Here is a 57,671-nt window from a genome sequence, read left to right as displayed (position 1 = left end):
TTATTGCCAGACGGATTCAGATTACATTTGAGGCTAAACAGCTATTTATGAGCGTGATTATTAATATAGCGGTTCCTTGTATTATCCTCAATGGTGTCTTTAACACAGAAATTAATGATACCTTATTAATGCAAGTATTAAAGATATTTCTTATCAGCGTTATCTTTAACTTATTAGCTATTGGATTTGCCTTAATTAGTGCTAAAATCCTTGACATTTCACTGGCAAAAGCCAAACAATTAGCGCTCCTGTCTGCTATTGGGAATACCGGATTTATTGGTATTCCGCTTTGTGCTGCCATCTTTGGGCCAGTTGGCGGCTTACTGGCAGCAGTATTTGATGCCGGGCTGGACGTGGTTGTCTTCTCGGTTGGGATTTATTTATTACAAAATCAAGGTGGTTTTCAATGGCGGCATTTAAAATCACTGATCAACATGCCTTTATTTGCTGTGAGTTTCGGATTGCTGTTTGCTGCCAGCGGACTTGACGCTCCAGCACTATTAAAAGAGTTAACAGCAATGTTATCAGGCTTAGCCGCACCGCTTGCTATGTTATATATCGGCTTCTTGCTTTTGCCCTTTTTTCAACGTAAACAAGCCTTATATTACCCTACATTATGGCTTCCCTTACTGCTGAAATTATTGGTTATTCCTATCAGTACCATAGTAGTATTATCGATTCTTCCCTTGGATATGATGATCAAACAGCTGCTAGTCCTATTAACCTGTATGCCAACTTTCACATTGGCTTCCGTATTATTCTCGCGTTATACCAGTAATGAACAGCAAGTAGTAATTACGACGGTAACATCTACGATTCTCTCATTGGCAACTATTCCGCTTATCTCATGGATATCTATCTGGCTGCTCTAATGATTTTGGAAAGAGGTTCACTTAGGCTTTCCATGTATGTATATCCAACCAAAAGAAAGCTATCTCCAGCAAAAGATAGCTTTCCCTTTTTAAATATTCTCTTGTCTTAATGTCTCGATAATATTATCTTTCTTAATTTTAGTGATAGAATATAACATCGCAACACCAACGATCACAAATACGGCTAAGATCACAACCCCTATGTAGATCCAAGGCAGGCTAAAACTGTATTCAAAGGCATGCTGGGTTTGCAGATGAATCAGATACATAATAACAATACTAATTGGTAAACCATACAGCAGTGATTTTACTCCATAAAAAATACTTTCAAACCGGATCATTTTGCGAAAAGCTTTCGGTGTCATACCAATCGACTTCATCGTAGCAAATTCCCGCTTACGCAATGCTACACTAGTTGAAATCGTATTGAAAATATTTGCGATCGAAATCAAGGTAATAAGTGTGATAAACCCATAAATAAAGATTGATAGGGCTAACGCCAATTGCTTATCTTGCTGTTGATAATAGTAGAGGTTGTGAACCCGCACCTCTTCTGCCGCTCCCAAGGCTTCAATATCCGCTTCTGTTTGCATCGGATCCGCAGAGGCTACATATAGTCTTGACATCACATCTGAATGATAAGAGAAGTCAGCTGCCAGTTGCTGCAATGCTTGTTCATTCATGATAAGAAATAAAGTGTTGACAGAAGGATAAAAAGTTCCCATTGGTAAGTTATCTGTCAGACCAATAAGTTCTAGTTCGCCATCATGGTGCACTTCCCATTCCTCTGTTTCTTCTTGATATACCTCAATATTCAGCGGAAGCTTATCTCCCGCTTTTACAGGCAACATATCTGTTTCTTCATATTTATTAGCGCTATTCATATAAGAAACGGTATTAACCAATACAGCTTCCGTACCATCTACAGAAGAATCTGAAATATTATTGTGACGAAGATACTCCTGCCAGTCCGATTCCTCCAGCCCGATCAACTGCATATTATACGAATAACCATCTTCTGTAACTTCATCTCCCCACTCACTTTCCTTCATCGCCTCTCCGGCAATCGCTTCCGGTATATAGCCAAGAAGGGAAAGCTGATCATACAATATCGCTTCTTGTACGTTATCCATTGCATCCACACTTTGGAGAATTTGTTCCAATGGTTCTTTTGTTGCCTCTAAGTCATTTAATTCCACCGAAATATCATAGTTCTGCTGGTCTGTTTGTAATTCAAATGACTTCATCAACGTACTGGTAAAAAAGCCAACCGATAAAAAGAGGATAATGCTGATCATCAACGAAAAGACGGTGACATGGTAGCGTTTTTTATTACGCTTTAAATTTTTCAAAGCAATATCAGCTTCATAGCCAAACAGTTTGCGTACCAGACGATTGGTTTTGACTGCCTTTTTCGTTAATTTTACATCCTTCGCTTGACGAATCGCATCAATCGCAGTGATCCTGGAGGCACGTAAAGCCGGTATAAAGGCAGAGATCATTATCGTTAAAAAGGAAATAACCACTGCTGTCACTATTGCTGGAACGGTCACGACTAAACGTAAATCTTCCCCCATTCCGGCTCCTTCCAGTAAGGGACTGACAAAATGAAGCGTAATCCCAATTCCCAGTAATCCAGCCGCTATCCCAATCGGAATACTGATAACACCGATTACTAACCCTTCAAATAAGACCGAGTTTCGTTTTTGGCTTTTAGTTGCACCGACACTGGCCAGCATCCCCAAATAACGCGACCGTTCTGATACAGAAATCGCAAAAGCATTGTAAATTAAGGCAATCGATCCAATCATCACAATCAACATAATAATCGTTAACAAGCCCGTCAAGTAGGCAACCATGCCCTGATTTAATGAAACCATATAGCTGTCTAATAAATTAGTATTTAAGGAATTTACAGACAAATCATTTGCAGCAGCAAGGGCCTCGACATCATCAAAAATGGCCTGTTTGACTTTTTTTACCTTGACCAACGCCTGATCAATCGTGGACAGAGACTGTTTATCAAGATAGGATACAAAACTTCTGCCCGGTGACCATTCACGGTCCCAAGACGGTTCTTCTATTTCTCCAACAATGGTAAAGATCCTCTCCTCTTGATTGCGTAACTCCTCACCTATTCCCCCATCTAGCGTTTCCAAGGGATATTCCTGATTTAATACTTGCCCTGCATATAACTCTTCATCTAATGCGTACCTCTCACCAACAGTCAGTTCTACAGTATCGCCAACCTGATAATCGTCCTTTAATGCTTCTGACATGACTGCTTCGTTTTCATTGGCGGGCAGTCTGCCACTGGTCAGTTTCACATGCATTTGTTCCATGGCGGCATCATCCATTGCTTGCACATAGACGTACGGCTGCACCAAATCATCATTGATAAGTGAAAAACCTATCTCATCCACAAGACCGACAGAATCAGTATTATCGTCTGATTGAATTGCCTTAAATTGCTCTGCATCTAGCGGCCCTGCCACACTATAGTGCCATTCTCCATATTCGGCCTTTGCCTCCCGCTGATTCATATCCATAAAAGACATACCTAATGCGGCTACTGCCGTAATCATGGCTACCGAAATAATCACACCAATAATCGTCACCATTGTTCTCCGCTTATTTTCCTTTAGGTGTCTAAGCGTTACTTTATTGACAATATTCATGGACGAATCACCTCGTCCTTAGCAAGCTGCCCATCTTCAATCGAGATGACCCGATCCGCCTGCAAGGCGATCCGATCATCATGGGTAATCACCACCAATGTCTGATTATAAGTTTTATTAAATAATTTCAGTAAATCTACAATTTCTTTACTGTTCTTACTGTCTAGGTTGCCTGTTGGTTCATCGGCAAGGATAATCGATGGATTGCTGATTAACGCCCGTCCGATCGATACACGCTGCTGCTGTCCGCCAGACAACTGATTAGGCAAATAATCCAACCGCTGCTGTAAGCCAAGAATATCGACTACTTCACGAAAATGTTTCTGATCTACTTGCTGCGCATCCAAGGCCATTGGCAGTGTAATATTTTCCTCCACAGTTAAAATGGGAAGAAGATTATAGAATTGATAAATTAAACCAATTTGCCGCCGGCGAAAGACTGCCATTTGCGTTTCATTTAAGGCATAAATGTCGGTATTATCAACAAATACCTTACCGTCTGTCGGCCGGTCCACTCCTCCTAAAAGATGGAGCAAGGTTGATTTTCCAGACCCCGATGGTCCGATAATAGCTACAAACTCCCCTTGTTTCACTGAAAAAGATACCTGATCTAACGCCTTAACCGCTGTATTCCCTTTTCCGTACATTTTAGACAAATTTTCTATCTTTAATATTTCCATTGCTTGATCCTCCTTATTGCATTCCTTGTTTCTTATCTTACTTGTCTAAAATGACGGTAGAGTGACAATTTTGGTGACAGTTTTGTCACTTTCCGCTGTTGTTCAAACAATCTGTTTATAAAATTTAATCAAAAAAGCAGTACCTTGATCGATTTGGCTGGTTACCTCGATATCCCCATGCTGATTAGTAATAATCGTATACGCCATCGCCAGTCCAATTCCTACACTGCCATCTGCCGCCTGATCCCCTTTATAGAAGCGTTGAAAAATATAAGGGAGATCGCGTTTAGCTATTCCTTTCCCATCGTCTCGGATCGTCAATTCTGTATACAAGGCATTCTCTTGGAAGTGGATGGTAATCATACCGCCTGTTGATGTATGTTCGATCGCATTTTTTAAAATATTAATACAGGCCTCTTTCGTCCAGTTTTTATCGCCGATAAAGGTAACGTCACGATCTCCTTCCACATGCAGTGCAATTTCTTTCAATTCCATCGGTATCTCCATTGGTGCAATGACGTCTGTTATCAATTCAGCCACGTATACCCTGTCTCTAGCAAAGGTTATCGTCCCGGCATCGATCTTAGACAATTTCAGTAAAGAAGAGACAAGCCAGTCCATCCGTTCTAATTGTTTGCGAATATTATGGGTGAATTCAAGCCGTTTTTTATCCGCCAAATGGGGGTCACTTAATAAATCAGCCATTACGGTCATAGATGTAAGTGGTGTCTTCAACTGATGGGAGATATCAGAAATAGCGTCTGTCAGTTTTCCTTTATCCTCTTGCAAAACTTCTTGCTGTTCTGACAGCATCCGTGTCATCTTATAGATATCATTCTTTAAGATACTTAGTTCTCCTTCACGATTATCACGCAAATCTAAAGACGTATCACCTGCCATGATCTGTCGTAAATATTGAGAAAGCTGAGTCATACGTCGATATCGCCAAATAAGCAGCAGCAGATAGCTGATAAAAAGGATACTGCCCGTGATAGCCACTATTATTGCTGCCATCGCTGAGATAAAAGTAGCGGCAATTATCCCGGCACTTAAAACAATAATTGTACTAATAAGGAATAATTGAATTTCTTTATTTCTTAACATCTTTGTCTACCATCCTATATCCCAGCCCGCGAACGGTTTGAATTATCACCGGTTGCTGGGCATTGTCTTCAATTTTTTGGCGGAGTCGTTTAATATACACCGTTAAGGTATTATCATTGACAAATTCACCCGCTACATCCCAAATCAGTTCCAACAATTGCTCTCGGGAAAGGATTTGCCCTCGATGGTTGATAAATATCATCAGCAGGCGATATTCTAACGCTGTTAATATCAGTTCCTCCTGATGTTTATACACTTTTCCCTCCAATGGGTGCACTTCTAATGAGTGAATGGTGATCACTTCTTGTGCTTGCGGTTTACTTTTTTGATAACGGCGTAACACGGTTTTAATGCGTGAGCTCAGTTCACGAATCCGAAATGGTTTGGTGATATAGTCATCTGCTCCCATATCAAGTCCCATTACGACATTTACTTCATCATCGACTACCGTTAGGAAAATAACCGGCACATCTGCCGTCTCTTTTACACGCCGGCATAAATCATAGCCGCTGCCGTCTGGCAGAGACAGATCAAATAAACAGAGAGAAATCGAATCCAGCTGCTGATCAATGATTTGGATTGCTTCTTGTACATTATGACATACCGTCACCTGGTATCCCTCTTGTGTTAAAGAATACTCTAACCCTGAGGCTATTGTTTGATCATCTTCTACAATTAATAATTTCATTGGTCAACCGCCTCCTGCTATCTTATCTATGGAATATTCGGACAAAGATCGTCAAGATGTAAGTCTCCGTTTATGATTATATCTGTTCAAAATCTAAGCTTTATGAGGGATAACAGACGCTAACACCTCACTAGTCTCCACAAGCATGAAGAATCTCCATAAAGACAATCTCACTTTATTATACAAACAAAGAAAAACACGTTACAATTACTATCATAACAGAAAAGGCGGTGAGGATGGATGGAACCAACATGGTTAACTTGGGCAAAAGAACTGCAATCCATTGCCCAATCAGGCTTAGCCTATTCAAAAGACGTTTATGATATCGAGCGGCTGGAACGAATTCGAGAGATTAGTACAGAGATACTGGCACATTATACGGAGCTTGACCATAAAACGATTAAGGAATTATTTGCCAATGAAACAGGCTATGCTACCCCTAAGGTAGATATTCGAGCCGTGGTCTTTCAAGAAGGAAAACTGCTATTGGTACAAGAGAAGGCAGATGGAAAATGGGCATTACCTGGCGGCTGGGGCGATATCGGCCTCACACCTAGTGAAGTAGCCGTGAAAGAAGTGAAGGAAGAAGCTGGCTTGGATGTCAAGGCAGCCAGACTGTTAGCCGTCTTGGATAAAAAGTGTCATCCACATCCCCCTTCTGCCTATCATACCTACAAAATATTGATCCAATGTGAGATAGTCAGTGGTCAAGCGGCACAAGGGCTGGAAACTAGTGCAGTCGATTTTTTTGCGGAAGATCAATTGCCGCCGCTTTCAGCTGGACGGAATACCGAGTCACAAATTCAGTTAGTTTTTGATTATGCAAATGATCCGGAAAAAGCAGTTTATTTTGATTAAGTGCAGAACAACATTATCACAAGGAGGATACAAATGCCGATTCTAACATGTGAAAATGGAAATGTGTTTATCAATTTTTCAGCTGTAAACGAAATTGATATTCCTAATCATTTAGGTGATATTCCGTTAACCCATTCTTTAATTGTAGCAAAATATCTGGGAAAATATCTTTTACTGTTTAACAAATGGCACAAATATTGGGAATTGGCTGGCGGTATGATCGATAAAGGTGAGTCTCCAAGAACATGTGCCGCCCGTGAGCTGTTGGAAGAAACAAATCAACGGATTCCAAACCTGCAATTCAAAGGCTTAATGAAATTCCAATTAGAGCCAGATGACCGCCTTGAATTTGGCGCCCTCTATAGCGGTGAGATTATCGAACTGCGGCCTTTTCAGGAAAATGAGGAAGCCGAGCAAATCGTATTCTGGGATCGTAAAAGTGATATCGGTTATATTGATGAAATTGATAAAAAGCTGCTGGAATATTACTAAAACCTGCTTCTATCCATGAAAAAAAAATGACGGTTTCCCTTTATTATAAGGATACCGTCATTTTTATATTCACCAACATTACTTTATGCCTCTGCACCAGTTCTGCCCTTAAATATTTTTGACAGCACCCACACGGCTAAAATAAGCAAAGCAATTACCAAGATAAGCGTCCAAACACTGCCTGTGATACCTGCTACAATAAAACCAATAAAGGCTATAATACCATTTACCAAGGCATATGGAAATTGTGTTTTCACGTGATCGATATGATCGGCTCCTGCCCCTGTGGAAGACAAAATGGTAGTATCTGAAATTGGTGAACTATGGTCCCCAAAAATGCCTCCTGACAGGACCGCACCAATACAGACTAGTAAATGAGCGTCCAGGGAGACAGCCATCGGAATAGCAAGCGGCAGCATAATTGCAAATGTGCCCCATGACGATCCAGATGCTAGGGAGACAATCGCTCCTACAATAAAGAGAATCGCCGGAATAATAAATGCTGGTACCCTTCCTTGCATAAGTTCGACAATAAAATTAGCTGTTCCCATCTCACCAATCACTGTACCAAGTGCCCAAGCCAGTACAAGTGTCACAATAACATAAACCATTTTTTGCATACCTGATGTGTAGATCTCAAAAATTTCCCCGAATTTCTTTAATTTAAAGATCAGCAATAATACAATGATAGATAGAGCGGCAAATAAATACGCCGTACTTAGTGATACCCTGAAATCATTACCGTCTACCGGCTGGAATGGAAAACCATGGGTAAACAATAGCCCAAACAATGTGATAAATAACACCAATAAAGGAAGCCAAATCAAAATAGCCCGGCTCTCTTCTGCAGCAGAATCAGTCTGTTTTTCTGCTCTTCTGAGCGGTTTAGCATCCTTCCAATATAGTTCTCCTGTTTCTTGCACCCTTCTTTCCGCTTTTGCCATTGGACCGAAATCCAGTTTTGAAAAAGCGATCAGAGGAACCATCGATACAGCCAAAATAGCATAGAATTGAAACGGAATGACTTGTACTAAAGTATCAAATTCAGAAGCTGTAATATTCAAATTATCAAATTCATTTTTGATCAATCCCATAATATAGACACCCCAGCCGATAAAAGGGACTAATACAGCAACAGGAGAGGAGGTTGAATCAATGATCCAAGCCAATTTCTCCCTCGATATCCTTGCCTTATCAAAGATCTTTTCAAAAACCGGACCAACGATCAAGGGTGTTCCAAGATCTGAGAAGAAGATAATAATACCGCCAATCCAGGCAGATACTTGCGCCTTCACCTTTGTATTAATAGCTTTTGCTGTTTTAGCGGCAAGTGCTGCACCTCCGCCTGACTTCTCCATCAGTGCAACAAAACCGCCAATAAAAAATAATAATACAAGCACAGCGGCATTATAGCTGTCTGCTACTTGCGGGAATAAAAAATTGCCGATTGTTTCTGTAGTTGCTTTTAAAGGATTGCCGCCAACGATAATTAACACGCCTGCATATACTCCTAAAAACAAGGAAACAATTACATTTTTCGTTATAATAGCCAGAATCACTGCCAACACTGGCGGGATAATGGAAAGCCACCCCATATGCTCCATCTCATTCTCTCCTTCAAATTTGTTCGATTATGTCATTTCTTCAGTATATGTAAAACCACTTAGAAAAACAAGCCCTATTATGGCAAACGGACCTCCATCATAAACAGGCCTAATTTGATCAAAACTAATTCATCTGGCAAATTTTTTAATCTGTTACAAACCAGCCGCTCTAATTTTGATAACTATCTGCCAAAAAAAGATTGCATTTCTAAATCTTTTCCATTAATATAATGAGTAAGCACTCACTCACCAAAAAAATGAAAGGAGTTTGTTCGATATGATCCATTTAAAAAACATATCCAAGCGTTTTGGTAAGCAGACCGTTTTACATGATATTTCGGTTGAAATAGCACCAAATCAAATTACCGGTTTACTCGGACCATCAGGCTCCGGGAAAACTACCTTGATCAAATGCTTAATGGGCATGGAAAAATATGATGCTGGTTTGATTACCATCAATGATGTGACAGTCCCTAATCGTAAACTTCTAAATAAGATTGGTTATATGGCACAAAGTGACTCACTTTATCATGACTTAACGGGAAAAGAAAATATCGAACTCTTTGCCCATATGTACGGGAAAAGAATCTCCAAAAAACATACGCAAGCTATCCTTGACTTAGTCCAACTTGACCAGGATAAGCATAAATTAGTGGAACACTATTCCGGCGGGATGAAACGACGTTTATCTTTGGCTATCACCTTCATTCATCAGCCTGAATTCTTAATTCTAGATGAACCAACAGTTGGTATTGACCCTGTTTTAAAAATGAATATTTGGGAGCAGTTACATGCCTTAAAGGAAAGCAGCACCCTCTTCATCACCACCCATATTATGGACGAAGCCATGAAATGTGATCAATTGTTATTAATGAAGAACCAAAGAATCGCAGCTAGTGGCAGTCCTCAGGAAATTTTAGAAACATATGGCGTGAGCGATATTGATCAAGTCTTCTTAAAGCTGGAGGGAGAAAAATGAGAACATTATTTATCATTAAGCGTATTTGTAAACAAGTTCTTCGTGATAAGCGTACACTTGCTTTATTGTTTCTCGCGCCTATCTTTGTGATTACACTGCTTAATTATATTTTCCCTGATCCGGATGATGAAGTAACAATTGCAACAGTCCATGTAGACCCTGATATCATCTCTGTATTAGAAGAAAACCAAGTAATTGTTCAAGAAGAAACGGATATTGATCCTAAAGCATATCTAGAAGCTGGTCATGCGAACGGAGTATTAGAAGAGAAGGACGGGGAATGGACACTTACCATCGTAAATGATAATCCCATCAATGAAGGACCCATATTACAGAAAAGTACGCAAGCAGTGATGGAACATAATATCAATGAACTAGTTGATCATATCGATGAAGCAGTAACCAAGATGAATGAATTTTCTGCTGGTATAGAAGACGTATTAACACAGCTCCCGCCAGAGATGCAGCCAGATTTGGACACTGCTCCAGATCTACAGACGGATACCGAGCTGGGTATTGAAGAAGAAGCCTTAACGGTAGACTATGTATATGGTGATGATCGCTATAGCTTTTTTAATATTATCAATCCCATCCTAGTCAGCTTCTTTGTCTTCTTCTTCGTATTTCTGATTGCTGGTATGGCGATGTTAAAAGAAAGAAGCAGTGGTACATTGGAAAAATTACTATCCACTCCGATTCGAAAGTCGGAACTAGTCTTTGGTTATTTATTTGGATATGGGATTTTCGCTGTGCTGCAGACGGCTGTGATTATCTTATTCTCGATTTATATTTTAGATATGGAAGTAGCCGGATCTATTATCGACATGTTTATCATCAATATCTTACTCAGCTTTGTGGCACTGGGACTTGGCTTATTACTATCTACATTTGTAAGAAGCGAGTTTCAAATGATGCAATTTATCCCATTAATTATTGTGCCTCAGATCTTCTTCTCTGGGATGTTAAAAATAGAATCGATGGAGGAATGGCTGCAATGGCTGGCACCCTTTATGCCGCTTTATCATGCCGGCAATGCCATGCTTGATGTCGTGCTAAAAGGGTTTCAGCTAAGTGAAATCACTGCTTCTTTGCTTATTTTAGTACTTTTTATTGTGATTTTTGTTACACTTAATATACTAGGTTTGAGACGTTATCGAAAAGTATAGAGGTGACCTGCATGAAATCAATTATTGAAATTATGGAAGAGAAATTACCCAATATCGACGATCTATCTGAAAAACAACAAGCTGTAGCCAGATCTGCCCTAATCCTATTTAGTCAAAAAGGATTTCATCAGACATCGACGAAAGATATTGCCAGCCATGCCAATGTTTCGGAAGGTACGGTATATAAACACTTTCAGAACAAGGAGAATTTATTATTTGGAATCATACTGCCCCTTTTCAAGGAGTTTGTCATTCCAGTTGTACTAGAAGACATGTATCAATCTACCGAGGCGGCCAATCAACATCCTTTCTATTCTTTATTAGAAAAGATTGTCCGGAATCGAATTGCCTTTGCCCAGCAAAACAAAGAAATCATCATGGTATTCGCGAGAGAAATCGTCTTTCGAGAAGAGTTTAAAAACTCGATGCATGACTTTATCTCAGTGAAAGCAACCGCAAAGTTTCAGCCGGTTATTCAAGCCTATATTGACAAAGGGGAACTTAAAAATATCGATCCAAGACAAATCACTTATTTCATTTTTGTCAATGTCTTTGGTACTGTTCTGCCAGCGCTTTTATTTGATAAAGAAATTACCGAAGCTACCATTCAACAATTGATTGACTTTATCCATGATGGATTGCGTCCGCGGTAATAGTTAATAAGGGGGAACTTCGTTCAGTATTTCTTGAAGTCGAAATCATACAACCAGTTACACAGCGATAACTGAAGAGCGGGCAACCCTCAGCTTGCCCACTCCATCATCCATTATGTTACTGCAGTGCCGCCTTGACCTGTTTCGTATAATAAAAACGGACAATAAAGAAATACACGATTTGAATAGCTGTGAAAAGACTAAGAACAGTAACAGATTCTATAAACAAGTTATAAAAAAATAAATGAGACAGTGCGGTAAGTGCTACGGCACCATGAATTAACGCGACAAGAATCGGCGCAAAAAAGAGAATCAATGTCTGGCGGTTCAGTACCTTCTTTAGTTCCTTTTCCGTCAAGCCCATCTTCGTTATCGCTTGAAACTTCCGCTTATCTTCATCCACATCTGAATACAGACGAAAATAGAGAAAACTTCCTGCCGATACGAAAAAGACAATTCCGATAAATAAACCTACAAACAAGATAGGGCCATATATCTTATTAAGTATATATTCTTGATAAGATACATTGGTAATAAATCCGCCGGTTACCTCCTGATCCAGTTTCTCTGAGGCTTCAACGGAAATACTCTCACCATTTCTTTCCTGCCAAGCATAATAGCTTTGTTCACTGGAAGGGACAGGCAAGTTCTCAAAGTCATGATCAGATACCACATAATAGTAATTCCCCGCAGATCCAGGCAGTACATCAGATTCGACTAGCTGATTGGGCTCTAGTTTACTCCCACCCTTCAGCTCCAGTGCAGCATTTTCTAGTACCTCTGCTTCACTGCTGCCAGCATGTTCATCTTCAAAGAGAATTAATCCTGTCCTAATCAACACAGGGGAGCCATCTGAGACATGGATTGTTTCCTGACTTAATAGGGCAGCAAAACGATTATAATCTGACTGCTTCGCAATCAAGACAAGTGATTGATCACTTTTTTCATAGTATCGCAGCTCTATTCTTTCCCCATCTGCTTCTAGCTGTTCCGCTTCTAATGTTTCTTCAATTAACGAGGCATTGGCTTCGCCACCATTTTCAGCATCTGTATACGTAATTGTATAGGGGGTCTGTTCCTTTGTTCCAGCTGTTAAATACGACTGAAAGCCATACAGGGAGCCAATCGCACAAAAGGCAACCGTCGAAATAATCGCAACCAAGAAAAAGGTTCTGGCATTATCCTTCATACGGAAAGAAAGATCAGAGAGCAATATCATATTGGTTTTATGCCAAAAGAATTGTTCCTGTTTCTTTAAGCGCCGGATAACAAATACACTTAACTGGGTAAATAGTAAATAAGTGCCGATAATGACTAGCAGAACAACTGGTAGCAGTGCCGCTACTACTTCTAATCCTTCGACAAGTAAAGCAATCGTATACCCTGTCCCAAGTAAAAGTACTGCAGATAAAGTTAGGAATAAGTTTGCCTTTGGTTCCCCTTTTGATTGCTTATCACCTTTGATAAGGTTGATCAATTTGCGGCTTCTTAAAATATAGGAAACAAATAAAGAAATCAGAAAAAACAACACGATAAAACTGCCAAACGTAAGCAGAATGGCTTGATTTGGAAAATAAAACGGCAGCTCATCATCAATAATCAGGACATTCTCCGCAATCAATAAGATTCCTTTAGCAAACACTAGTCCTCCAACGATACCGCCAAGTGTGGCAAAGAAGCCGATAAACATATTTTCCAGAAAAACCATTAAACGAATTTGTTTCATACTCATTCCCTGTATCATTAACAATCCGAATTCTTTCTTACGAGACTGCAAGAAGGAACTCATCGAATACAACACAAAGAAAAAGGAAAAGACATAGATAATGCCCGATGCCACATTCATCCCTATCGATACATAACCATTCATATTCTCCCCTGATAAAACAGGATGAAAGGCAAAAATCGAAAAAGTAAAAAACACCATAACCGTAAACAAACTCGTTAGAAAATAGGCGGCATATAACCTCTTATTCCGAATAACATTATTAAACGCGAACTGACGAAAGGTCATTTGCATCCCCTCCCATTAACGAGAGTGTATCAATAATCTTTTGGAAAAAGGCTTGACGATTGTCACCACGATGAATTTCAGAGTAGAATTTACCATCGCGAATAAAAACAACCCGATCACAATAGCTGGCAGCCTGAGCATCATGTGTAACTAACAGCATCGTCGTCTGTTCGTTTTGATTCAAGCTGGCCAGCATTTCCATTACATCTTTGGATGAACGGGAATCTAAGTTACCGGTTGGTTCATCGGCCAATAGTAATTGAGGCGAATGGATCATTGCTCTTGCCACCGCGGCTCGTTGTGCCTGGCCTCCGGATATTTCATAAGTTCTTTTCTTCATAATCTCGGTAATGCCCAGTTTATCTGCAAACTGGTAGGCCTTCTCTTTCATCTCTTTTACCTTCTTGCCATCCAATGTTAATGGCAGTACGATATTTTCCTCAACGGTCAAGGTATGCAGTAAATTAAAATCTTGAAAGACAAATCCTAATTCCCGTCGGCGAAATTTGGCTAAGTCTTCTTTTTTCAGAAGATGGGGATTCTCGCCATTAATCGTAACTTCTCCTGTTGTCGGCTCATCGATCGTGGCAATGATATTCAACAAGGTTGTCTTCCCACTTCCAGACGGGCCCATAATTCCGACAAACTCGTTATCTTCCACGGATAAATCAATATCTGTTAGTGCGCGATAGGTGAGCTTGCCTTCATATACCTTACTTACTTGCTTTACTTTTAACATGACAGAACTTCCTTTCGTTATTGTTCGATTTGTGCTTAGTATATCGCTATCTGCTCTAACAGACTATCGATTTTTCTTTCAATCACCTTACAACGCTGTAAGGTTCTGTGTTTCACTAAAAATAATTCGAAACGTACTGCCTTCGCCGACGACAGAATCTATCTCGATGCGGTGCTCCAAATGCTGAATCGCCTCTTTGGCTAAATAAAGACCCATACCTGTTGATTCTCTAAAATGCCGCCCATTTTCTCCTGTAAAAAATGCATCAAAAATCCGTTTTTGATCAGTCATTGGTATTCCAACGCCGTAATCAGTTACTTCCAAAACAGCTTCCCTTTCTTGTTCATAAATAGAAATCACAATCCGATTACTTTTACCAGCCGAATACTTCACGGCATTTAACACTAGTTGCGACAGAATAAAGAACAGCCACTTCCCATCCGTTTGCACCGTAATTCCTTTTCTGGATTCCTCTATTTTCGGATAGACTTGGTTTCGAATATAGAATCGCTTATGTTCTCCATTCACTTCATGTACAAGTCGTGATAATAAAATCGGTTTGATATGAAAATCCTGTTCAATTGTACGTAGACGAGCCATATAAAGAATCGTATGTAAACCCGTCTTCATTCGCTCCGTTTCTTCACGAATACTAGAAGAGACTGGTTCATCCAGATTCTGTGCAGTTAATTCAATGACAGATAAAGGGGTTTTCATCTGGTGAACCCATTGATCCATTAGCTTTAAGTGATTTTCCCGCTCCTGTTCAATCCGCTTTATTTGCTCTTGATAATGTTTATACTGAGTACGCAGCAGCTGATCCATCGCTTCCGATATCGGCGTTTGTTCGGTTTTTTGTAAAGAGGCATCTAATGATTCTAATGGCCTGCTTAACCGCTGATAAAAAATGCGCTGGTTTAAATAGCGGTAAACCAGATAACCGCCAAGCAAGCAAAAGCCAAGAAAAATAGCATAAAGTGCAGGTAATAAGTTAGGGTAACCATCCAGCCAATAGATCAAGAGAATCGCTGTAAATTGCAGTATTTGTAAGCCAATAAGCAGGGCATGATCTTTTAGAAATAACTTCATCTGGTGTCAGCTCCTGTGTTTGGCAGACGAAGGCGGTAACCGACACCTCTGATCGTCTCCACTCCATCTTTCACACCAAGTGCCAGCAGTTTTTTTCTCACTCTCGTTACATTTACATTCAGTGTGTTTTCATCTACGTAAGCTTGATCATCCCACAGCTTTTCTAATAAATCTTCCCTTCCTGCTACACGTGGATGGCGATTGATCAATACCTCCAGCATATCGGATTCTTTCTTGGATAAGTATGACTTTTCCGAACCGTAACTAATTTCCAGCCGCTCGGGAAATAACTTCAGTCCTTCTGCTTCCAGGCTTCGTTCTTTAGCTTTCTGAGCATATTCTCCATATGCCCGGCGCAGCTGGCTGCGGATTTTAGCCATCACGATTTCCGAGTTAAATGGCTTAGTAATAAAATCATCACCGCCATTTTCCAATGCCATTACTTGATCCATTTCCCCTACTCGTGCCGAGATAAAAATGACCGGACAGGTAGACACTTGGCGAATTTGCCTGCACCAATAGTAACCATCATAACTCGGCAGATTAATATCTAATAACACCAGGTCTGGCTTAACACTATGAAACAACCCCATCACGTCATTAAATGCTGTGACAAGCTCTACTTGGTAGCCGTATTTCTTTATATAAGTCTGCAAATGTTCTGCAATTTTAGGGTCATCTTCCACAATCATGATCGTTTGCATTCTGTTCACTCCTTATTTCCAATTATTATGGCACACATTACGACAGACTACAAAGGGCAACTATACACACACAACCTTACAATACTGTAAGGGAATTGAAAGAGTATTGAATTTCTAAAATCCAGCATAATTCGTATATTTAAAAAAGAGATTTATAAAAGGAGAGAATTTGAATGAAAAAAATTGGCATTACACTGATTGGCTTACTGATATTCCTTACTTTACTCCTAATTGGCATCCAGAAAACTACTTCAGTTATTATTCCTTTAAGCGATTGGACCTTTCACAACAATGATGAGAAAGTATACTATGTCAAAACAACAGAAGAGTATGAAACATTATGGAATGGAAACTTGCGCTATCAATTTTCTGGATTTGATGAGGATGGAGAACAGCAAAAGATTTATAGGGTGATAGACAAAAAACTGAAGTCTGATGCTTATCTGAAAATTTATGCAGCTGGCAGTTATGGCAAAGGATGAGTAGAGATTGTGCAGACAGACGTGCCTGAAGCAGCTTTGGTACAGTTGAATCGTTAAAACCACTTCTTCTATCTGTTGTAAAATGAAGCGAAATGTTTTTTATCATCAGAGGCAGCTCTATCCATACAGAGTTCTTACCCTGCAGATTGTTAAAAGCTTGTTTTGCCTTCTTAAAAGAGGAGCCATTCATTAAAAACAAACAATATTACCCCAGTTTCGATACTGCGGTAGTATTAAATGATTTTCTCATCTTGTAAAGTAGCTACTTATCAGCAAGTTTCTCAAGGACATCCCGCTCAAGCTCTGTCATTTCTGCCACTTGTTCTATCGGCATTCCAGCTGATAATAATTTTATTGCTACTTTTTCTATTCCTTTTTCCATCCCTTTATCAAAATAAGAATTCGGCAGCTGGAGCACAGGTTCCTTCTCTTGATCTTACAAGTTTTTTATTCGCTCTTCCATATGGTAAAATCGCACTGCTGCTAAGATATCAATCCTTCGCTTTTCTCCAATTCCTTAAACAAGCGGTCATGGTTTGTATAAGGCTTTTTCCTTTCTATCACAATCGAAGTAGAAAACAATGAGTCACAACCTTCCTAGTAATAAGTAATTTGCTCTCATTATAATGTCGAAGCAGTATATAGGCAAAAAGGGCAATTTTTAGATAACTGCAGCCCTATTACCCTTTATTTCCTGCTTTTCTGTAAACATTTATTTGATTCAACGATAAAAGCATCCTCCATTTTCATTTTTTTCATCAATTAATATGATTTCAAATTTAATATAGAACAAATAAAAAAATTGTTTGCCGTACAATTATTATATTGTATGGTTTTTTTATTCATGGTAAGCTATGTAAATCTGTAATAATAAAGCGAGTCTTACGGGGAACTTCTCTAAATCTTCAAATGGATGATTACTCCAAAAATTAAATTTACATAAAGGTGGGATAGTACGTGTTAGGAGATCGTGGGAAACATTCAGATGTGCAGCCAGCTTGGTTACAGACTTATCTTCATTCTGATGAGAAACAAAGACAACTCTATAAGAAAACATTACTAGTGGTTGTCCTCTCTCAAATTTTTGGAGGGGCAGGTCTTGCTGCAGGTATTACGGTAGGGGCACTCCTGGCACAGAACATGTTAGGCACAGATAGTGTAACGGGCATTCCAACTGCCCTATTTACCTTAGGTTCAGCTGGAGCAGCATTGCTTGTTGGACGGCTTTCCCAGCGGTTTGGACGGCGTTCTGGACTGGCAACAGGTTTTTTGACTGGAGGATTAGGTGCTGTTGGTGTCATCATGTCAGCATTGACCAATAGTATTCTGCTTTTATTTATGTCACTGGTTATTTATGGAGCCGGTTCAGCTACCAACTTACAGGCGCGATATGCAGGGACAGACTTGGCAAATTCCACACAAAGAGCAAAGGCTGTCAGCATAGCTATGGTTTCTACCACATTTGGTGCTGTTGCTGGTCCAAATCTAGTAAATGTAATGGGAGATTTTGCGGTATCCATTGGCGTTCCTGCTTTAGCTGGTCCCTTTATATTAGCCGCTGCTGCTTATATTGTTGCTGGTTTAGTTCTTTTGCTTTTTCTCCGCCCTGATCCTTTTATCGTGGCAAAAGCAATCGCTGAAACACACAAACAAACTGGGCATTTGCAGGCTGAGGAAAGTGCTGATAGATTACCGAAAAACAAGCGTGGGATTTGGGCTGGGGCGACTGTAATGATTCTGACTCAGTTTGTTATGACTGCCATTATGACCATGACACCCATCCATATGGGACACCATGGCCATGCTTTACAAGCTGTAGGACTGGTTATTGGGTTTCACATCGGGGCGATGTATCTTCCATCCTTAATAACTGGCAGTCTGGTTGATAAAGTCGGCCGCGTTGCGATGGCGATTGCTTCTGCTATTACATTGCTTGCTTCAGGTATTCTGGCTGCGGTAGGATCGGCTGACTCCATGACTGTCCTGATTACGGCTCTTGTGTTACTTGGGCTTGGCTGGAATTTCGGTTTAATTAGTGGTACAGCAATGCTAGTTGATGCGACACCACTCTCTACTAGAGCGAAAACACAAGGATCTGTTGATGTGTGGATTGCCTTATCTGGAGCATTAGGAGGCGGTTTATCTGGCATCATTGTAGCAAATACCAGTTATGCTGCTCTTTCCATTACCGGTGCTATGCTTGCATTACTGCTTATCCCAGTAGTTATTTGGGCTGGCATTCATAGACGAAATAAGCTGTCATAACGGTTAGAAGTTTTTTTAAATAGGAGCTCTGTAACATCCCTATTAACGGACATACAGACAGCTTCGCTTTAAAATAGTATAGCTGCAAACATGGAAATGGGAAACTCATAGCAATCTGAGTTTCCCTTGTTGTTTTGTAAAAACAAATTTTATCGATTTGTTGTGGGATTTTCCTGGAAGCAATCTTCACATATGAATTGTCCTTCATTTTTTAAATAGGCTTTTATTTCGGTCATCCCTTTACGTTTGGGATAACGCATTTTTATAAAAACTACTTCCTCACCTTGGATTTCTTTCCCACATATAGTACACTCCGGTTCTTTTCCAAAGATTGTTATCACCTCTGATTAAAAGTTGGTTATATTCTTCATACGAATTAACTGATGAAAAGTTTCCTTAATCTACATCATTGTATTACTATATTTTTCAAGTCAAACGATTTAATAACTTCTTCATAATTCGCAATCCGCGCTCTAGCTCCTCCAATGTTTCCGGTGCGCAAACAGCGAATCTTACTGCTCTTTCCGGACAGCTGTTACCTACCACAAAACGTTCCGCTGCATACACTTGTATGCCTTGCTGAGAAGCGAGTGCTTCAAATTGAGCACCAGTAATCTCGCCTGGCAGCAACAGCCAGTGAAAGCTACCTGTCTCAGCGCCTAAATATGTGTAATCTGCCAAATACTGATGAACCACTTGATTTCTGCGGGTCGTTTGCTGTCGATGTCCTTCTAATAGATCTTCCAATTGATTGGATACAATCGTACGTGCTGCCAATTCTGCCAGTAACGGTGAAACAGAAATATTTAAATTATACAGCGCCTTGGAAATCAGATCTTTAAGCTGATCAGGTACGGACACATAAGCTAACCGCAGCCCAGGCGAGATTGATTTGGATAAACTTGCAATGTGGATCGTCTGTTCTGATGCAAATGCGGCAACTGCCGGAAACGGCTGTTTATGGTGCAGATGGTATGTTGCGTCCTCGATAATAAACTGTTTGTACTTTTTGGCAATTGCCGCAATCATTTGCCGGTTGGCAACAGGCATACAGCATGCGGTTGAATTGTGATAATCAGGAATTAGGTAAACGCCTTTAATATGCTCATTTTTACACGCATATTCAAAAGCCTCCGAACTCATCACATGACCTTCTGATTTGATGGGTACGATCTGGATACCAAACATGGCTGCAACTGTTTTTAAGCCAGGATAGGTATGCTGATCAGCTCCGATACGATCTCCAGGCTTAAAAAGACTTGCTAACACTGCAGCAATCGCATTTTGTCCTCCATTAGCAAATAAAATTTGATCAACAGTGGTTTCAAAGCCGCCTCTTCGAATCAGCTTTACTGCTGCATCTTTTTGCCAAAGGCTGCCAGATCGCCCATAGCCGAACCATTTTGCATAATCTGTTTCTTGCAGCATATCTTTTAGTTGCAGCTGCAACGGCTGATAGGAATTACTATCTGGCAGTGTCGCTCCCATTTCAATTAAATGCTTCGGTTTGGTATCTTCCAATAGATACGCATAGACAATGCATCATATGCTACAAAAGTTCCACTTCCAACAGATGAACTTAACAAGCCCTTTAATCCGCATTCTTTAAAAGCTTTGGAAATCGTACTCAAATTTAAATCTAAATAATCAGCCAGCTCTCGTTGTGGAGGGAGCTTGGTACCAGACAATAAAATTCCGTTTACGATATCTTCTTCCAGCTGTCTGGCAAGTGTTTGATAAATAGGTTTTTTATTTTCTTATAACTTTTTTACAAAAGTGTGAGGAGTGAACCGCCAACTGCACCAGCAACTACAATAACCCACGGCGGCAGTTTCCAATATACCAACATACTAAATAGTATGGCAGCAAAAGCAAAATCAGCCGGTTGTAAGATGGCACTGGTCCAGATAGGATGATAGAAAGCGGAGATTAGAATGCCGACTACAGCCGCATTCACGCCCATTAGTGCACCTTTCATATGATGATTTTGTCTTAGTTGATTCCAAAACGGCAGGGTACCTAAAATAAGTAAAAATGCTGGTAAAAAAATAGCGACCGTCGCTAATAAACCGCCTTGCCAGCCACCCATCACAGCCCCTATATATGCTGCAAAAGTAAATAACGGCCCTGGTACAGCTTGAGTAGCTCCATAACCAGCCAAAAATGAGGCTTCATCCAGCCAGCCAGCAGGTACGAATTCACGTTCCAGCAATGGCAGCACTACATGACCGCCACCAAAAACTAAAGATCCTGCACGATAGAAACTATCAAACATTGCCACTCCTTGCAACGATGTTATTTCTCTTAGAACAGGCAGAAAAATAAGCAATCCAAAAAATAGAGACAAACTGGTGATGCCTAACTTCCGAGAAAGAGGAAAACTTAGTTGAATTTCCTTATTATCCGCATGGTTTTTATAGATAACATAGCCTGCTAAACCTGCCAATATAATAACCCCTACTTGCAGAAAAGCTCCCTGCCATAACAATGTTGCCACTAACGCAGCCAATGCGATAGACTTTCGTTGGATATCTGGTGTTAAATTTTTGGCCATCCCCAAAATTGCATGTGCCACTACTACTACCGCTACGATTTTCAGCCCATGAATCCAACCAGCTGCTTCCATTTGTGAACCTTGAATCACTAAAGCAAATATAATCAATGCTATCACAGAAGGAAGTGTAAAACCTATAAAGGCAAGAATACCTCCAAATATACCTGCACGCATAAGGCCGATCCCAATGCCTACTTGACTGCTGGCAGGGCCAGGTAAAAACTGACACAAAGCTACTAAATCGCCATAACTTTTCTCATCCATCCATTTTCTTTTACGGACATACTCTTCATGGAAATAACCGAGATGTGCTATCGGTCCTCCAAAAGATGTAAGCCCAAGTCGAGTAGAAACAAGCAGAACTTCTAATAAAACTTTAAACTTATTTTGTTGTGCTGGACTATTCATATGACACCTCTTTTCTTATTCCTCTTTGATTTCTTTAAAAAGCTCATATGCTTTATTTCGCGCCTCCACCAAAACGGCTTGGCCTTTCTCTGTAATGGTATAATATTTTCTGATTTTCCCATCTACCTTACGATCCTCTTTCATCAACAGCCCATCATTCTCCATTGCGTGCAGAATAGGGTATAAGGTGCCAGGACTTATCGTATAACCATGTTCCCTTAACTCTTCTAACATCCATGAACCAAAAATAGGATGTTCCTTAGCATGATGTAAAATATGAATCTGGATAAACCCTAAAAATAACTTTCTTAATAATCTATCTTCCAAATTTTCACCTCCTGACATATAAAATAAGACTGCCAACTCTGGAATTTTTCGCATATCTCCCCATTTAGCCTTCCTTTGAATCACTCTAAATTTTGAAATGAAAAACTCACGAACAATTGCACCAAAATAAAAATCGAATTCCGATATCGAATTTCGTTATTAATTTATCATGAATAAATAACGTTTTCAATTCATATCGAAAATATTTTACATATGTTTTACAAAAAGGGGGATATTCATGAAATATTCTGCCTAATTTATTTTCATATTTTAAATTTCATGTTATATTTTTATCGAAGGAGATGAAAAAAATGAACTTAGATCAACTTTTAGATTTTAACCAAAAATTTGTCGATGACAAAGAATATGAAACCTATCATACTGATAAGTTTCCAAATAAACGTATGGTTATCTTTACTTGCATGGATACACGATTAGTAGAATTACTCCCTAAAGCATTAAATATTCGTAATGGCGATGTAAAAATGGTTAAAAATGCTGGAGCAATTATCCGGAAACCATTTGACAGTATTATGAAAAGTCTGTTGGTTGCTATATATAGTTTAAAAGCAGAAGAAGTTGTAGTGATTGGACATTACGGCTGCGGAATGTCGAACGTAAATACTGAAGAATTACAGCAATCCATGCTTGATCGGGGTATACCAGAGGATACGTTACATACACTCGAGCATGCAGGTATTGATCTGCATAAAGAATTTCATGGCTTTGAAAAAATTGAGGATTCTGTAAAACAAAGTGTTGGCATTATTCGTAATCATCCGCTTCTCCCTAAAGAAGTAAAAGTTCACGGGCTGATTATTGATCCAGCCACAGGAAAATTAGATGTAGTGACAAGAGAATAGTGAGGAAGTTGCTTTACTCATTAAAGCTTATCATAACGCCATCAAACGGTACTTTACCGGTAGATGGCGTTTGTTAGTTATACAAAAGTTTTACATTTCATTTTAAGCGGTTGTTCCTATGATTTCTAGCAAACTTCTCATAAAAACATAGACAATTATCTATATAGATGATAATCTATATATCATCAGACAGGAGGATTTTGATGACGTATAAAGAATTATCCAGCAAATTAAAAATCATGGCTGACCCAAGTCGTTTAGAGATACTAGATTTATTATCTTGCGGTGAATTATGTGCATATGATTTGCTAGAGCATTTTTCCTTTTCACAGCCGACTTTAAGCCATCATATGAAATCTTTAGTGGAAAAAAGGCTTGTCCTTTCCCGTAAGGATGGTACCAAAACAATGTATAGACTAAATCATGCACTGATCACAGATGTTACAGGACAGCTTTCTTTATTAGGCTCTAACCATTCACCGTGTATTTGTGAACAGATACAAAAAGGCACGTGTGAATCATGAGTATATTAGCCATCCTGATTTTTTTACTCACCCTTACCTTTGTTATTTGGCAGCCAAAGGGATTGGACATTGGTATAACGGCTATAGCAGGGGCTATTCTTGCTATTCTGACAGGAGTTGTCTCGTTTTCTGATGTGATAGAAGTAACAGGTATTGTATGGAATGCCACTCTTACTTTTGTTGCAATCATTATGATTTCATTAATTTTAGATAAGATTGGATTCTTTGAATGGTCTGCAAGACACATGGTAGTAGCCTCAAAAGGCAACGGCGTAAAAATGTTTATCTACATTTCACTATTAGGCGCCATTGTTGCAGCATTTTTTGCTAATGATGGTGCGGCATTGATATTAACCCCGATCGTACTGGCCATGGTTCGAAACCTGCATTTTGAAGAGAAAGTTATCTTTCCATTTGTTATAGCAAGCGGGTTTATTGCTGATACCACATCTTTGCCTCTTATCGTAAGTAATCTTGTGAATATCGTATCAGCTGACTATTTCGGTATTGGATTTCTTGAATATCTTTCTCGGATGATCATACCTAATATATTTTCACTTGCAGCTAGTATTTTTGTTTTATGGCTCTACTTTAGAAAAGCTATTCCGAAACATTTTGATGATAAACAACTGAAAGCTCCTATAGAAGCAATAAAAGACCCAAAGCTCTTTACCTATTCATGGTTTGTTTTAGGAATTTTACTTGTTGGCTATTTAGCAAGTGAATTTATAGCTATTCCTGTTTCTTTTATTGCCGGCAGTATCGCGATCGTCTTCTTATTATTAGCCAGAAAATCAGCTGCTGTGCACACTCGTCAGATTATAACAGGCGCGCCTTGGAATATTGTCTTTTTCTCAATTGGTATGTATCTGGTTGTATTTGGGTTAAAAAATGCAGGGATTACTTCACTTTTGGCTGCTACCCTGACCTCTTTGGGCAGTTATGGTTTATTTGCAGGAATAATGGGTATGGGATTTATTGCTGCCTTCTTGTCATCGATTATGAATAATATGCCAACGGTATTAATTGACGCCATTGCCATTGATCAAGCAAGTGTTACTGGGCTGGTAAAAGAAGGATTAATCTATGCCAATGTTATCGGCTCTGACTTAGGTCCGAAGATCACACCAATCGGTTCGCTTGCCACACTTTTATGGCTGCATGTCTTATCTCAAAAAGGAATGAAAATTTCTTGGGGGACTTATTTTAAAACGGGCATTGTGATCACTATTCCTGTGTTATTTATTACATTGATTGGACTGTATTTAACATTATTAATCTTCTAAAGAAATGAGGTATCTTACATGGAAAAGAAAGTTATTTATTTTATTTGCACAGGCAACTCTTGCAGAAGCCAAATGGCGGAAGGTTGGGCTAAAGACATTTTAGATAATGAATGGGATGTTTACTCTGCTGGTATTGAAACGCATGGTGTTAATCCAAAAGCCATTGCTGCTATGAAAGAAGTCGGGATTGATATTTCTAATCAAACGTCAGATATAATAGACCCCAACATTTTAAGTAGCGCTTCTTTAGTCATTACACTATGCAGCGATGCTGACCATAATTGCCCTGTATTACCACCTCATGTGGTCAAAGAGCATTGGGGATTTGATGATCCTGCCGGTAAGGACTGGACAGAATTTCAACGAGTAAGAGATGAGATTGGCGAGAGAATCAAACAATTTAGTGAAACTGGCAAATAACTTAAAGAGGCTGTCTTAAAACTGCAGCCTCTTTTACTTCAATCGAGACTGCCATCAGGGGGCAATTTACTCCTCTCCAATGATGGCTAGCAAGTCCTATCGAAGTGTTAGCAGCTATACTTCTTTGAACTCTCTCCATCTCTGAAAGCGAGCTTTTTATGGACGTTTACATGGAGATAGATCATCGTCCAAGCTATTACTAATTATCCTCACTTTCGAGATACCGATACAAGGTTGATTTACTAATCCCTGTTTCCATCTTAATATCTCTCAACGTATAATCCCCTGAATGATACATTAAAATAGCTTTTTTTACATTTTCATCTGCTTTCCTGGGTCTTCCGATTACTTTCCCTTTTTCCTTTGCACGTTCCATTCCTATTAACGTGGAGTGCTTGGTGATATCTGCTTGAAATTCAATCATATGCTGAAGTATTTCTGGCAGTGTTGCAACTATTACATCACGACTGTTCATACCTTCCTTAATAAAATGAATGGTGACGTCATCTTTTTCACAAATGTTCAGTATTTCCATGAGATGTAGTGTAGAATCAGCAAGAATAAAGAAATTTTCTACAAATATTTCATCACCTTGATTTAAATGTATTAATAATTCTTCTAACTGAACGCGTTTTTTCGGTAAATGATGTGCTTCTTCATATACTTTATCAAATAACACATGTTTGATTGTTAATTGTTTTTCACAAGATATATCGTTGTAAATAGGGCGTTTATAGCCAAAAATCATCCGTATCGCTCCTTTAACATTCCCAAAAGGGTTCCTTTTTAGGAATTTAAGTGGTATGATAAGCAAAGAATTTTAATAAATTGAGTTTTATCGGTGTATTAGCATCCATGATCCCTACTTATATCTCTTTGAATCTCAAAGTCTTAAAGCGGGAAATGGTTAACTGCCCCGAGAGAAAAGGAGATTATCATGCAAACAATAAAACAACAATGGTTTGGTAATGTACGTGGAGATATTCTATCAGGAATTGTTGTCGCATTAGCTCTTATCCCTGAAGCCATTGCCTTTTCCATCATTGCTGGTGTAGACCCTATGGTAGGGTTATATGCCTCTTTCTGTATAGCCGTGGTTATTGCGTTTGTTGGCGGACGTCCTGGTATGATTTCAGCCGCTACCGGCGCCATGGCCTTACTCATGGTACCACTTGTTAAAGATCATGGACTGGAATACTTGTTAGCCGCTACTATTTTAACAGGGATTATTCAAATTGTATTTGGCGTTTGTAAAGTCGCCAAAATTATGAAATTTATTCCGAATGCCGTCATGATAGGCTTTGTTAATGCATTGGCTATTCTAATTTTCATGGCACAAGTGCCGCATTTTCTAGGGATTTCAACCATGACTTACATCTTTGTCGCAGTTACTTTGATTATTGTCTATACTTTACCACGTTTTGTAAAGGTAATTCCAGCCCCTCTTATAGCGATTGTTATTCTGACAACCATTGCTATTTTTAGTGGCGTAGAGTTACGCACGATAGGTGATTTAGGGAATATTTCGCAATCATTACCATCATTCTTGCTTCCAAATGTTCCATTTAGTTTGGAAACATTAAAAATTATTTTTCCTTATTCTTTAGCTCTCGCAATTGTGGGACTACTAGAATCTTTACTAACATCACAAATCGTAGATGATATGACGGCAACGGAAAGTGACAAAAATAAAGAGGCACGCGGTCAGGGAATTGCCAATTTCATCAATGGTTTTTTTGGAGGGATGGCTGGATGTGCCATGATTGGTCAATCTGTCATTAATGTGAAATCAGGCGGACGGGGTCGATTATCTACACTAGTAGCCGGTATGTTCCTGATGTTTTTAATTCTCGTATTAGGTAATCTCGTTGTCCAAATTCCAATGCCAGTCCTAGTTGGTATTATGATTATGGTTAGTATTGGAACTTTTGATTGGGGCTCCTTTACATATTTAGTAAAAGCCCCTCGCACAGATGCGATTGTCATGTTAGCAACTGTCGTGATAGTGGTATGGACACACGACTTATCTAAAGGGGTGCTTGCAGGTGTGCTTTTAAGCGCTATTTTCTTTGTTGTCAAGATTTCAACCACGAACATAATCAAACAAGACATGCATTATATGGTAGAGGGACAATTATTTTTTGCTTCCGCCGATAGTTTTGTGAACTACTTTAAAAATGCAGATATTCAAGAGAAAACCATTACGATTGACTTTTCCAATAGTCATATTTGGGATGATTCTGGGGTAGCCGCTTTATCCAAAACAAAGGATTTATTAAGGGAAAAAGGTATTAAAGTAGAGATTGTCGGCCTGGATGGGCCAAGTCAAAAAATTGTTCAACAATTAGATGGTATGTCGTCATCACATTAAGGAGGAAAATGATATGTATAAACATATTTTGCTTGCTGCTGATGGTTCTGAAAATGCCGTACGTGCTGCGAAAGAGGCTGTAAAAATTGCTGGACTGTCCAATGAGACACTTATTGATATCGTGTATGTGGCTGATTTTGAGAAAGCAAAATCAGATGTTTTACACGCTAGTTCAAATAGTGCTCTGCTGTTAGAGCGGCGCAAAAAAGTGCAGAATGCAGAGCAAGTAATCAACGCTGCGGGTATTATGTACAAAGTCACCATTCTGCACGGTATACCCGGACCTGAAATTATTAAATATGCAAATGAAAATCAGGTAGATTTAGTTATTATTGGAAGTCGAGGGTTAAATAAACTACAAGAAATGGTTATCGGCAGTGTTAGTCATAAGGTAATGAAACGGGTACACTGCCCTGCACTTATCGTGAAATAATCGATGGCACACAAATGAACCAAATAAAGAGGATGACTAAAGTTTTCCTGAGTAGCGCAGTCTATTTTTGATCAACCGCTTATAAACAAAAAGGACTATTCTATAAATTATTTTGAACAGTCCTTTCTGCTTTATATAGCAGAACTGCCTGTTAATTGTTTGACCAAGCGGTTAACGTTAGCAGACTCACTTTGTTTCTCTGGTTTGCCTTATACCAAATCCTCCCTAATTTATTCATTAACAGGCACTTTGGAATAACCATAATCGATTTCGAAACCTAGATCTTTCAGCATTTGAATATCATTATTGGCTTCTTGCCCTGCCGTTGTCAGATAATCTCCAATAAAGATAGAATTAGCTGGATATAAACTAAGCGGCTGCAGACTTCTTAAATTCACTTCCCGTCCTCCAGAAACTCTGATCTCTGCCTTAGGATTAATAAAGCGAAATAGACTCAATACTTTCAGACAATATAATGGATTTAACTCATTTGTTCCTTCTAGCAACGTGCCATCAATGGCATGCAGAAAATTAACAGGTATCGATTCAGCCTGTAATTCCTTTAAGGCAAATGCCATGTGAACCACGTCTGATTTGGTTTCCTTCATTCCAACAATCACCCCGGAACATGGTGATATATTCGCCTCTTTTACCCGCTTTACTGTTTGAACACGATCTTGATAACTGTGACTGGTAGTAATGTAAGAATGGTGTGTCTCAGACGTATTAATATTATGATTATATCGGTCTACTCCTGCTTCCTTTAACCTTTCTGCTTGTCCAGGTTTTAATATGCCGAGACAGGCACAAATCTTTAAAGGATACTGTTCTTTAATTTCTTGAACAGCACTGATAATATGGTTCAATTCCCGTTCTGTAGGGCCTCTTCCGCTGGCAACAATACAGTATGTTCCAGCATTCATTTGGCTGGCACGCTCTGCTCCATTCACAATTGAGGCTTTATCGATCATTTTATATGTTTGGATAGGGCTTGTGGCATCACGAGACTGGGAACAATACCCACAATTTTCTGAACAAGCCCCTGATTTCGTATTGATAATCATGTTTAATTTTACTTTATTGCCGTAATAGTGTTTTCTAATTGTGTAAGCGCTTTGTAGTAATGTTAGAACATCCTCATCTGGACAATTTAACATAGCCACCCCCTCTTCTTCCGTTAATTCATAACCTTCCAGCACATGGTTTGCTAATGATTGAAAATCTAGCATCAGTACACCTTACCTTTTTTTGTTTTATTGTTAACTTATAAAATTTATAGGTTAACAATAATACATGGATAAACGCTTGTCAAGGTGGGGTAAATAGAATAATGTGATGAAAGTTGCTTATCTGATTCCGTTATCTCCGGCCCATCATACCTCTCTCTCCCTGACTACTTTCCGATAAAAATGCGCACTGTCTTTCATAAAGCGTTCCTGTGTGTCAAAATCCACATAGACAATTCCGAAGCGTTTATCATAACCGAAAGCCCATTCAAAATTATCAAATAAAGACCAAACAAAATAACCGGAGATATTCATCCCTTCTTCATTGAGCTCGGCGATTGCTTGTAAATGTTTCTGAATATAACTGGTTCTTTCTGGATCATGAATCTGCTTATCCTCTGTCAGCTGGTCTGGATAAGCTGCACCGTTTTCTGTAATAATAATTGGTAAGTCGGTATACTCTTGACGCAAGCGGCGAATCAACTCCTGGAACTCACTAGGCGATATATCCCAATGCATCTCTGTCTTTTCATAATCTGAATAAGCGGCAGCCTGAAGAAAATCATGAGCTCCATTAAATTCTACCAGCCCCCTGCTGTAATAATTAATCCCAAAAAAGTCGCATGGAACAGAAATCGTTTCTAAATCGCCGGGTTGTACAAAAGAAAAGTCATGGACATACTTTGAGAATAAATTGATCATATCACTTGGATAGCTCCCTCGGAAAATAGGATCCAAAAACCAGCGATTGGTGTAGCCATCGGCGTTATTTTTTGCAATTTGATCATTATAGCTGTCACTTGCCGCATAGAAAGGAGTTAAATTTAAGGTAATACCTATCGGTGTGTCAGACTGAAATGTCTCCTTCAATAATTTCACCGTTTGTCCATGTGATAACAGAATATGATGAGCAGCTTTTAAAGCCTCTTCCATATTGCGATGGCCGGGTGCATGAACTCCTTGGTGATAACCAAGAAATGCCGCACACCATGGTTCATTCTGCGTAATCCAGCTGTCTACTAAACCATCCAGTTCTTCGAAGACCTTATGTGCATATTCCGAAAACCACTTCAATGATTTTCGTGAAGCCCATCCGCCTTGGTCTTGTGCCCATTGCGGCAAATCCCAATGATACATCGTAACAACGGGCTTAATATCATTTGCTTTTAATTCCTGAATTAATGCCTTATAAAATGCCATGCCTTCTTGATTATAAACACCTTCTTCAGGAAAAATCCGCGGCCATGCCATGGAAAAACGATAACTTTCCACTCCTAGTTTTTTAATAATCTGGACATCTTCCCTATAGCGATGGTAATGATCACAGGCAATTCCGCCATGATCTCCTTGAAATACCTTTCCAGGGGTTGCTGAAAAGGTATCCCAAATCGAATCCGTTCTGCCGCCTTCTGTTGCTCCTCCTTCAATTTGATAGGAAGAGGTTGCTGTACCAAATGTAAAAGCTTTGTCGAATTTCTTCATCATTCATCTTCCTTTCCTGATTAGCCTTTTACTGCTCCGGCAGAAATACTGTTAATAATATATCTAGATAAGAATAAGAATGCGATCATAATGGGAACAACGGAAATAGCGATCCCTAGATACATTGCCCCGAGGTTTGTCGCCACTGGTGATCCACGCAGTGCCCCCATCATCACTGGTAAGGTAAATAATTCTGGCGAACGCAGGATAACCAATGGCGTAATATAGTTATTCCATGAACCAATAAACGTAAATATTCCCATGGTGGCAATCGCCGGCATTAATATGGGGATGACGATACGGTGGAACATATGCATTTCTGAGGCTCCATCAATCCGCCCTGCCTCCAATAAAGACATCGGCATCGTGGTAATGAGATACTGTCTGAAAAAAAATACCGTAAATGGCGCTGCAATAGCAGGAATAATTAATGGCCAATAGGTGTCCAACATCCCAAGCGCTTCACTTAAATCATACAGCCCTATCAACCCTAATTGACCTGGAACCATCATCATCACAATAAAGGTGACAAAGATCACGTTTTTCCATTTAAAGTGATATACCACCAAAGCAAATGCAGTTAATGCGGAGAAATAAGCATTTAATATCGTAACAGAGACCGCCACAGTCAAGCTGTTTAAAAATCCACGCCAGACATCCATATAACTGATTAAGGTTGTATAGTTATCTAAGATAGCTGTTCCGGGAACTAAGGAAAAACCTTGTAATATCTCTGAGTTAGTTCTGGTTGCATTAATAACCATCATGTAAAAAGGAATAAAACAAATGACTACCAGCAGGATTAGCGCAAGATAGATAAATAATTTTGCGAAACGGATTTTGTTCATGTTTTGCCTCCTATCTCACTTCTTTTCGGTACATGGCACGGAAGGTAACCGCTGAGAACAGTACGGTAATAATAAACAAACCGTATGCTAGGGTTGCACCATATCCAAAATTATTATATTTAAATGCTTGATTATATAAATAGAGCACCATCGTATTTAACGATCCTTGTGGTGCACCTCGTGTATCCGTTAACAACATCGGCAAGTCAAACAGCTGCAGTCCGCCAATAATGGAAGTGATTAATACATATAACAGAATAGGCTTCAATTGAGGTAAGGTAATATTTGTAAAGGACTTCCACCAGTTCGCACCATCAATCAAAGCTGCTTCATAATAATCTCTTGATATTCCAGAAATACCGGCAAGCAGAATAATAAATGAATTACCGAACCACATCCAAGCCCCAATTAATGCCACAGCAGATTGGGCATACGTAGGACTGTTCAGCCAATTAATCGGACTATCAATAAAGCCAAAGCTTAACAATAATTGGTTTAGTGCCCCATGATTCCAATCTAATAATATATTAAAGAGAATGGCTACGGAAGCAATCGTAATAATATTTGGCAAGTAGAACAGTGCCCTAAATACTCCTACACCTTTTAACTTCAAGCGGATATCAGAGAATAACAGAGCCAGTCCAAGTGCAATTAACATCTGGACAATAAAATTAAATCCCCAGATTTTGATTGTATTCAGAAAAGCCTCATAAAAATAAGCATCGGTGATTAATCGGGCGTAGTTAGCTATACCGATAAATTCAGCATTTGCTATTCCTCCCATTCCGCTATAATTGGTTAAACTATAGTAAAAGGTAAGAAAAATCGGATAAATATTGAATATCAAAAAAACAATAACAAACGGCGCAATAAATAAATAGGCTTTCCTATGCGTTTTTGCCACTTCTATTTCCTCCTTCCAGATACAAAAAAGACGATATAGTGCGTGTTCAAAAAATTCGATGTGTCATTTTTATTGAACTTTTTGACAACCTCATATAGGGGATACAAGCTGCTACTGTATCCCCTATTCATTATTCTGGAACGACAATGTCAGGATAGGCGTTTTTCACTTGGTTATAGAATTCTTGCAGTGCCTCTTCCTTCGTAACATTTCCTTCTACATAATTACCGACCTCTGTTCCAAATAAATCGCCTATTTGCTGATCATACTTTGTAATCGTACTGGAATCGATTTTTTGTGCTTCTTCTAAGAAGAACTTATAATGGTTTTGTCCGCCTAAATATTCTTCTGAGTAGTCTTCACTGATCTTGCTTGTCACTGGAAGGTAAGATAAAACATCACCCGTAGTCTCTGTAACCCATTCCGTTAAGAACTCCTCATCATGTACGAGCATTTGAATAAATTCCCATGCCAAATCTTTATTTTCCGAATCTTTATAGACTCCGATCCATGTCCCGCCTTGGAAATAAGGTGTTGGACCACTTGTCACTCCCCAGTCACCTGATGTTTCAGGAGCTTCTGCCTTCAATACGGAATTCAGACCCCAAGTAGGTAATGCTACCGCAAATACCTCTGTTTTATCGGCATCTTCATCGACTTCGTCTAATTCATCCCATCCGACATTATAGCTGATCGGGCCGACGAACGATTCATACCAAGCAGGAGACCATGCAGGAGCTAGTGCTGTATACTGTTTATCACGCAGTTCTTTGGCATAATCAAAATAGGATAAACGAGCCTCTGTCATCACAAGTTCGTTATTTTCATTGACCCATGGCTGTGGATCTTGCCCATTGGTAAACGGCTGAATCGATCCTTCATCTGGGAATAATCGATAATTATGTTCCTTCATCTTCTCCCCAACCTCCATTAAACCATCCATGGTGGAGAACATTTCGCCAATCTCATATGGATCATCTGTGCCAAGCACTTCCTCAGCAATGCTTCTGCGGTAATAAATACCGCCTGGTGTCGTTTGCCATGAAACAGCTCTCACTTCGCCGGCATCGTTTTTACCTAAATCCCAAACATATTCCATGTAATCATCTTCCCATTCGTCCACATTATATGGATCTGCGGAAAGATTCTCCCAGTAATCTTGTTCAATCCAATCCTTCAAATAGACAATCTCTCCTGTAAACACATCTGGCGCACCCTTACCGCTCTCTAATGCGGGCCGTAAGGTAGTAGTATAATTTTCTGTCGGTATAATCTGTAAATCTACCGTCACATCGTGAAGCTCTTCAAATCGATCAATTGGTTCCTGTAATTCATCTGTAAATGAGGTAACGACTAAATCCGCTTTACTTCCTGAAGTACAAGCTCCTAGTATAACTAACAAAATAGAAACAGCAAATAAACACAAAAATTTCTTCATAATTCCCCTCCTAGAGTAGATATGTTTTGTAAATATGTTAAAGAAAAACATCAGCCATGCCCGCCACAACAGTAAAGCGCTTTACAAAATAAATATGACTTAAACCTGAAATTTATAACGTAAAATAGAGTAATTTTTATTATTATACATGTTTTTAACCGCTTTTATGTACAATACAGGTTGCGTTAAGTCTAGTAAAGCGCTTTACATTTTAGGAGAAAAAATAAGGCTTGCTTATTTTTTCTCCTCGTTCTCACTTAAACGTTGACACGAATCCCTTTTAATTAGCTGTACAGGGATAATTTTATCTTTGCGGCTTTTTTTACTCAATTGATTAATCTCATCCAGTAATACAATAGCCGCTTGCTTGCCAATCAATTCCTTATCTTGTCTAATCGTAGTTAAAGGCGGATCTACATGATTAGCGATTGGAAGGTCATCAAATCCAATGACCGATATATCATCCGGGACTCGCAAACCCGCTTCCCTGATAACCCTGATGGCACCTAATGCCATCACATCACCAGAAACATAGACAGCTGTTGGTCTATCAGGCAATAAGAGCAATCGCAACATCGCTTCACGCCCGCCTTCATAAGAATAATAACCACCATCAGCGATATAATGGTCTGGAATAACAAGTCCTAGTTTCTCCATTGCCACCTTATAGCCAATCGTACGTTCAAGAGCCGTATACATCGTTTGTGCTCCCATAATATGGGCAATTTTCCGATGACCTAGTTCATAAAGATATTCAACTGCCAGCATACTGCCTTGCTGATTATCACTATAAACCGATATTGCTCCTTTTTCTGGCATATCGATAAAGACAGTAGGCATATTAAATTGTGTAAAATCCAATGCATCCTCACCTAAAGATTGGACTACCACAACACCATCTACCCCTCGATGCCGCAAATGTTTATACGTTTCTTCCTTTAGCCCCATTCTCCGGGAAATAAACAATAGATCGTAATTGTATAATTCAATATGTTTCTTGAAACTCTCAATGACCTCACTAAAAAAAGGATGAGCCATACCTACTCCTAAATGCTCTGCAAATACTACACCAATCATCCAAGACTTGCTGGTGGCTAGTGTACGAGCGGAAGAATTCGGTGTATAGCCTAACTCTTCAACAGCCGCTAGTACCTTTCGTTTTGCCTTTTCACTCACATTAGCATAGTCATTTAATACTTTAGAAACTGTTGTAATAGAATAACCTGATTTTTTTGCAATATCATATATTGTTACCATGTCATACCCCTATCGAAAGCGCTTTCCACTCTATTTTAGATGGTGTGATTCTTTTTGTCAATAGGTTCCTTTTGTATATTCTTTGCCGAGATAAATGAATCAAAGGCTCTGCTGGCACAACTTATTACAATGAAAGCAGCTATACTCACACCGTAAAAAGGTAAAATAGCAGGAAAAATAAACAAAACAACAGCAAAAATACTCAGGCTAAAAAACATCAGAATCGAGAATAACGGATAAAGTCCAATCATCACTAAGGCATACTTTATATAGATGCCAGAAGACACATCAACGTGTACATACGCAGTAAATAAATACCCAGCTGCTAAAATAAACAGAACCGTCAATAGCAAAAGAGCCGGAAAGACAATATTATCGATAAGAAAGCTATAAGGCAAAGCTTGGATAAACATGAAATCCAAATAAATAAAACCTCCTACCAAATAAATCGGAATCATTAATTGATTGGCTTTCCAAAATTCCTGACGATATGTTCGATGGAATGTCTGCCAAATCGGATCATGATCGTTACCTCTTAGCATCTGTCTTAGGATAGTAAACAAGCTGACAGTTGCCGGCCCTGCCCCAAGAACAAGCAAACCCATCAGGGTATAGATGATCCATAGTAAATTGAGATAAGCCAGTTTAGCTGCCCACTCAAATAATTGTTGAAAACCTCCTCTGCTCACAAGCTACCTCCTCTCTATACGATACAATCAATGTTTCTTAATTGGTACTGGCATCTCATGTCAACTAGGAAAACTGTTGATACTGCTCCAGCACTTGCCTCACAAAATCCTTATCACCACCAGTCACTTGATGAATCCGTTCTGCCCATCCTTCTATCGTAGTCAGTCTTGGTTCTTTCAGCAGCCCTTCCTTCGTACTTAAGAAAATACTCCAGCGATCAAATTCCCAATGAGCAATCTCACGTTTATACGGCATACGATACTCCAGCAAAGGAACAGGATCAATAAGACGCTGGCAAGACTCGGCAGCTTTGGTGAACTCCTCCCTATCAATAGGGGTTAAATCATAAGATTGTCTAGAGATCTTATCATTAGGACGCTGAAACGAAATGGTTAGCTCCTGATCCATTGCCTGCACTTGAACCATTGCCCCTGGGAAAAATCCACTTAAACGGTCTTCTGTAAAAGCGTCATGTTCTTTTTCCAATAATATAGGAATAATCCATTGATCACCTAAATCACAAAGATAGCGATTTCCTTGTTCATCTAATGCAATCACTGCCACATGAACATCTTCTGTGTGGAGGCCGTGTCCAATCGGATAAGCTGTTATCCCTTCTTTTTGAAACGCATCCAGCAGGCAGAACGCTAAATCAAAGCAATTCCCTGACAAGCCATACTGTTCCCTATGTTCCTTGATTAAGGACACGTCACGCTGTTTATGTTTATTTGGCTGTTGGTAATACCATAATTTTGTAAGGGTTTCCATTGGAAAGCAATCAAATTGCTTCCATACTTTCAACAAGTATTCTGGTGCATGCATCTTCCCTATTCCCCCTTTGCGTTATCGCCTACTATTTTATCACAACATTCTTCGTCCGTCAGATGTTTACAGTAACTTCTAAGCACGCATTGTAAGTTTCATTTCACAACATACAAAACGGAAACCAGAATAAATCTTAAAAATTCGGCAAAAAGCCTTGTTCTATTTAACTATTTAGTTTAAGATGTTAATAACAACGTTGTTATTCCCTGTTGCTGTTAATAACAACGTTGTTATTAACATGTATTTTATGATCAAGGAAAGCGTTGACAAAAAGGAGATGTTGATAGATGGAATATTTATTGCCTATTCTTGATTCTTTAGCTAATGGACAGGTGAATACAGAAAACCAGCATATAAAAGTGTATGAGAAATCGTTTACGCAGCATGAAAACGTATACCTTTTAATGATTAATGACAATGGCCAAAAAGGAATTCTAGTAACTGGTACAGGCAAGCTATATGATGAATTGGACGGTACCGAGCTAAGACATGCAAAAAAACTATCCCCTTTAACACACAAAAACCGGCTTGTCTTAAATAAATACTTTGATTATACAGTTCCTCAAGCTTTTGGTACAAGGCAAGCTACAATTGGTTTAGGAGACCGGCTTGGTCTAGCTACACCTGGACATATCGATGCCATTACAGGCAGAAAAGTAAAACCTATCTTTGCCCAGCAAAGTATTCGTGAGCTTGATTTAACCGGCAGATCGATGCATGATATTCTTGACGCAGCTAGCTTTGCTGTCTTCCAAGAAGGATATAAAGGCGGATTTGGTGCTGACGGAGATCACTTGAAGAAAGAAGAAGATATCCGATACGCCTTATCCATCGGTATGTCGATGTTAACACTGGATTGTTCAGATCATATTCAAAACCATATCGAGCAAGCAAGCAGTGAAGAGATCGAACGTGAATATGAACAATTACCACCAGCGTTAAAGGACCACTATACTGAAACCTATATAGGTAAATCATTTGATATCAAAGGAACAACCATTGCCTTTGATAAAGAAACAGTCATGAAAAATGCACTAGTCTACGGCAAAGCGCTCGATTATATGGTACATGTATATGAAACATATATCCGTGCCGAAACAAGAGAGATTGATTTTGAGATCTCTATTGATGAAACAGAAACCATTACGTCTCCAGCCGAGCATTTCTTTGTCGCGAATGAATTAACACATCATGGTGTAGAAGTAACCAGCTTAGCTCCTCGTTTTTGTGGTGAATTCCAAAAAGGGATCGACTATATTGGAGACACGGCACAGTTTGAGATAGAACTAAGAGAGCATGCCTTAATTGCTGATCACTTTGCTTATAAATTAAGTATCCATTCAGGAAGTGACAAGTTCACCGTGTTTCCAATTATCACAAAATATACTGATGGTATTTTCCATATCAAAACAGCTGGAACAAACTGGTTAGAGGCTATTCGTGTGATTGCGGAAACAAATCCTTCCCTATACCGAAAGATGCATGTATTTGCCTTAGAACATTTTGAAGAGACATTGAAGTATTATCATGTAACACCAGACTTGGCCAGCATTAAACCACTTGATCAGGTTGCTGATAAGGACTTGCCAGAATATATGGCAGATGACGCTGCACGGCAATTATTCCATGTCACTTACGGTCTGCTGTTAACAGATAAACAGGATAATGGACAATATACATTCAGAAACAGCTTCTTCCAAACATTAACTGATCAAGAAGAAGTCTATCGACAAGCATTGGCCGCACATATTGGCAAGCATTTAGACTTGTTAAATCTATAGAACTTCCATTATGGGTGTATCCATGATTGGCTAGGCGGTTTAAAAACATCATAAGTGAGTGTTCAAAAAGTTCGATAAAAAGGACCATCATCGGTTAAGTTCGCAACGTCCTGGGACTGCGGTTACTCGCCCCACCGAAACCATTTGTTGCAACACCGATACTAGCACATCGTGTGTGTCGAAAGTTCAAGTCGGCGCAGCTTTGAGTAACGGAGTGTCCGCTTTTCATACGTGAGGACTTGCACAGAAAGTGTTGACTTCTGCGTTATCCACTCGATGTGGGTGATCTTAGTAGAAGTTCCTCTAACACCAACTCCGACATGCGCTGGTCACTTTTACTTGGACTTTTTGAACAACCTCTATAACCTTTTACTATATGATTATCTGGCTAAGAGCGTGAAATTCCTCTTAGTCAGGTCCTTTCATGATATCAAGGGTTTCATTATTTCAATATAAAGGGTGACAACGATGAACAACAGAAGTATGATGTTCTTTTTCGCATTGTTTATTTGTTTCTTATTTACGGGTTGTGAAAGCGGTTCCCAATCCAGTGAGGATGGTGTCTTAGAAATTAACATCGCTCATGGAAACCAGCCAACAGAGCCGATTGGACAAATGGCAGAAAAATGGCGTGAATTAGTCGAAGAAGAAAGCAATGGTCAAGTACAGCTCAATATTTATCCTAGTTCACAGCTCGGGTCTGAGAAGGATGTTGTCGAACAGGCGATTATGGGAAATAACGTGATTATTTTTACCGGCTATGATTTTCTAATGGATTATGTACCAGATGCTGGGATATTGACCGCCCCTTTCTTAACAGAGGATATTGATACGCTATTAGCACTTACTGAATCAGACTGGTTTTATAGTCTGGAAGATGATTTACAAGCGAAAGGGATCGAGATTATCAATACCAGCACCGTTTATGGTGAACGTCAATTAATGACGGATAAATTGATCGAATCTCCAGAGGATTTAAGAGGTTTGAAGATACGGGTTCCAAACAATCAAATGTATATTAAGACATTTCAAGCTTTTGGCGCTTCACCAACCCCAATGCCTTTGTCTGATACGTACACCTCTTTACAGCAAGGGCTTATTGACGGAGCTGAGAACCCTTTGCCTGTACTGGCAGGTTCGAAAACCAATGAAGTGACCAACTATCTTACCTTAACCGGTCATACGAAGATTATCAGTCCGTGGATTGCTGGAACAGATTTTATTGATACCTTACCAGCAGAAACAGTCGAATTACTAAAAGAAACAAGTTTGGAAGCGGCAGCATTTGCAAGAGATATTATTGAATCCGAAGAAGAGAGCGTATTACAAGAATTCGAGGAACAAGGAATCGAGATTAATATGGTGGATATTGAGCCATTTAGAGAACAATCACAATCGGTATATACCGCATTTCCAGATTGGTCAGATGGCTTATATGAGACAGTCCATTCTCTTATTGAAGAATACGAAGCGCAAAATGAATAAATGTTGTCAGCACATCTGGGAGTGAAACAATCATGAAAAAATTTTTTTATAATGTGGATGACCTGATCGCTACGTTAGCTTTTGTAGGTCTAATCTCTATTACGTTCGCTAATGTTTTATCTCGCTACCTCTTTAACAGCCCAATTCTATGGGGAGAAGAGGTTTCATTGGCCCTATATGTCTGGGTTGTATTTATCGGCGCAAGTTCGACGATGAAAAGAGACGGACACATTGGCATTAGCTATTTCATTGACAAACTGCCTCCTACATTCAGGACAGCGATGATTGTCGCCAGAAATGTGATGATCTATGCCGTACTTGGTTATGTGTTTATCTTTCTAGGTTCAGCCTTGTCGTTACAAGCTACCAATAAAGTAACGCCAATCTTAAGAATCAGTTATTTTTGGATAGATATAGCAGTAGTGCTTGGGGGAATACTCATGCTCTATCACTTTACGAAAAATCTATCTAACTCCTTTTCAACTGACTCCTCATTGAAAGGAGATATGTAAGATGGCGGTCACGATATTAATTGTTTCTTTACTCGTTTAGATTTTATTAAACGTTCCAGTAGCATTTGCGTTGATTGCCAGTACTGCTTTATATTTTCTGGCAGCTGGAAATTTTGACAGTATGGTAATGGTTCAACGTATGATAAGCGGATTAGAATCCGTACCATTAATGGCGATTATTTTCTTTATGGCTTCTGGGATCTTAATGAACTACACTGGAATTACAAAAAGATTGCTGGCTTTCGCCGAAATTATTACCAGACCTTTACCAGGCGCCCTTGCACAAGTCAATGTCGTGTTAAGTGTACTTGTCAGCGGACTCTCTGGTTCCAATATTGCCGATGCCTCGATGCAGTCCAAGATGTTGGTACCTTCGATGGTAAAAAAGGGATATGACAGAGCTTTTGCTACTGCATTGACGGCCACTTCGGCAATTATTACGCCGATTATTCCACCAGGGATCGCCTTAATTATGTATGGCTATGTCGGTAATGTATCGATTGGACAGCTCTTTATGGCAGGAGTACTTCCTGGCTTATTATTAGCTGTATTGCTCATGGTATTTGTTTACTTCTATACGAAAAAACATAACTTAGAGACAGAGAAAAAAGAAAAGGCAACTGCAAAAGAATTTTTCCTTGGTTTAAAAGATGCCTTCTTAGCCTTATTACTGCCGATTGGTATTATTGGCGGGATCCGTTTTGGTATTTTTAGTGCGACCGAAGCTGGGGTTATTGCGGTGTTCTATGCTTTAATCTTAGGATTGTTCGTCTATCGGGAAATGAGCTTCAAAAATCTAATTCAATCACTAGTAGAGACTGTACATTCAGCTGCTGGAATCTTATTAATTATCGCCGGCGGTACGGCATTTGGCTGGGCGTTGACTATGGAGCAAATCCCACAGCAGATGACAAGCTTTATTACCAACTTTATTGGTTCACCAATTACCTTTATACTGATTATTTTATTGTTCCTTCTTTTTATTGGTATGTTTATCGAAGGCAATGTGGCGATTATTATTTTAACCCCATTATTTATACCAATGTTAGCGGACTATGGCATTGACCCTGTCCATTTCGGGATTTTGTTTATCCTTACCTTAAGTATTGGCACAATTACTCCGCCTGTTGGAACAATTATGTTTGTTACCAGTTCCGTTACAGGAACAAAAATTGAAGACTTTGTCAAAGCAAGTATACCGTTTATTATCATCTTGGTTATTGCGTGTCTACTGATTGCCTTTATACCGCAAATCTCGCTGTTCCTGCCAACCATTTTAAATTAAGAAAACAACTTAGAAAGTTGGTGACGTAATTCATGACTCATGTATCTTTAAAACGGGATAGAGAAAATCCATCTTATCCCGTCAAAGTTCTCCAAATCGGGGATGGGAATTTTATCAGGTCTTTTATCGATTGGATGATTGATCAATTAAACGAACGTACCGATTTTAATGGGAGTGTGATCACCTTACAAGCACTCCCGCAAGATCAAACAACAAAGAAACTGAATCATCAAGACGGCTTATTTACCCTGTTATTGAAAGGAAAACGGGATGGCCAGCCAGTAGAAGAAACACGGGTTATCTCGGCCATCAAACAGGGTATAGATCCTTATACGAATTGGACAGAAACCTTAAAACTGGCTGAACAGGAACAGTTGGAGTTTGTCTTTTCTAATACAACGGAAGCAGGGATCCGATATGTCTCTGAACAGGACACACCTGATATCTGTCCTGTTTCTTACCCCGGTAAACTGACAAGACTGCTTTATCACCGCTATCTCCATTTTAACGGCGATCTCCACAAGGGGTGGACAATCCTGCCTTGTGAACTGATTGAAAACAATGGAGATGAGTTGAAGAAAATTTGCCTGCAGGTTGCAGATGACTGGCAATTACCACAAGCATTTATCACATGGATAGAGAAAGCTTGTACATTCTGTAATACATTGGTAGATCGCATTGTGCCTGGTTTTCCCAGTCTGCAAGCCGATCAGCTCTTCGAACAATTAGGCTATCAAGATCCTTTATTAGCTGTAGCTGAACCTTATCATTTATTTGTAGTCGAAAGTGATCAAGATATCAAGGGGAAATTGCCGTTTCAACAGGCAGGCTTACATGTTGTCTTTGACCAGATATATCCTTACCGTGAACTCAAGGTGAAATTCTTAAATGGTTCACACACCATGCTTGCAACTCTAGGGACACTTTGTGGTATAGCGATTGTAAGAGACGCAATGAAAAATACCCATTTATTTGATTTTATCCATCAAACGCTGGTAGAGGAAATTGCCCCTACCCTTACCAACAGTTCAATGAAAGAAATTAACGTCTATATCCAACAAATGTATGATCGATTTGATAATCCTTATTTAGATCATAAACTGTCTGATATTCAGCTGAATAGCTATGCCAAATTCAAAACCAGAGTATGGCCTAGCCTCCTCACTTATAAAGAACAATATGGAACATATCCTGTACGGCTTGTCTTCTCCTTTGCCGCTTTATTATATTTCTTTAAGGAAGCAAGTGTAACAAAGCAGTACGCTTGGAAAGACGATCCAAAGTTAATCAAGCAGTTCGAATCCTTTTTTACGTCGTTTGATGGATCAAAAGCAACGTTAACTGCGTTTATTCGCTCGTTGCTTCAGCAAGACTTTTCTGCTAACGAGACGATTGTGGAGGAACTGGCAGAAGCGATTGCAGCTGATTTTATACAGATAGAAGCGTTAGGTGCAGAACAAGCAATAATAAGCAGAAAGTAGGTTATATCAATGAAAACAGTTATTTGTCATAAACCAAATGAAATGGAATTAATTCAGACTGAGTTCGATAACAAGATCCAAGACAACGAGATTCTGATAGCGATTAAAAAGATTGGTATTTGCGGAACAGATATTCATGCTTATGGAGGAAATCAGCCCTTTTTCGATTATCCACGGGTACTTGGTCATGAGCTTTCCGGCATTGCCGAACAAGTTGGTAACCAAGTCAACCAAGTAAAACAAGGGGATAAAGTAGCCGTTATCCCTTATATCAACTGTAAGGAATGTATTGCCTGCCGCAATGGCAAGACTAATTGCTGTACACAGATGCAAGTGCTTGGTGTTCATCGTGATGGCGGCATGACAGAATATATAAAGGTTCCTGCAGAAAATGTATTTGCAGTAAATGACCTACCCTTAGAAAAAGCTGCCATCATTGAACCGCTTAGCATTGGTGCCCACGCTGTGCGCAGGGCAGATATCCATGAGCAAGATACTGTGTTAGTTGTTGGTACAGGACCGATCGGATTAGGGGTAGCACGTTTTACTAAATTAGCAGGCGCAAAAACGATTGTCATGGACCTTAGTGAGGAACGCCTAAGCTTCTGTAAGGAATGGGCCGAATGTGATGAAACTGTAGTAGCTGGTGAAGGAGCACAGCAAAAACTATTAGACTTAAATAACGGTGAGCTGCCTTCTATCGTTTTAGACGCTACTGGCAATAAGCATTCGATGATGAATTCCTTTGATTATGTATCACATGGCGGCAAATTAGTATACGTTGGTTTAGTCAAAGATACAATCAGCTTCTTTGACCCAGATTTCCATTCCAAAGAATTATCACTGTTAGGAAGCCGTAATGCGACAAGAGAAGACTTCCAATATGTGATTGATTGTATGGCAAAAGGGCAGATCAAAGACAACTATGTAACCAACCATATTTCATTTGATGAAGTTCCTGCCTTTTTTGAAGCAAGTAATTTCCAAACTAACAAAACGTTGATTCATTTGTAAGCTAGCACTCTTGTTGCTTATAAACTAGAAAATAAAAAGGGGGGTATTAGTTATAGCTGGCTAATGCCTTCCTTTTCTTGTAGTGCGTGTTCAAAAAATTCGGTAATAGGAATGATCATCGGTTAAGTTCACAACATCGTGTTGCAACACCGACACTAGTGCCTCCTATACGTCTACGTCGAAAGTTCATGCTAATTCCGACATTTGATACGTCATTTTTAACAGTTTTTTTGGACACCCTTCATTAGGATATAATCGAACATGTAAACCATACGTATAAAGAAGGAAGCGAAAGGACGATGAGTTTAGCAGAAATTTTTCGGAATGAAGGAATAGAAGAAGGCTTACAAAAAGGAAAAGTTGAAGGAAAAACAGAAGCATTAGCTAACACTGCCATTCAATTAATTACAAAATTCGTAGCTCCACTTTCTGAAGAGATAAAAAATAAGATGATGAGCAAGAAATAAGTACGTTAGAAGCAATTATTGATCATATAGATGAATTTCAAACGATAGAGGAAGTGAAACAATACTTGAAATAGGGGAAGCACGAGCTTCCTAGGTTTTTATGATTTTAAAAACTACACTAGCCAGGCATAAAAATTTTATACATCGCTAGTGTAGATATGAGTATTACTGCTTATAGTGGAGAAAATTCAATCAACATTTCAGGATCTGTACTTGTGGAGTAAGTGTTTCGAAACACGCCATACCTTACTCATGTACAAGTTTTGCACATCTCCAACAGAGCACGAAAAAGAGAAGAGCTAGTCTTTGGCTTCGCTCACCTTATCTGCTGCTATAAAAGGTGGATCTACTTGCGTTTCCTGCCCTTACCCTCTCCATAACCTTTTTACACCAACTAATTCCTGCTCTTGAAAAGTCAGCTGGTAAATATCCGGCATGGTCAATTGCTGCCAAAAACCAAAGTCATACTGTGCATCAAAATAATTCATCATTAATACCATAATATTACCATGTGTACCAATCACAATCCCTTGCCCTTGATGTTGCTTGATTACCTGTTGCAGAGAGGCTGCCCCACGTTTTTGAGCCATTTGATTGGATTCTCCGCCTGGAAAAGAAAACGCCGGATCACTCCAGACTTGTTCCATCGCAGCTGAAAAATCAGCTGCTGTCTGACCTGCCAGCTTCCGCTCCTTAAAGCCCGGTTCGATCACCATCTGGAAATCAAATGCCTGTGCTATCCCTTCCACAGTTTGGATGGCTCGCTTATATGGGCTGGCATAAACGATATCAATCTTCTCTTTTGCTAATCGATCAGTGACCATCTCGGCATCCTTTAACCCTTTTTCCGACAAAGGTCTGCCATATTCATCAGGAGTATATGTAGAATGTGCATGTCTGACCAAATTTACTTTCGTATACATAACGTTAGCTCCTTTTCTTTTAGTTGACATCCCCTAAATAAGTGGATACAGCTTTACCTTCGATATGATCCAATAGCTACTGACGAAGTGTTTGCGGATAGATCCATTAACTCTGCATTTATTACTTCTATACATTCACGTGCAAGTGCTTGATGTAAGTTCTCTCCATGCTCCTGGCCACCACCAGGCAGCAGGTAATAAAAGCCTTCATTGTCCTGCTTTTTAACAGCTAACGAATGCTGATTATGAAGAATAATAGCTTTAGCAGAATTGCGAATGCCGACCATTTTATCTCCTCCGCTTATTTATTTGTTGAACTATGGCTGGCAGCTCGCTTAAATCATCGATGATATAATTTGCCTCCACTTGATCCCAATGCTGATTCTGCTTCCAAATGCTTAACATCCCTGCCTTTTGTGCTGCTTGCACATCATTGACAGGGTGGTCACCAACATATATAGCCTCACTTGGCTCAATATCCAGTTTGCTCAAAGCTCTTTGAAAAATAGCCGGATCTGGCTTTTTCATTCCTTCCCTTTCCGAAATGAGAATCGGATCAAAATAATCCTCAATTTGAAGCGCTTTAATATTATCTAATTGAAAAGGATATTTGCCATTGGTAATCATAGCTAACTGCAAACCTTGCTGTTGCAAATCTTTCAACATCGCCTGCAGATCTGGAAAAGGGACACAGCTGTTACAAAACTCCTGCAAATAATCTTGTAACAGCGTCTCCCATGAAAGACTGTCTATTTGAAACGCGGTAACCATTTGTTGATATACTCGATCCTTCCATACATAGCCGTGGCAATCCAGCTCGATAAACTTGGTTGTATATGTCTCTTTATCCAAATGACTGAATAAAGAATGGAAGCGGTCATATTGCCTGCTGATAAATTGCCGTACAGAAGTGTCACGATCCAATAACGTTGCATCCAAATCGAAGATAACAGCTTTTATCATGTATACTACATCCTTTTCAAATGAATTACCCTTCATTATACATGATTTCCACTTATTTTTCTCCAACTTCTGGATTTCGTAATATCCTGTACATTTGGATTATTCGTGATATAACCTTCACATAAAAAGCCTGAAACTTCTCTGCCATCAGCTAGTTCTACTTTTCCAATCCCTAAAGGGGATGGAATGGAAGCGGCAAATTTTCCAAATTGATGAATCGGCATCTTCCACACTTCTAATTCAATAGATTCCCCTGTTGCTATGTTCTTAATGAGGCCTGGTTTTTCTATTACTCCTGGGATTTTTACCATTCGATAAACGGGGGCAGTAACAGTCTCTTCACAAAAGAAAGCGCCATGCTCTTGCATTTGTGTTTCAAATGGTAACCCTCGCATGTGTAAGCCACACACAGCTACCTCTACTAATTGCTGGTTGAAGAAAAGAGCTGCTGTTCTCAGTATAAGATGATCTTGCCCTGACATCCCAAATATTGTTATTCCAAACGGGAGTTGTGCAGCTGCCTCGCCTGCTGGTACTGCGATCGCACACATATCTAATAAATTACAGTGATTGGTGTATAACCCCATTTTACTGTTGGTCTCTATTGGGTTATCCCTTACTTGTTCCCTTGTCCAAGTTCCTCCACAGGTAGGCAATACTAATACGGCATCCTCCAGTAAATGTTTTACAGCTAACTGAATCTCTTTAAGCCGATGTACAGCCTTAAATAAAGAGGCAGCTGAATGGTTTTTCGGCTTGCCACCAGATAATACTTGCATAGTTACAGGAAAGACTGCCTCTTCATGTTCTGATATAAAATCACCTACCGCCGCCCATCTTTCGGCCACCCATGGTCCATCGTATAAGATAGCAGCTGCCTCTAAAAACAGATCAATGTCTATATATTCAACATTCAGTGACAGCGATAAAAGTCGTTGCTTGGTCTCTTCCCATGCAGCTTGATACTCGTGCTGATAAGGGCCAAAGAAGGTTAATGGCCGGTTGGGTAGTACTATTTTTTTAGGCAATGTCGTCGCCTGATCCAGAAACGGCTTTGACCATTTGTCTTGCTCATCAATGCCTTGCACTACTTCATGAACAAGCTGCACATCTTGTAAATCATGCGCAAAGACAGAAATACAGTCTAAGCTGGCACAAGCCGGCACTAATCCCGGAACTGGCCATGATCCAAGGCTTGGTTTAAAGCCAATCAGTCCGTTTAATGCTGCAGGTATGCGTCCTGATCCCGCAGTATCTGTCCCTAGGGCAAAAACTACTTGGCCAGTAGCAACAGACACAGCAGAGCCAGAACTCGATCCACCACTAATTAGTTCAGAACGTAATGCATTATGTGTTTCACCATACGGACTTCTTGTTCCGACTAAACCAGTGGCAAATTGATCTAAATTCGTTTTTCCAACTGGTATCGCACCAGCCTCAATTAACCGTTCAACAACTGTTGCATGTTTAGTCGGTGTGTACGTATATCCTTCACAACCAGCAGTGGTGGGTAGACCGGCTACATCAATATTATCTTTGACCGCAAAAGGTACTCCCCATAAAGGTGCAATTGCTTGATCTTTGTTTTCTAATGCTGTTAGATATGGTTCGATAAATTCAAGATCTGGCGGTGTTATCCAAATATTCATCTCTTTTTCGGCATCTGCTTGTTCTACAATAGCTTCCATCACCTGACTTGGCTCGATTTCTCCCTTGCGATAGCTGGCTTGTAATGTGTCAATCGTCCACTTTCTCATCACGATACATCCTTCCTATACGGTTGCTGTCATTGGCGCTAATGTCTTGATCACTTGTTCTGAGTCTGAAACACTTCCAAACACTCCGCCTTGCATTTTTACCATGTTCAATGCAGCACGGTGATTATTCTCATCCGTTGCCCCGGTACAGTCTTCCAAGATCAAGCATTCATAACCGCGGTCATTCGCTTCCCGCATAGTAGTACTAACACATACATCGGTAGTGATTCCTACCAAAATTAGATTAGTAATTCCCTTATTATGCAGGATCAGATCAAGATTTGTTGCATAGAAACTGCCTTTACCTGGTTTATCAATAATGATTTCTCCTTTAATGGGTTTTAGCTCATCAATAATCTCCCAGCCTGGTTCCCCTTGTACTAATATTCTGCTGCCGGAAGGTCCTGCCACACCAATCTCTGCACCAATTTGCTTACTTCTCCAGCGCTTATTAGCAGGAAGATCCGATAAATCCGGCTTGTGTCCTTCTCTTGTATGAATTACATGGAATCCTTCGATATTCCGCACATATTCTAATAATCGTTTGATAGGCTGAATAGCTTTAGCTGTTAACGAAATATCATAGCCCATTTGTGCGACATATCCCCCTTCTCCACAAAAGTCTGTCTGCATATCGATAATAACCAATGCCGTCTTATGTGGATCTAAACCTCCATTATATGGCCATTGATATGGGTTTGCTTCTATTCTCATTTTCTTGTTCCCCTTTCTTATTTTCTAACCATGGAGCAAGTGGAAATCTCACTTAATTGCTTTTTGGTAAGTGTATTTTAACCATTACAAATTGTAACTGTTATACGGCTTAGGCTGCTTCTCTAACGTTGAGATCTTTCTTGTTATGTTTAGAAAATGCACTAATGATCAAGTAAGTAACTGCAGCAATGACAATACCAATTACTGCGGTAGAAAGACTAGTAAACTGGTAATGAGCAATTAAGGCGGTTAAAGACCCTGCTCCCCAAGCAATAAATGGGGTATACCTCAAGGTTTCCATCTGATCACTCATATGCCGGCGAACTACTAACTGATCAACAATAAGAATGGCACCAATTGGCGGTACAATCACCCCTAACAACTCCAACCAATGAATGAAATAATTGTATGCACCCGCTACAGCAAGGACAATACCGATAATTCCTAGTATCAGTGTCAAGGTTCTCATTTTTTTGCCAGTGATAAAGGACCAACCAACCGCCCCGTTATACAGGCAATGCATACAGACAGAGCCTAGATTAGCAAATAAGAAAATAATGGCTAATAAAGTTAACAGCCCTCCCTTACTGGCAGCAATCCCAAACACATCTCCAGAACTCCCAGCAACCGAAGCAGCGATGATTCCGCCAATTGCCATTGCAATCATGTTCCCAATCGGGAAGGCTGAAAGTGTAGCAATTACTGCATGTTTCCCATTCTTAGCCCATCGTGTAAAATCTGCTGTCATGGTTCCTGAATCAACAAACAAAGCAAATACCATTGTCACAGCTACACCCATTGGAATGACTAAGTCCGCTGTTCCTTGGTAACTCCAAATATCTGTCCCCGACTGCCAAACATCCACGACCGAATAAATACCCATGATTAGAAAAAGCGGTACAGAAACCGCACCAATAACTGTTAATGCCTTAATTCCAATCAAGGTTGCTGCTAAGAAAAGCAATCCCGCAATAAGGGTAACTACAAACAAGCTCACATCATAAGCAGCAGCCATACTTTCACCAGTCAAACTGGTTTGAACGGCAAACCATCCAATCACTAAGGTAGATAATAACCCTGTTGCGATCATATAACCTTTCTTACCAAATGTTCTGGATGCTAACATACCAAAATTCATACCGTATTTTGCTCCTAGAATACTTAATAGGCCAACATAGCCAAATAATAATAAATTACCTAACAGTACAGCCAGCATTCCTTGTGCAAATCCCATGGCGTGTACAAGGGTTGCACCTGTAACTGCTGAAGTAATAATCATCGGAAATCCCGCCCATACCATCGTTACTGAGAACAATGATTTTCGTTTATCTTGTGGTACAGGTGTCGTCTCATACTCTTCTTGTACTAAATCGTTTTTCTTATTTGTTGTGGTCATTTCTTTTTCCTCCCTATCTCTGGCATTCTAGATGTAAAGTGAAACTTCGTTAAGTGGTGGATTCCATCCCTCACTTAACATTTGTGGAACCAATCGGTCCGTTACTAGCTGTTGGAGCTCCCGCTTAGAAATGACGTGTTCCCTTCTTTCTTGAATTAGGAGGCTTACAGCCAGTTACACTGCGATAAAAGAATATCCTGACATGTTTTTTCTAAATGCTCCTTTATTAATGCTACAAGGCGATCAGACTCTTTTTGTTGCCAAAGATAAAGCATCTGGTAATGATCCTGCTGCGCCTTTACCAATGAATAATCTTTTGTTGTTAAAGCGTATAGATGCATATATGGTTCTACTCTGTGCCAAATTTGTGTCAATATATCCTGTAATGGTTTGGCATCAGCGTAGGAATATAGAGTTAGATGAAAAGATTTATTAAGCCGCTCCCATGCTTGTTCATTTGTCAGCTGTTCATCCATTTGTTCAAGGATTGTCAATAGTTGAGTCTCCCTTTCTTTGTTCACATTACAAATCGACCAGCGAATCGCCATGCTCTCTAACTGTTTCCTTATTTCAAAGATTTCTGTTACTTCTTTAGCAGATAAATGAGTAACCGAGACACTGCGTCTTTGATAATGGATAAATCCTTCCACTTCCAATTTCCTCAATGATTCCCGTATAGGCATGGTGCTCACTCCCATAGACTGTGCCAGATCCCTGACCGTAACGCGCTGCCCCGGCTTAAGCTTACCTGTAATTATTCGCTGTTTTAGTTGATGATAAACTTCTTCTCCAATGGTAGATACTTGTATCAGTTGTTTTTCCATCGATATAACCCCTTGTATATGAGTTGATTTGTGATCACAAATCTTACTATGTGCTCTAGCTTAATCGGAAAAATGAAAGACTGCTACGAGTTTGTTAGATTATATAACGGAGTATTTTAGAAAGTAGTTTTGGGATGGTTTAAAAAGGGGCTCCTTTCTATTACAATAAGGGAGGAAATAGATGATCTTGTTATTTTCGATAAAGCAAGTCCTAAAGAACAAAAAAAAACGAAAGCTTATAGCCCTCGTTATTTCCATACGGATATTTGTTCAGATTTTGATACAAATTGTGCCGACATAGCATTTGCCCTTGCTTGAAGCAATGTTTGCCGTCCTTCTGGTGTTCTGGTATATACTAGTTCTGCTTTGCCCAAGTGTTTTTCCCAACTGATCAGGAAAAGTTCTGCCATTTCTTTATTTTGTGCCAGCATAGCAGGAACAGCATGGTAATCTATTCGATCCCACCATAATGTCCGCTTGTTGCGGACGATCATATATCTGGGACTCTCAACAGGGTCTACCACCTCACGCAATGCTTCGACAAATATTTTTTGTTCATAGATGGAGGCATTTTCTAACCAGCACGTAATGATTCCATTTACTTCTTCTGTTTGAATACGGCAAACGTCTGGCTTTGTCTCTATCCAATTTGCCTCAAATAAGGCCTGATACACTGCCACTCCGACTTCACTCATACTTTTCTCAACACTAATATTACGAAATAAGATTTTGAGTACTCGCCAAATTAGTGGGGAAGCAATGACAAAAGCAATTACTATAATAATAACAACTACCCATAAAAAGGCGCGAAAATTATCTGTCAGCAAGCGATAACCATGTATTTCACCAAGAAAACCGTCCAAAAAATAAATAAGTATGCCAAGTATTGCCAAGCTCAAGGCTTTGATGGTATTTGTAAATAGAAACGGTCGCGGTACCTGTTGTTTTCTGGTAACCATCTCTTCCTTTAATGTCCCATCTATTGCAACAGCAGACTTCCAGCGCTGGAAAAGCTGATCTCGCATCTTCGCCAAATCACACATTTGCCGATTGGATTGTTCTGTATCTATGTTGCAAAACGGGGGTTCTGCCAATGTTAATCGACCAATGCCTGATTGAATCACATCCTCTTGATGACCTAAACCAATCAAAGCCTTAAAGCGCCTTTTAAGGGCAAGGTAGTCCTCACCGCCATCAGGATTGGTAGCATCCAAACAAACAAAGTGCCATATATTGGCTGTTTTCTGCGGATTGTTTTTTTCCACACGGATTGCTCTTCCGCGCATCTGATTAGACAGCATAAACGAACCAACATATGAAGCTAGGATTAATGAATTAATAAATGGAGCATCCCAACCTTCTCCAAGTAATGCAGCCGTACCAATTAATACTGTGATATCACCGCGTTCAAATAATTTGGTCATCATTTGAACCATTCGGTGCCGTGCACTGGCATTGACCGTGATTTCTAGATAATGTGAATCATGGGACAGTTCATTTGCTGTTATGGTGACATCCCATTGTTGAGCCAATTGTTCACATACGGATAGTGCTTTTTTTGGGATAATAACGATCGAGCCAGTTAAAACCCCAAGTGAGACATCCAATTCTTGACGACGCAATTGTTCAAAAACGGGCACAGCCCCCAAACGCCGAAGAGGCTGCTCATCCCCCGCTTTCTTAGGCAAATCTTCTTGTCTAATATAATCCGTAAGAATAACCTGACGCAGCTTCGTTCCTAATTCTTGTGCCTCAAAGGCCGTCACTTGTTGAATACTGTTTAATTTTGATGGACTTTGCACTAACAAACGATTAATTCGATTGTTTGCTGTTAAGACCACCTTGCGCTTTTCAACAGCTCCGATACGCTGAAGATACGATTGAATTTCTTTTAGCGGCGGCTGATCTTGATCGATGTGCTTATCTTGATATAACAGCTGGGTCAGCATAATTTCTAACCATTCTAAGCTCCACTCCGGAATTTGTTTTGCTTTCATGCCCATTACCTTGAGTGGCACTGTCCAAGCAGGGCTGCCTACTTCTTTTAAGAAAATAAGCATACTAGACAAGTAAGCAGGTTCCGATAAAATTTCTTCTGCATATGTATCCGGCTCCTTGATCCATGGATGTGTTTCTATTCTGTCAATAAGTGCTGTGTTATCACGTATAGATTGTTGAAACTCCATGATCTGGCCTCGGAATTGATTAATTTCTTCTTGCTCCTCATCAAGGGGATTCGATATCCAAACATAATCTTGAAATGGGGCAAGCTCCGCCTCTCGCACTAGCTCTGCTATACTAATTTCAGCGTCTATCTCACCACATAATTCCAAATAGCGATTCCATTCTTGCATTGATACGTCATATGGCGGCGTGGCAGTCAAGGCTATAATAGCTGGATTGGTCAGATTTTTTCTAAAAGAAATAGCCGATCGCCACCATGCGGTCCGTAAATGGTGAGCCTCGTCCAGCACCAATGTCTTTACATGATCAGCAAGTTGCTCCTGTACCTCTTCCTCCTGATCTGTCATCCATTGATGAAAGCCTTGATACGTCACAACCGTAACCAATGCTTTTTCCTTTAGATCCGTTGTAATCCACTCCGGCTGAGTACCTGCTTGATAAAACAGTTCTACAAAACGAGCCACCCATTGATCGCGGATAGCGATCGTTGGTGCCAATATTAATGAAGGCTGATTAAAACGCAGCATCATCTCCAAACCGATAACTGTTTTTCCTGAACCAGGAGGAGCTACTAAATGTAAATGGCGTTTATTCAGATAGGTGTCCATCTCATCTATAATGGCTTGTTGGTAAGATCTCCATGAATATTTAAACTGTATCCCCTCAGGAAAGTTCTCCATACCTGTCACCCCATTTCCTTGCTCTCCATTACCGCAAAGTAATTACCTTCATGATCAGCGAAATGAAACACTTTCCCAGTCGGCATTTGCAGCATTTCCCCCACTGTCACTTCCCTATCTATCAAATCATCATATAATGCCTCTAAGTCTTCGGTAAAGAATACTAAAGATGGGGAAACCAGATTCTGCTCTGGGGACAGCCTGGCAGCAAGATCTTTATCCTGTAAAATAATCGTTGTACCTGCATGATTAGCCGTTGCCATTTCAATCCAGCGCATTCCTTCTATATCCTCTTCTGACACAACATAGAACCCAAGTTTTTCTGTCCAAAATGCCTTGGCCTGCTCTTGATCATTGACATATAACATCACTTGACCAATTTGATGAATCATTTCTTCTCACCCCTTGTTGGCAATTTTCTCGATAGTATATGTTCATGATTACTTCCCCCAAAGCAAAAGTCAACTATTTTATGATGCAAACAGAAGTTACATCAGGAATAATTAATAGGTTAACAGTCTTTCATTTTCTGCGAAGGAGTTTTTTCATGTATGCTCTTTAAGATAGCCTTTATCAAGGCGAGTACCGATAATCAAATTTCTCCAACATGTATCTATCATGTGTAACAATAATTAAAAGCTTATCTTTGGAAAAATCAAGTAATGCTTCCATAATGCTTTCACTGGATTTGGGGTCTAGATTGGCAGTAGGTTCATCCAGAATAATAAGATCAGGATTCCTTAAAAATACCCGACTGAGCGCTATTCGCTGTTTCTGTTCCGTTGATAACATCAAACCATCCTTGCCATATACAGCCTCATATTGGTTAGGCAGGTTCATAATAAAATCATCTGCATAGGCCTGACGGGCAGCAGCGATAATCTTTGCTTTTGATACTTTATTTTCATGAAGGGCACCTAAGGCAATATTTTCATATATACTGGTTCAAATATTTAATCCTTCTTGAATCATGGTGTGAATATCAGAATTTTGCTCTTGCACTTTTTTACTGGTCAGCTATTTTCTGCCTAAAACATAATGGCAGCATCAAATAAAATGGAATACCTATTAGCGATATCAAAGCTATTCGTACATCTATCATAAGCAGAATCATTATGGTAATAAACAATATCATTCCCTGTTCTATACCATCCTTCTTACTTTTACTAACCAGTGACGAAATAATCGGAATATCATTGGTATAAATATTGAGGATATCGCCTTTTTCTGAGGAATAATCTTCGCGAGCTAAAACAGATATACTCATTTAGTTTATTACGAAGATCCTGCGTAATGATTAGATAAACGCTAATTTTTGGCACAGCCACATATAAAACAACATTCAATACAGCCAAACTAACATAGGCAATTGCGACGGGTAATACAAGGTTCAACTGACCTTCGATAAGAATGTCATCAATTAATATCTTGTTTCCGCCAGGGTAAACTTAAGGAAGTTCCCAACATAAATAAAGTAACTATTAGTAACAATAAAAATACCTTATCGTATTTTAATGTAAGCAAACATATCGTTTTCAAAGTAATCATTACCTCCCCCTATTCCAATTCAAACAAAGTTCGTTTTATATCCTAAGACTTATCAAAATGTCGGCTCCCACTTCCATTCATTTGAAATCCCGTCGCTTTAAAAGAGCTACAATCTTTTTAACATGCAAAAAATCCCTTACGATAGTAGAAAAATCTATTATAAGGGATACATCAACAGGTATTTTATTGATGGTCTGTTTCTATATTCGGTTCTTCATCAGCCGCTGGGATCTCGATCTCAGCCGGCTCTGTTTCTTCGTTTATCTCTTCTTCTATTTCTTCTTGCTCATTCTCTGGATTTACTGGTTCTTCTCCTTCAGGAGTGTCTGGCTGATCATTTCCTGCTGGAACATGGGGGGCAGTCTCCACTGTTTCTATGTCTTGTTCTGGCTGCCATTCGCTAGGCGCTTGTCCACCGCTGTTTTCTTGTCCCGGTCCAGTTGAATTTGATGTGTTATCATTCGGCGGTGATGGGCTGGTGACGACTTCATTACTCGCTTCATATGCTGGTTGCTCAACCTCTTCTTCTGCTATCGTTTCAGGTTCTATCCACTCCTCATTAGCTGGTTCCTCTTCGGAATAGTCCACAAAAGCGTCTGCTTCATCCTCCTGCATAAACCCTTCCTCGATGACTTCCTCCACTTCCAGTTCTGCCTCATCTGCAAACCAATCTGAATTGATATCTTGATCCGCTTGGAGCTGATCAGATGGAGTACGAGGTGTATGTAATTCTACAGCCAACAGCTGAATAGAATGGTTATTAAAAACTGTTTTGCCATCCAGATAACTGATACCGACCCAAGCTCCTCCAGAAAGGAACATCAAACCTAAAGTAATCATCAGATAATTCACCAAAGAATCTCGATTTAACCGCAGTATGACCACCTCCTGTCTAGTTGTCCTTCACATCCGCTTTTTTGCCTAAAATAGAGAGTGTTCAAAAAGTCCAATAAAAGTGGTACATCGACCTTCTTAAACACACATATGCTATCATTCATTAATTTTTATGCTTATCGTAAAAAAAACCCATTTTTCAATCGGTTAAAGTAAGCTATATCATACCATATTCAGAGGAAAAAAGTATATAATCTGACAGAAAAATAGGAATATCGACTCTTCCCCTTGGTGAACTTGGCCTATACTTAGCAGAGATAACATAACATCGCTTTTTGTAATTATTCCAACATCTGTAAGTAGATAGTTAGGTTATAAAATAATAAGCGTAAACAAACCCACTCCAAGAAAAATGATCGCTACCAGCCAAAATGGAAATGCCTATTGATGTCCCATTTAGGGATACCAGCTGATGTTTCTTTGGATTATCACGCACATAGTAAATCGGTACATATGTATCTTCCTCAAAACGAGGAGGACTTGTGCCGATTATTGACTTATATTCATGGACTTGGCCGTCTTCGGTCTGAAATTGTATAACCGGATGATACATGGATACATCACCTAAAGACATCTCATTTCTAACTACATATGCCTCCGATTGCACAACATCAGGCCGAGTTCTGAAACGCTGCCTAAAAAAATTAATCAGTAACAACACAAATAAAATAATCATACCGACTCCCGTAAATACCAAACCGACAATAGTTCCAGCGTCCACCATCGATTCCTCCTCATACTATTAATAGACTCTCGGCATTCGCCGATTCAGACGGTTCAAGGTTTTCTTGAACCGTTATTTATTGTTCCCTCCTACTTTTCGTAGGGGGGATTTATTAT

General features: G+C 39.6%; 55 protein-coding genes and 1 pseudogene (1 of these 56 running past the window's edge). 21 read left to right on the top strand and 35 right to left on the bottom strand.

The window, feature by feature from the left end; all coding sequences use genetic code 11:
* On the top strand, window positions 1-872 hold the 3' portion of the coding sequence (locus JOD18_RS07510) for an AEC family transporter (RefSeq protein WP_204668337.1). It extends 64 nt beyond the left edge of the window; the window shows 872 of its 936 coding nt (coding positions 65-936); its start codon lies beyond the left edge, outside the window; it ends in the stop codon at window positions 870-872.
* An 89-nt stretch (window positions 873-961) separates the two neighbouring features.
* Here the strand turns inward: JOD18_RS07510 and JOD18_RS07505 are convergent, their stop codons facing one another.
* From JOD18_RS07505 to JOD18_RS07490, 4 genes are all read right to left on the bottom strand, one after another.
* On the bottom strand, window positions 962-3,550 hold the full coding sequence (locus JOD18_RS07505) for an ABC transporter permease (protein WP_204668336.1): 2,589 nt from the start codon (window positions 3,548-3,550) through the stop codon (window positions 962-964).
* Entirely contained in the window at window positions 3,547-4,230 is a 684-nt protein-coding gene (locus JOD18_RS07500) for an ABC transporter ATP-binding protein (RefSeq protein ID WP_204668335.1), read from the bottom strand. Before JOD18_RS07500 ends, JOD18_RS07505 begins: the two co-directional genes overlap by 4 nt.
* A gap of 102 nt (window positions 4,231-4,332) precedes the next feature.
* Window positions 4,333-5,334, bottom strand: coding sequence for a sensor histidine kinase (locus tag JOD18_RS07495; RefSeq protein ID WP_204668334.1), 1,002 nt, complete (start codon window positions 5,332-5,334; stop codon window positions 4,333-4,335).
* A complete protein-coding gene (locus JOD18_RS07490) occupies window positions 5,321-6,022 on the bottom strand; it encodes a response regulator transcription factor (protein ID WP_204668333.1) in 702 nt (233 codons plus the stop codon). The genes JOD18_RS07495 and JOD18_RS07490 overlap by 14 nt, the downstream gene beginning before the upstream one ends.
* A gap of 240 nt (window positions 6,023-6,262) precedes the next feature.
* Here JOD18_RS07490 and JOD18_RS07485 point away from each other — a divergent pair, with 240 nt between their 5' ends.
* Together JOD18_RS07485 and JOD18_RS07480 are read left to right on the top strand one after the other, a co-directional pair.
* Window positions 6,263-6,880, top strand: coding sequence for an NUDIX hydrolase (locus tag JOD18_RS07485; RefSeq protein ID WP_204668332.1), 618 nt, complete (start codon window positions 6,263-6,265; stop codon window positions 6,878-6,880).
* Window positions 6,881-6,913: 33 nt separating this feature from the next.
* On the top strand, window positions 6,914-7,372 hold the full coding sequence (locus JOD18_RS07480) for an NUDIX hydrolase (protein ID WP_204668331.1): 459 nt from the start codon (window positions 6,914-6,916) through the stop codon (window positions 7,370-7,372).
* An 83-nt stretch (window positions 7,373-7,455) separates the two neighbouring features.
* Here the strand turns inward: JOD18_RS07480 and JOD18_RS07475 are convergent, their stop codons facing one another.
* Window positions 7,456-8,976 carry a Na+/H+ antiporter NhaC family protein gene (locus tag JOD18_RS07475; protein WP_204668330.1) on the bottom strand — a complete coding sequence of 507 codons (1,521 nt, stop codon included), beginning with the start codon at window positions 8,974-8,976 and terminating at the stop codon, window positions 7,456-7,458.
* Window positions 8,977-9,253: 277 nt separating this feature from the next.
* On the opposite strand from JOD18_RS07475, the gene JOD18_RS07470 reads away from it, so the two are divergent.
* Genes JOD18_RS07470 through JOD18_RS07460 form a run of 3 tightly spaced genes read left to right on the top strand, consistent with a single transcriptional unit; the run spans window position 9,254 to window position 11,774 of the window.
* Window positions 9,254-9,955: an ABC transporter ATP-binding protein gene (locus JOD18_RS07470; protein ID WP_204668329.1), complete on the top strand. Its 702-nt coding sequence runs from the start codon at window positions 9,254-9,256 to the stop codon at window positions 9,953-9,955.
* On the top strand, window positions 9,952-11,121 hold the full coding sequence (locus JOD18_RS07465) for an ABC transporter permease (RefSeq protein WP_204668328.1): 1,170 nt from the start codon (window positions 9,952-9,954) through the stop codon (window positions 11,119-11,121). Before JOD18_RS07470 ends, JOD18_RS07465 begins: the two co-directional genes overlap by 4 nt.
* An 11-nt stretch (window positions 11,122-11,132) precedes the next feature.
* Window positions 11,133-11,774, top strand: a complete 642-nt coding sequence (locus JOD18_RS07460; protein WP_204668327.1) for a TetR/AcrR family transcriptional regulator — start codon at window positions 11,133-11,135, stop codon at window positions 11,772-11,774.
* A gap of 118 nt (window positions 11,775-11,892) precedes the next feature.
* Here the strand turns inward: JOD18_RS07460 and JOD18_RS07455 are convergent, their stop codons facing one another.
* The 4 genes from JOD18_RS07455 to JOD18_RS07440 all read right to left on the bottom strand — a co-directional run bounded on the left by JOD18_RS07455 (window position 11,893) and on the right by JOD18_RS07440 (window position 16,320).
* Window positions 11,893-13,788, bottom strand: a complete 1,896-nt coding sequence (locus JOD18_RS07455; protein WP_204668326.1) for an ABC transporter permease — start codon at window positions 13,786-13,788, stop codon at window positions 11,893-11,895.
* Entirely contained in the window at window positions 13,763-14,527 is a 765-nt protein-coding gene (locus JOD18_RS07450) for an ABC transporter ATP-binding protein (RefSeq protein ID WP_204668325.1), read from the bottom strand. The genes JOD18_RS07455 and JOD18_RS07450 overlap by 26 nt, the downstream gene beginning before the upstream one ends.
* 87 nt (window positions 14,528-14,614) lie before the next feature.
* Window positions 14,615-15,616: a sensor histidine kinase gene (locus JOD18_RS07445; protein ID WP_204668324.1), complete on the bottom strand. Its 1,002-nt coding sequence runs from the start codon at window positions 15,614-15,616 to the stop codon at window positions 14,615-14,617.
* A complete protein-coding gene (locus JOD18_RS07440) occupies window positions 15,613-16,320 on the bottom strand; it encodes a response regulator transcription factor (RefSeq protein WP_204668323.1) in 708 nt (235 codons plus the stop codon). The genes JOD18_RS07445 and JOD18_RS07440 overlap by 4 nt, the downstream gene beginning before the upstream one ends.
* A gap of 173 nt (window positions 16,321-16,493) precedes the next feature.
* Between JOD18_RS07440 and JOD18_RS07435 the strand changes: the two genes are divergently transcribed.
* Window positions 16,494-16,802 (top strand): DUF1093 domain-containing protein, encoded by a 309-nt coding sequence (locus tag JOD18_RS07435; RefSeq protein ID WP_204668322.1) that lies wholly within the window; start codon window positions 16,494-16,496, stop codon window positions 16,800-16,802.
* 262 nt (window positions 16,803-17,064) lie between these two features.
* Here the strand turns inward: JOD18_RS07435 and JOD18_RS07430 are convergent, their stop codons facing one another.
* Window positions 17,065-17,220: a hypothetical protein gene (locus tag JOD18_RS07430; RefSeq protein ID WP_204668321.1), complete on the bottom strand. Its 156-nt coding sequence runs from the start codon at window positions 17,218-17,220 to the stop codon at window positions 17,065-17,067.
* Between the two features lie 539 nt (window positions 17,221-17,759).
* Between JOD18_RS07430 and JOD18_RS07425 the strand changes: the two genes are divergently transcribed.
* Window positions 17,760-19,067: an MFS transporter gene (locus tag JOD18_RS07425; protein ID WP_204668320.1), complete on the top strand. Its 1,308-nt coding sequence runs from the start codon at window positions 17,760-17,762 to the stop codon at window positions 19,065-19,067.
* A gap of 426 nt (window positions 19,068-19,493) precedes the next feature.
* Here JOD18_RS07425 and JOD18_RS07420 read toward each other — a convergent pair.
* The 3 genes and pseudogenes from JOD18_RS07420 to JOD18_RS07410 all read right to left on the bottom strand — a co-directional run.
* Window positions 19,494-20,818 (bottom strand): annotated as a pseudogene (locus tag JOD18_RS07420) (aminotransferase-like domain-containing protein); the annotation flags it as partial.
* Between the two features lie 17 nt (window positions 20,819-20,835).
* The gene (locus JOD18_RS07415; protein ID WP_204668319.1) at window positions 20,836-22,029 is read right to left on the bottom strand and encodes a chromate transporter; all 1,194 of its coding nucleotides are present in this window, start codon (window positions 22,027-22,029) and stop codon (window positions 20,836-20,838) included.
* A 15-nt stretch (window positions 22,030-22,044) separates the two neighbouring features.
* Window positions 22,045-22,356, bottom strand: a complete 312-nt coding sequence (locus tag JOD18_RS07410) for a PadR family transcriptional regulator (protein ID WP_204668318.1) — start codon at window positions 22,354-22,356, stop codon at window positions 22,045-22,047.
* A gap of 311 nt (window positions 22,357-22,667) precedes the next feature.
* Here JOD18_RS07410 and JOD18_RS07405 point away from each other — a divergent pair, with 311 nt between their 5' ends.
* From JOD18_RS07405 to arsC, 4 genes are all read left to right on the top strand, one after another.
* Complete coding sequence (locus tag JOD18_RS07405) at window positions 22,668-23,219, top strand: beta-class carbonic anhydrase (RefSeq protein WP_204668317.1); 552 nt, start codon at window positions 22,668-22,670, stop codon at window positions 23,217-23,219.
* A gap of 203 nt (window positions 23,220-23,422) precedes the next feature.
* The gene (locus JOD18_RS07400) at window positions 23,423-23,743 is read left to right on the top strand and encodes an ArsR/SmtB family transcription factor (protein WP_204668316.1); all 321 of its coding nucleotides are present in this window, start codon (window positions 23,423-23,425) and stop codon (window positions 23,741-23,743) included.
* A complete protein-coding gene (arsB, locus tag JOD18_RS07395; protein ID WP_204668315.1) occupies window positions 23,740-25,029 on the top strand; it encodes an arsenite efflux transporter membrane subunit ArsB in 1,290 nt (429 codons plus the stop codon). Before JOD18_RS07400 ends, arsB begins: the two co-directional genes overlap by 4 nt.
* Window positions 25,030-25,047: 18 nt before the next feature.
* A complete protein-coding gene (gene arsC / locus JOD18_RS07390; RefSeq protein WP_204668314.1) occupies window positions 25,048-25,449 on the top strand; it encodes an arsenate reductase (thioredoxin) in 402 nt (133 codons plus the stop codon).
* Window positions 25,450-25,648: 199 nt separating this feature from the next.
* Here the strand turns inward: arsC and JOD18_RS07385 are convergent, their stop codons facing one another.
* Complete coding sequence (locus tag JOD18_RS07385) at window positions 25,649-26,197, bottom strand: recombinase family protein (RefSeq protein WP_204668313.1); 549 nt, start codon at window positions 26,195-26,197, stop codon at window positions 25,649-25,651.
* 189 nt (window positions 26,198-26,386) lie between these two features.
* Between JOD18_RS07385 and JOD18_RS07380 the strand changes: the two genes are divergently transcribed.
* Window positions 26,387-27,820, top strand: coding sequence for a SulP family inorganic anion transporter (locus JOD18_RS07380; RefSeq protein WP_239587985.1), 1,434 nt, complete (start codon window positions 26,387-26,389; stop codon window positions 27,818-27,820).
* A 13-nt stretch (window positions 27,821-27,833) separates the two neighbouring features.
* Window positions 27,834-28,253, top strand: a complete 420-nt coding sequence (locus JOD18_RS07375) for a universal stress protein (protein ID WP_204668312.1) — start codon at window positions 27,834-27,836, stop codon at window positions 28,251-28,253.
* A 230-nt stretch (window positions 28,254-28,483) separates the two neighbouring features.
* Here JOD18_RS07375 and bioB read toward each other — a convergent pair whose 3' ends face one another.
* From bioB to JOD18_RS07335, 8 genes are all read right to left on the bottom strand, one after another.
* Window positions 28,484-29,482 (bottom strand): biotin synthase BioB, encoded by a 999-nt coding sequence (gene bioB / locus JOD18_RS07370; protein WP_204668311.1) that lies wholly within the window; start codon window positions 29,480-29,482, stop codon window positions 28,484-28,486.
* 144 nt (window positions 29,483-29,626) lie between these two features.
* A complete protein-coding gene (locus JOD18_RS07365; protein ID WP_204668310.1) occupies window positions 29,627-30,961 on the bottom strand; it encodes a GH1 family beta-glucosidase in 1,335 nt (444 codons plus the stop codon).
* Window positions 30,962-30,981: 20 nt separating this feature from the next.
* On the bottom strand, window positions 30,982-31,809 hold the full coding sequence (locus tag JOD18_RS07360; RefSeq protein WP_204668309.1) for a carbohydrate ABC transporter permease: 828 nt from the start codon (window positions 31,807-31,809) through the stop codon (window positions 30,982-30,984).
* A gap of 10 nt (window positions 31,810-31,819) precedes the next feature.
* Window positions 31,820-32,713: an ABC transporter permease subunit gene (locus tag JOD18_RS07355; RefSeq protein WP_204668308.1), complete on the bottom strand. Its 894-nt coding sequence runs from the start codon at window positions 32,711-32,713 to the stop codon at window positions 31,820-31,822.
* 130 nt (window positions 32,714-32,843) lie between these two features.
* On the bottom strand, window positions 32,844-34,151 hold the full coding sequence (locus JOD18_RS07350) for an ABC transporter substrate-binding protein (RefSeq protein ID WP_204668307.1): 1,308 nt from the start codon (window positions 34,149-34,151) through the stop codon (window positions 32,844-32,846).
* Window positions 34,152-34,385: 234 nt separating this feature from the next.
* The gene (locus JOD18_RS07345) at window positions 34,386-35,408 is read right to left on the bottom strand and encodes a LacI family DNA-binding transcriptional regulator (RefSeq protein ID WP_204668306.1); all 1,023 of its coding nucleotides are present in this window, start codon (window positions 35,406-35,408) and stop codon (window positions 34,386-34,388) included.
* A gap of 35 nt (window positions 35,409-35,443) precedes the next feature.
* On the bottom strand, window positions 35,444-36,097 hold the full coding sequence (locus JOD18_RS07340) for a DUF624 domain-containing protein (protein ID WP_204668305.1): 654 nt from the start codon (window positions 36,095-36,097) through the stop codon (window positions 35,444-35,446).
* 64 nt (window positions 36,098-36,161) lie between these two features.
* Entirely contained in the window at window positions 36,162-36,920 is a 759-nt protein-coding gene (locus JOD18_RS07335) for a hypothetical protein (protein WP_204668304.1), read from the bottom strand.
* A 290-nt stretch (window positions 36,921-37,210) separates the two neighbouring features.
* Between JOD18_RS07335 and JOD18_RS07330 the strand changes: the two genes are divergently transcribed.
* The 7 genes from JOD18_RS07330 to JOD18_RS07300 all read left to right on the top strand — a co-directional run bounded on the left by JOD18_RS07330 (window position 37,211) and on the right by JOD18_RS07300 (window position 44,948).
* Complete coding sequence (locus JOD18_RS07330; protein ID WP_204668303.1) at window positions 37,211-38,704, top strand: tagaturonate epimerase family protein; 1,494 nt, start codon at window positions 37,211-37,213, stop codon at window positions 38,702-38,704.
* Between the two features lie 468 nt (window positions 38,705-39,172).
* A complete protein-coding gene (locus JOD18_RS07325) occupies window positions 39,173-40,189 on the top strand; it encodes a C4-dicarboxylate TRAP transporter substrate-binding protein (protein ID WP_204668302.1) in 1,017 nt (338 codons plus the stop codon).
* Between the two features lie 32 nt (window positions 40,190-40,221).
* Window positions 40,222-40,701, top strand: coding sequence for a TRAP transporter small permease (locus JOD18_RS07320; protein WP_204668301.1), 480 nt, complete (start codon window positions 40,222-40,224; stop codon window positions 40,699-40,701).
* 40 nt (window positions 40,702-40,741) lie between these two features.
* Window positions 40,742-41,986, top strand: a complete 1,245-nt coding sequence (locus tag JOD18_RS07315) for a TRAP transporter large permease (RefSeq protein WP_338029507.1) — start codon at window positions 40,742-40,744, stop codon at window positions 41,984-41,986.
* 32 nt (window positions 41,987-42,018) lie between these two features.
* Window positions 42,019-43,467 (top strand): tagaturonate reductase, encoded by a 1,449-nt coding sequence (locus JOD18_RS07310; protein ID WP_204668300.1) that lies wholly within the window; start codon window positions 42,019-42,021, stop codon window positions 43,465-43,467.
* Between the two features lie 9 nt (window positions 43,468-43,476).
* A complete protein-coding gene (locus tag JOD18_RS07305) occupies window positions 43,477-44,481 on the top strand; it encodes a zinc-binding alcohol dehydrogenase family protein (RefSeq protein ID WP_204668299.1) in 1,005 nt (334 codons plus the stop codon).
* A gap of 299 nt (window positions 44,482-44,780) precedes the next feature.
* The gene (locus JOD18_RS07300) at window positions 44,781-44,948 is read left to right on the top strand and encodes a hypothetical protein (protein ID WP_204668298.1); all 168 of its coding nucleotides are present in this window, start codon (window positions 44,781-44,783) and stop codon (window positions 44,946-44,948) included.
* Between the two features lie 365 nt (window positions 44,949-45,313).
* On the opposite strand, the gene JOD18_RS07295 is transcribed toward JOD18_RS07300, so the two are convergent.
* The 13 genes from JOD18_RS07295 to JOD18_RS07235 form a co-directional block, all read right to left on the bottom strand.
* Window positions 45,314-45,871 carry a histidine phosphatase family protein gene (locus tag JOD18_RS07295; RefSeq protein ID WP_204668297.1) on the bottom strand — a complete coding sequence of 186 codons (558 nt, stop codon included), beginning with the start codon at window positions 45,869-45,871 and terminating at the stop codon, window positions 45,314-45,316.
* A 53-nt stretch (window positions 45,872-45,924) separates the two neighbouring features.
* Window positions 45,925-46,158 carry an NUDIX hydrolase gene (locus JOD18_RS07290; RefSeq protein WP_204668296.1) on the bottom strand — a complete coding sequence of 78 codons (234 nt, stop codon included), beginning with the start codon at window positions 46,156-46,158 and terminating at the stop codon, window positions 45,925-45,927.
* Window position 46,159: 1 nt separating this feature from the next.
* The gene (locus tag JOD18_RS07285; RefSeq protein WP_204668295.1) at window positions 46,160-46,834 is read right to left on the bottom strand and encodes an HAD family hydrolase; all 675 of its coding nucleotides are present in this window, start codon (window positions 46,832-46,834) and stop codon (window positions 46,160-46,162) included.
* 35 nt (window positions 46,835-46,869) lie between these two features.
* The gene (locus JOD18_RS07280; protein ID WP_204668294.1) at window positions 46,870-48,591 is read right to left on the bottom strand and encodes an allophanate hydrolase; all 1,722 of its coding nucleotides are present in this window, start codon (window positions 48,589-48,591) and stop codon (window positions 46,870-46,872) included.
* 15 nt (window positions 48,592-48,606) lie between these two features.
* The gene (biuH, locus tag JOD18_RS07275) at window positions 48,607-49,305 is read right to left on the bottom strand and encodes a biuret amidohydrolase (protein ID WP_204668293.1); all 699 of its coding nucleotides are present in this window, start codon (window positions 49,303-49,305) and stop codon (window positions 48,607-48,609) included.
* 109 nt (window positions 49,306-49,414) lie between these two features.
* Entirely contained in the window at window positions 49,415-50,701 is a 1,287-nt protein-coding gene (locus tag JOD18_RS07270; RefSeq protein WP_204668292.1) for a cytosine permease, read from the bottom strand.
* Window positions 50,702-50,865: 164 nt separating this feature from the next.
* The gene (locus JOD18_RS07265; RefSeq protein WP_204668291.1) at window positions 50,866-51,525 is read right to left on the bottom strand and encodes a GntR family transcriptional regulator; all 660 of its coding nucleotides are present in this window, start codon (window positions 51,523-51,525) and stop codon (window positions 50,866-50,868) included.
* A 248-nt stretch (window positions 51,526-51,773) separates the two neighbouring features.
* A complete protein-coding gene (locus JOD18_RS07260) occupies window positions 51,774-54,389 on the bottom strand; it encodes a DEAD/DEAH box helicase family protein (protein ID WP_204668290.1) in 2,616 nt (871 codons plus the stop codon).
* A gap of 5 nt (window positions 54,390-54,394) precedes the next feature.
* Window positions 54,395-54,781, bottom strand: coding sequence for a VOC family protein (locus JOD18_RS07255; RefSeq protein WP_204668289.1), 387 nt, complete (start codon window positions 54,779-54,781; stop codon window positions 54,395-54,397).
* 181 nt (window positions 54,782-54,962) lie between these two features.
* Entirely contained in the window at window positions 54,963-55,316 is a 354-nt protein-coding gene (locus tag JOD18_RS07250; protein WP_420827787.1) for an ATP-binding cassette domain-containing protein, read from the bottom strand.
* A 79-nt stretch (window positions 55,317-55,395) separates the two neighbouring features.
* Window positions 55,396-55,656, bottom strand: a complete 261-nt coding sequence (locus tag JOD18_RS07245) for a hypothetical protein (protein WP_204668287.1) — start codon at window positions 55,654-55,656, stop codon at window positions 55,396-55,398.
* Between the two features lie 464 nt (window positions 55,657-56,120).
* Window positions 56,121-56,777 (bottom strand): hypothetical protein, encoded by a 657-nt coding sequence (locus JOD18_RS07240; protein WP_204668286.1) that lies wholly within the window; start codon window positions 56,775-56,777, stop codon window positions 56,121-56,123.
* A 361-nt stretch (window positions 56,778-57,138) separates the two neighbouring features.
* Window positions 57,139-57,555 (bottom strand): DUF3592 domain-containing protein, encoded by a 417-nt coding sequence (locus JOD18_RS07235; protein ID WP_204668285.1) that lies wholly within the window; start codon window positions 57,553-57,555, stop codon window positions 57,139-57,141.
* Window positions 57,556-57,671 lie beyond the last annotated feature (116 nt).

It is taken from the genome of Gracilibacillus alcaliphilus, from assembly GCF_016909015.1.
Taxonomy (GTDB): domain Bacteria; phylum Bacillota; class Bacilli; order Bacillales; family Amphibacillaceae; genus Gracilibacillus; species Gracilibacillus alcaliphilus.
The sequence above is the reverse complement of the archived record's forward strand: the minus strand, read 5'-3'. Positions and strand labels throughout refer to the sequence as shown.

Bases quoted from the DNA above. Each gene is read 5' to 3' on its own strand.
- JOD18_RS07295 (WP_204668297.1), bottom strand. From the start codon at position 45,871: ATGTATACGAAAGTAAATTTGGTCAGACATGCACATTCTACATATACT.
- JOD18_RS07360 (WP_204668309.1), bottom strand. From the start codon at position 31,809: ATGAACAAAATCCGTTTCGCAAAATTATTTATCTATCTTGCGCTAATC.
- JOD18_RS07330 (WP_204668303.1), top strand. From the start codon at position 37,211: ATGGAATATTTATTGCCTATTCTTGATTCTTTAGCTAATGGACAGGTG.
- JOD18_RS07380 (WP_239587985.1), top strand. From the start codon at position 26,387: ATGCAAACAATAAAACAACAATGGTTTGGTAATGTACGTGGAGATATT.
- JOD18_RS07350 (WP_204668307.1), bottom strand. From the start codon at position 34,151: ATGAAGAAATTTTTGTGTTTATTTGCTGTTTCTATTTTGTTAGTTATA.
- JOD18_RS07460 (WP_204668327.1), top strand. From the start codon at position 11,133: ATGAAATCAATTATTGAAATTATGGAAGAGAAATTACCCAATATCGAC.
- JOD18_RS07310 (WP_204668300.1), top strand. From the start codon at position 42,019: ATGACTCATGTATCTTTAAAACGGGATAGAGAAAATCCATCTTATCCC.
- JOD18_RS07255 (WP_204668289.1), bottom strand. From the start codon at position 54,781: ATGATTCATCAAATTGGTCAAGTGATGTTATATGTCAATGATCAAGAG.
- JOD18_RS07325 (WP_204668302.1), top strand. From the start codon at position 39,173: ATGAACAACAGAAGTATGATGTTCTTTTTCGCATTGTTTATTTGTTTC.
- JOD18_RS07265 (WP_204668291.1), bottom strand. From the start codon at position 51,525: ATGGAAAAACAACTGATACAAGTATCTACCATTGGAGAAGAAGTTTAT.
- JOD18_RS07455 (WP_204668326.1), bottom strand. From the start codon at position 13,788: ATGACCTTTCGTCAGTTCGCGTTTAATAATGTTATTCGGAATAAGAGG.
- JOD18_RS07240 (WP_204668286.1), bottom strand. From the start codon at position 56,777: ATGATTACTTTAGGTTTGATGTTCCTTTCTGGAGGAGCTTGGGTCGGT.
- JOD18_RS07320 (WP_204668301.1), top strand. From the start codon at position 40,222: ATGAAAAAATTTTTTTATAATGTGGATGACCTGATCGCTACGTTAGCT.
- JOD18_RS07235 (WP_204668285.1), bottom strand. From the start codon at position 57,555: ATGGTGGACGCTGGAACTATTGTCGGTTTGGTATTTACGGGAGTCGGT.
- bioB (WP_204668311.1), bottom strand. From the start codon at position 29,482: ATGCTAGATTTTCAATCATTAGCAAACCATGTGCTGGAAGGTTATGAA.
- JOD18_RS07300 (WP_204668298.1), top strand. From the start codon at position 44,781: ATGAGTTTAGCAGAAATTTTTCGGAATGAAGGAATAGAAGAAGGCTTA.
- JOD18_RS07305 (WP_204668299.1), top strand. From the start codon at position 43,477: ATGAAAACAGTTATTTGTCATAAACCAAATGAAATGGAATTAATTCAG.
- JOD18_RS07290 (WP_204668296.1), bottom strand. From the start codon at position 46,158: ATGGTCGGCATTCGCAATTCTGCTAAAGCTATTATTCTTCATAATCAG.
- JOD18_RS07505 (WP_204668336.1), bottom strand. From the start codon at position 3,550: ATGAATATTGTCAATAAAGTAACGCTTAGACACCTAAAGGAAAATAAG.
- JOD18_RS07405 (WP_204668317.1), top strand. From the start codon at position 22,668: ATGAACTTAGATCAACTTTTAGATTTTAACCAAAAATTTGTCGATGAC.
- JOD18_RS07345 (WP_204668306.1), bottom strand. From the start codon at position 35,408: ATGGTAACAATATATGATATTGCAAAAAAATCAGGTTATTCTATTACA.
- JOD18_RS07400 (WP_204668316.1), top strand. From the start codon at position 23,423: ATGACGTATAAAGAATTATCCAGCAAATTAAAAATCATGGCTGACCCA.
- biuH (WP_204668293.1), bottom strand. From the start codon at position 49,305: ATGAGAATAGAAGCAAACCCATATCAATGGCCATATAATGGAGGTTTA.
- JOD18_RS07490 (WP_204668333.1), bottom strand. From the start codon at position 6,022: ATGAAATTATTAATTGTAGAAGATGATCAAACAATAGCCTCAGGGTTA.
- JOD18_RS07385 (WP_204668313.1), bottom strand. From the start codon at position 26,197: ATGATTTTTGGCTATAAACGCCCTATTTACAACGATATATCTTGTGAA.
- arsC (WP_204668314.1), top strand. From the start codon at position 25,048: ATGGAAAAGAAAGTTATTTATTTTATTTGCACAGGCAACTCTTGCAGA.
- JOD18_RS07465 (WP_204668328.1), top strand. From the start codon at position 9,952: ATGAGAACATTATTTATCATTAAGCGTATTTGTAAACAAGTTCTTCGT.
- JOD18_RS07270 (WP_204668292.1), bottom strand. From the start codon at position 50,701: ATGACCACAACAAATAAGAAAAACGATTTAGTACAAGAAGAGTATGAG.
- JOD18_RS07470 (WP_204668329.1), top strand. From the start codon at position 9,254: ATGATCCATTTAAAAAACATATCCAAGCGTTTTGGTAAGCAGACCGTT.
- JOD18_RS07335 (WP_204668304.1), bottom strand. From the start codon at position 36,920: ATGCATGCACCAGAATACTTGTTGAAAGTATGGAAGCAATTTGATTGC.
- JOD18_RS07485 (WP_204668332.1), top strand. From the start codon at position 6,263: ATGGAACCAACATGGTTAACTTGGGCAAAAGAACTGCAATCCATTGCC.
- JOD18_RS07440 (WP_204668323.1), bottom strand. From the start codon at position 16,320: ATGCAAACGATCATGATTGTGGAAGATGACCCTAAAATTGCAGAACAT.
- JOD18_RS07245 (WP_204668287.1), bottom strand. From the start codon at position 55,656: ATGAGTATATCTGTTTTAGCTCGCGAAGATTATTCCTCAGAAAAAGGC.
- JOD18_RS07450 (WP_204668325.1), bottom strand. From the start codon at position 14,527: ATGTTAAAAGTAAAGCAAGTAAGTAAGGTATATGAAGGCAAGCTCACC.
- JOD18_RS07260 (WP_204668290.1), bottom strand. From the start codon at position 54,389: ATGGAGAACTTTCCTGAGGGGATACAGTTTAAATATTCATGGAGATCT.
- JOD18_RS07475 (WP_204668330.1), bottom strand. From the start codon at position 8,976: ATGGAGCATATGGGGTGGCTTTCCATTATCCCGCCAGTGTTGGCAGTG.
- JOD18_RS07375 (WP_204668312.1), top strand. From the start codon at position 27,834: ATGTATAAACATATTTTGCTTGCTGCTGATGGTTCTGAAAATGCCGTA.
- JOD18_RS07445 (WP_204668324.1), bottom strand. From the start codon at position 15,616: ATGAAGTTATTTCTAAAAGATCATGCCCTGCTTATTGGCTTACAAATA.
- JOD18_RS07495 (WP_204668334.1), bottom strand. From the start codon at position 5,334: ATGTTAAGAAATAAAGAAATTCAATTATTCCTTATTAGTACAATTATT.
- JOD18_RS07285 (WP_204668295.1), bottom strand. From the start codon at position 46,834: ATGATAAAAGCTGTTATCTTCGATTTGGATGCAACGTTATTGGATCGT.
- JOD18_RS07480 (WP_204668331.1), top strand. From the start codon at position 6,914: ATGCCGATTCTAACATGTGAAAATGGAAATGTGTTTATCAATTTTTCA.
- JOD18_RS07500 (WP_204668335.1), bottom strand. From the start codon at position 4,230: ATGGAAATATTAAAGATAGAAAATTTGTCTAAAATGTACGGAAAAGGG.
- arsB (WP_204668315.1), top strand. From the start codon at position 23,740: ATGAGTATATTAGCCATCCTGATTTTTTTACTCACCCTTACCTTTGTT.
- JOD18_RS07280 (WP_204668294.1), bottom strand. From the start codon at position 48,591: ATGAGAAAGTGGACGATTGACACATTACAAGCCAGCTATCGCAAGGGA.
- JOD18_RS07365 (WP_204668310.1), bottom strand. From the start codon at position 30,961: ATGAAGAAATTCGACAAAGCTTTTACATTTGGTACAGCAACCTCTTCC.
- JOD18_RS07435 (WP_204668322.1), top strand. From the start codon at position 16,494: ATGAAAAAAATTGGCATTACACTGATTGGCTTACTGATATTCCTTACT.
- JOD18_RS07415 (WP_204668319.1), bottom strand. From the start codon at position 22,029: ATGAATAGTCCAGCACAACAAAATAAGTTTAAAGTTTTATTAGAAGTT.